This is a genomic window from Nocardia puris, assembly GCF_003315035.1.
Classification (GTDB): Bacteria; Actinomycetota; Actinomycetes; order Mycobacteriales; family Mycobacteriaceae; genus Nocardia; species Nocardia puris.
Genome location: NZ_QNRE01000015.1, coordinates 1 through 57,671 on the forward strand (window position 1 = coordinate 1; position 57,671 = coordinate 57,671).

General features: G+C 68.5%; 55 protein-coding genes and 3 pseudogenes (1 of these 58 running past the window's edge). 30 read left to right on the top strand and 28 right to left on the bottom strand.

Annotated features, from left to right (window positions below; all coding sequences use genetic code 11):
- The first annotated feature begins 720 nt into the window (after positions 1-720).
- The 8 genes from DFR74_RS28230 to mobF all read left to right on the top strand — a co-directional run bounded on the left by DFR74_RS28230 (position 721) and on the right by mobF (position 13,801).
- The gene (locus DFR74_RS28230) at positions 721-1,722 is read left to right on the top strand and encodes an NADAR family protein (protein WP_084537661.1); all 1,002 of its coding nucleotides are present in this window, start codon (positions 721-723) and stop codon (positions 1,720-1,722) included.
- A 743-nt stretch (positions 1,723-2,465) separates the two neighbouring features.
- A complete protein-coding gene (locus DFR74_RS28235; RefSeq protein ID WP_147265955.1) occupies positions 2,466-3,269 on the top strand; it encodes an LOG family protein in 804 nt (267 codons plus the stop codon).
- Between the two features lie 194 nt (positions 3,270-3,463).
- A complete protein-coding gene (locus tag DFR74_RS28240) occupies positions 3,464-4,195 on the top strand; it encodes a hypothetical protein (RefSeq protein WP_067509371.1) in 732 nt (243 codons plus the stop codon).
- 189 nt (positions 4,196-4,384) lie between these two features.
- The gene (locus tag DFR74_RS28245; protein ID WP_067509370.1) at positions 4,385-4,882 is read left to right on the top strand and encodes a single-stranded DNA-binding protein; all 498 of its coding nucleotides are present in this window, start codon (positions 4,385-4,387) and stop codon (positions 4,880-4,882) included.
- Between the two features lie 328 nt (positions 4,883-5,210).
- Positions 5,211-6,419 carry a hypothetical protein gene (locus DFR74_RS28250; RefSeq protein ID WP_067509366.1) on the top strand — a complete coding sequence of 403 codons (1,209 nt, stop codon included), beginning with the start codon at positions 5,211-5,213 and terminating at the stop codon, positions 6,417-6,419.
- Positions 6,420-6,454: 35 nt separating this feature from the next.
- Positions 6,455-6,769, top strand: a complete 315-nt coding sequence (locus DFR74_RS35610) for a hypothetical protein (RefSeq protein WP_147265956.1) — start codon at positions 6,455-6,457, stop codon at positions 6,767-6,769.
- A 160-nt stretch (positions 6,770-6,929) separates the two neighbouring features.
- Positions 6,930-7,436, top strand: a complete 507-nt coding sequence (locus DFR74_RS28255) for a hypothetical protein (protein WP_147265957.1) — start codon at positions 6,930-6,932, stop codon at positions 7,434-7,436.
- Positions 7,437-7,972: 536 nt separating this feature from the next.
- Positions 7,973-13,801, top strand: a complete 5,829-nt coding sequence (gene mobF / locus DFR74_RS36280) for a MobF family relaxase (RefSeq protein ID WP_157115837.1) — start codon at positions 7,973-7,975, stop codon at positions 13,799-13,801.
- Between the two features lie 308 nt (positions 13,802-14,109).
- Here the strand turns inward: mobF and DFR74_RS28265 are convergent, their stop codons facing one another.
- From DFR74_RS28265 to DFR74_RS28275, 3 genes are all read right to left on the bottom strand, one after another.
- The gene (locus DFR74_RS28265) at positions 14,110-14,496 is read right to left on the bottom strand and encodes a hypothetical protein (protein ID WP_067509362.1); all 387 of its coding nucleotides are present in this window, start codon (positions 14,494-14,496) and stop codon (positions 14,110-14,112) included.
- A gap of 91 nt (positions 14,497-14,587) precedes the next feature.
- A complete protein-coding gene (locus DFR74_RS28270) occupies positions 14,588-15,280 on the bottom strand; it encodes a GIY-YIG nuclease family protein (RefSeq protein WP_113975328.1) in 693 nt (230 codons plus the stop codon).
- Positions 15,281-15,404: 124 nt separating this feature from the next.
- A complete protein-coding gene (locus DFR74_RS28275; protein WP_147265958.1) occupies positions 15,405-15,761 on the bottom strand; it encodes a hypothetical protein in 357 nt (118 codons plus the stop codon).
- 80 nt (positions 15,762-15,841) lie between these two features.
- On the opposite strand from DFR74_RS28275, the gene DFR74_RS28280 reads away from it, so the two are divergent.
- Complete coding sequence (locus DFR74_RS28280) at positions 15,842-16,342, top strand: hypothetical protein (RefSeq protein WP_067509354.1); 501 nt, start codon at positions 15,842-15,844, stop codon at positions 16,340-16,342.
- Here DFR74_RS28280 and DFR74_RS28285 read toward each other — a convergent pair.
- The 9 genes from DFR74_RS28285 to DFR74_RS28325 all read right to left on the bottom strand — a co-directional run bounded on the left by DFR74_RS28285 (position 16,317) and on the right by DFR74_RS28325 (position 22,293).
- Positions 16,317-16,514: a hypothetical protein gene (locus tag DFR74_RS28285; RefSeq protein WP_147265959.1), complete on the bottom strand. Its 198-nt coding sequence runs from the start codon at positions 16,512-16,514 to the stop codon at positions 16,317-16,319. The genes DFR74_RS28280 and DFR74_RS28285 overlap by 26 nt on opposite strands.
- 43 nt (positions 16,515-16,557) lie before the next feature.
- A complete protein-coding gene (locus tag DFR74_RS28290; protein ID WP_324195204.1) occupies positions 16,558-16,974 on the bottom strand; it encodes an NUDIX hydrolase in 417 nt (138 codons plus the stop codon).
- A 455-nt stretch (positions 16,975-17,429) separates the two neighbouring features.
- A complete protein-coding gene (gene hemC, locus DFR74_RS28295; protein WP_067509396.1) occupies positions 17,430-18,359 on the bottom strand; it encodes a hydroxymethylbilane synthase in 930 nt (309 codons plus the stop codon).
- Between the two features lie 10 nt (positions 18,360-18,369).
- Entirely contained in the window at positions 18,370-18,957 is a 588-nt protein-coding gene (locus DFR74_RS28300) for an O-methyltransferase (RefSeq protein WP_067509349.1), read from the bottom strand.
- Positions 18,957-19,934, bottom strand: a complete 978-nt coding sequence (locus tag DFR74_RS28305) for a hypothetical protein (protein ID WP_170160808.1) — start codon at positions 19,932-19,934, stop codon at positions 18,957-18,959. Before DFR74_RS28305 ends, DFR74_RS28300 begins: the two co-directional genes overlap by 1 nt.
- Positions 19,935-20,163: 229 nt before the next feature.
- Positions 20,164-20,505: a hypothetical protein gene (locus DFR74_RS28310; RefSeq protein ID WP_067509345.1), complete on the bottom strand. Its 342-nt coding sequence runs from the start codon at positions 20,503-20,505 to the stop codon at positions 20,164-20,166.
- On the bottom strand, positions 20,502-20,990 hold the full coding sequence (locus DFR74_RS28315; protein WP_147265960.1) for a DNA-directed RNA polymerase subunit beta: 489 nt from the start codon (positions 20,988-20,990) through the stop codon (positions 20,502-20,504). The genes DFR74_RS28310 and DFR74_RS28315 overlap by 4 nt, the downstream gene beginning before the upstream one ends.
- An 11-nt stretch (positions 20,991-21,001) precedes the next feature.
- On the bottom strand, positions 21,002-21,424 hold the full coding sequence (locus DFR74_RS28320; protein WP_067509343.1) for a hypothetical protein: 423 nt from the start codon (positions 21,422-21,424) through the stop codon (positions 21,002-21,004).
- Positions 21,425-21,552: 128 nt separating this feature from the next.
- A complete protein-coding gene (locus DFR74_RS28325; protein ID WP_067509342.1) occupies positions 21,553-22,293 on the bottom strand; it encodes a GntR family transcriptional regulator in 741 nt (246 codons plus the stop codon).
- Between the two features lie 97 nt (positions 22,294-22,390).
- On the opposite strand from DFR74_RS28325, the gene DFR74_RS28330 reads away from it, so the two are divergent.
- Positions 22,391-23,500, top strand: coding sequence for a DUF1152 domain-containing protein (locus tag DFR74_RS28330; RefSeq protein WP_067509341.1), 1,110 nt, complete (start codon positions 22,391-22,393; stop codon positions 23,498-23,500).
- 272 nt (positions 23,501-23,772) lie between these two features.
- Positions 23,773-24,537, top strand: a complete 765-nt coding sequence (locus tag DFR74_RS28335) for a hypothetical protein (protein ID WP_113975330.1) — start codon at positions 23,773-23,775, stop codon at positions 24,535-24,537.
- Positions 24,538-24,806: 269 nt separating this feature from the next.
- Here the strand turns inward: DFR74_RS28335 and DFR74_RS28340 are convergent, their stop codons facing one another.
- Complete coding sequence (locus tag DFR74_RS28340; protein ID WP_228801752.1) at positions 24,807-25,286, bottom strand: hypothetical protein; 480 nt, start codon at positions 25,284-25,286, stop codon at positions 24,807-24,809.
- Positions 25,287-25,381: 95 nt separating this feature from the next.
- Here DFR74_RS28340 and DFR74_RS28345 point away from each other — a divergent pair, with 95 nt between their 5' ends.
- Positions 25,382-26,137: an ATP-dependent DNA ligase gene (locus DFR74_RS28345; RefSeq protein ID WP_267470213.1), complete on the top strand. Its 756-nt coding sequence runs from the start codon at positions 25,382-25,384 to the stop codon at positions 26,135-26,137.
- Between the two features lie 325 nt (positions 26,138-26,462).
- Here DFR74_RS28345 and DFR74_RS28355 read toward each other — a convergent pair whose 3' ends face one another.
- The gene (locus DFR74_RS28355; RefSeq protein ID WP_067509333.1) at positions 26,463-27,053 is read right to left on the bottom strand and encodes a TetR/AcrR family transcriptional regulator; all 591 of its coding nucleotides are present in this window, start codon (positions 27,051-27,053) and stop codon (positions 26,463-26,465) included.
- A gap of 123 nt (positions 27,054-27,176) precedes the next feature.
- Between DFR74_RS28355 and DFR74_RS28360 the strand changes: the two genes are divergently transcribed.
- Positions 27,177-27,920, top strand: coding sequence for a 3-oxoacyl-ACP reductase family protein (locus DFR74_RS28360; protein ID WP_067509392.1), 744 nt, complete (start codon positions 27,177-27,179; stop codon positions 27,918-27,920).
- Between the two features lie 70 nt (positions 27,921-27,990).
- Here the strand turns inward: DFR74_RS28360 and DFR74_RS28365 are convergent, their stop codons facing one another.
- The 4 genes and pseudogenes from DFR74_RS28365 to DFR74_RS28380 form a co-directional block, all read right to left on the bottom strand.
- Positions 27,991-28,797 (bottom strand): alpha/beta fold hydrolase, encoded by an 807-nt coding sequence (locus DFR74_RS28365; protein WP_067509331.1) that lies wholly within the window; start codon positions 28,795-28,797, stop codon positions 27,991-27,993.
- A 33-nt stretch (positions 28,798-28,830) separates the two neighbouring features.
- A pseudogene (locus DFR74_RS28370) lies at positions 28,831-29,665 on the bottom strand (alpha/beta fold hydrolase).
- 28 nt (positions 29,666-29,693) lie between these two features.
- Positions 29,694-30,290 carry an NADPH-dependent F420 reductase gene (locus DFR74_RS28375; RefSeq protein ID WP_067509329.1) on the bottom strand — a complete coding sequence of 199 codons (597 nt, stop codon included), beginning with the start codon at positions 30,288-30,290 and terminating at the stop codon, positions 29,694-29,696.
- Entirely contained in the window at positions 30,287-31,084 is a 798-nt protein-coding gene (locus tag DFR74_RS28380) for an alpha/beta hydrolase (protein ID WP_067509327.1), read from the bottom strand. The genes DFR74_RS28375 and DFR74_RS28380 overlap by 4 nt, the downstream gene beginning before the upstream one ends.
- Before the next feature lie 191 nt (positions 31,085-31,275).
- On the opposite strand from DFR74_RS28380, the gene DFR74_RS28385 reads away from it, so the two are divergent.
- Both DFR74_RS28385 and DFR74_RS28390 read left to right on the top strand, forming a co-directional pair.
- A complete protein-coding gene (locus DFR74_RS28385; RefSeq protein WP_067509325.1) occupies positions 31,276-32,193 on the top strand; it encodes a helix-turn-helix domain-containing protein in 918 nt (305 codons plus the stop codon).
- A complete protein-coding gene (locus DFR74_RS28390) occupies positions 32,190-33,164 on the top strand; it encodes an alpha/beta hydrolase (protein ID WP_067509323.1) in 975 nt (324 codons plus the stop codon). The genes DFR74_RS28385 and DFR74_RS28390 overlap by 4 nt, the downstream gene beginning before the upstream one ends.
- On the opposite strand, the gene DFR74_RS28395 is transcribed toward DFR74_RS28390, so the two are convergent.
- Positions 33,139-34,407 carry a hypothetical protein gene (locus DFR74_RS28395; RefSeq protein ID WP_067509321.1) on the bottom strand — a complete coding sequence of 423 codons (1,269 nt, stop codon included), beginning with the start codon at positions 34,405-34,407 and terminating at the stop codon, positions 33,139-33,141. The genes DFR74_RS28390 and DFR74_RS28395 overlap by 26 nt on opposite strands.
- Positions 34,408-34,799: 392 nt before the next feature.
- Between DFR74_RS28395 and DFR74_RS28400 the strand changes: the two genes are divergently transcribed.
- Positions 34,800-35,105 (top strand): transposase, encoded by a 306-nt coding sequence (locus tag DFR74_RS28400; protein WP_039818378.1) that lies wholly within the window; start codon positions 34,800-34,802, stop codon positions 35,103-35,105.
- Positions 35,051-35,995, top strand: a complete 945-nt coding sequence (locus DFR74_RS28405; RefSeq protein WP_113975332.1) for an IS3 family transposase — start codon at positions 35,051-35,053, stop codon at positions 35,993-35,995. The genes DFR74_RS28400 and DFR74_RS28405 overlap by 55 nt, the downstream gene beginning before the upstream one ends.
- A 27-nt stretch (positions 35,996-36,022) precedes the next feature.
- Here DFR74_RS28405 and DFR74_RS28410 read toward each other — a convergent pair whose 3' ends face one another.
- The 3 genes from DFR74_RS28410 to DFR74_RS28420 all read right to left on the bottom strand — a co-directional run bounded on the left by DFR74_RS28410 (position 36,023) and on the right by DFR74_RS28420 (position 37,424).
- A complete protein-coding gene (locus DFR74_RS28410; protein ID WP_067509319.1) occupies positions 36,023-36,361 on the bottom strand; it encodes a condensation domain-containing protein in 339 nt (112 codons plus the stop codon).
- Positions 36,362-36,385: 24 nt separating this feature from the next.
- Positions 36,386-36,883: a hypothetical protein gene (locus DFR74_RS28415; protein WP_067509317.1), complete on the bottom strand. Its 498-nt coding sequence runs from the start codon at positions 36,881-36,883 to the stop codon at positions 36,386-36,388.
- 154 nt (positions 36,884-37,037) lie between these two features.
- Complete coding sequence (locus DFR74_RS28420) at positions 37,038-37,424, bottom strand: hypothetical protein (protein WP_147265961.1); 387 nt, start codon at positions 37,422-37,424, stop codon at positions 37,038-37,040.
- Positions 37,425-37,787: 363 nt separating this feature from the next.
- Here DFR74_RS28420 and DFR74_RS28425 point away from each other — a divergent pair, with 363 nt between their 5' ends.
- Genes DFR74_RS28425 through DFR74_RS28440 form a run of 4 tightly spaced genes read left to right on the top strand, consistent with a single transcriptional unit; the run spans position 37,788 to position 42,440 of the window.
- The gene (locus DFR74_RS28425) at positions 37,788-39,308 is read left to right on the top strand and encodes a Mu transposase C-terminal domain-containing protein (RefSeq protein ID WP_407675005.1); all 1,521 of its coding nucleotides are present in this window, start codon (positions 37,788-37,790) and stop codon (positions 39,306-39,308) included.
- Positions 39,305-40,084 carry an AAA family ATPase gene (locus DFR74_RS28430; protein WP_007626260.1) on the top strand — a complete coding sequence of 260 codons (780 nt, stop codon included), beginning with the start codon at positions 39,305-39,307 and terminating at the stop codon, positions 40,082-40,084. Before DFR74_RS28425 ends, DFR74_RS28430 begins: the two co-directional genes overlap by 4 nt.
- A complete protein-coding gene (locus DFR74_RS28435; protein WP_113975333.1) occupies positions 40,081-41,631 on the top strand; it encodes a hypothetical protein in 1,551 nt (516 codons plus the stop codon). Before DFR74_RS28430 ends, DFR74_RS28435 begins: the two co-directional genes overlap by 4 nt.
- Positions 41,628-42,440 (top strand): hypothetical protein, encoded by an 813-nt coding sequence (locus tag DFR74_RS28440; RefSeq protein ID WP_067509311.1) that lies wholly within the window; start codon positions 41,628-41,630, stop codon positions 42,438-42,440. Before DFR74_RS28435 ends, DFR74_RS28440 begins: the two co-directional genes overlap by 4 nt.
- Before the next feature lie 95 nt (positions 42,441-42,535).
- Here DFR74_RS28440 and DFR74_RS28445 read toward each other — a convergent pair whose 3' ends face one another.
- Positions 42,536-43,204: a hypothetical protein gene (locus DFR74_RS28445; RefSeq protein ID WP_147265962.1), complete on the bottom strand. Its 669-nt coding sequence runs from the start codon at positions 43,202-43,204 to the stop codon at positions 42,536-42,538.
- A 299-nt stretch (positions 43,205-43,503) separates the two neighbouring features.
- Positions 43,504-43,809, bottom strand: a complete 306-nt coding sequence (locus DFR74_RS28450) for a hypothetical protein (protein ID WP_007633986.1) — start codon at positions 43,807-43,809, stop codon at positions 43,504-43,506.
- Between the two features lie 330 nt (positions 43,810-44,139).
- Here DFR74_RS28450 and DFR74_RS38085 point away from each other — a divergent pair.
- The 3 genes and pseudogenes from DFR74_RS38085 to DFR74_RS28460 form a co-directional block, all read left to right on the top strand.
- Positions 44,140-44,574: pseudogene (locus DFR74_RS38085) on the top strand (zinc finger domain-containing protein); the annotation flags it as partial.
- 29 nt (positions 44,575-44,603) lie between these two features.
- Complete coding sequence (locus DFR74_RS38090) at positions 44,604-45,482, top strand: recombinase family protein (RefSeq protein WP_369123294.1); 879 nt, start codon at positions 44,604-44,606, stop codon at positions 45,480-45,482.
- A 423-nt stretch (positions 45,483-45,905) separates the two neighbouring features.
- Positions 45,906-46,160, top strand: coding sequence for a hypothetical protein (locus DFR74_RS28460; protein WP_007633984.1), 255 nt, complete (start codon positions 45,906-45,908; stop codon positions 46,158-46,160).
- 695 nt (positions 46,161-46,855) lie between these two features.
- Here DFR74_RS28460 and DFR74_RS28465 read toward each other — a convergent pair.
- Genes DFR74_RS28465 through DFR74_RS28475 form a run of 3 tightly spaced genes read right to left on the bottom strand, consistent with a single transcriptional unit; the run spans position 46,856 to position 51,329 of the window.
- The gene (locus tag DFR74_RS28465) at positions 46,856-47,179 is read right to left on the bottom strand and encodes a P-II family nitrogen regulator (protein ID WP_007633983.1); all 324 of its coding nucleotides are present in this window, start codon (positions 47,177-47,179) and stop codon (positions 46,856-46,858) included.
- Positions 47,176-49,746 (bottom strand): DUF2309 domain-containing protein, encoded by a 2,571-nt coding sequence (locus DFR74_RS28470; RefSeq protein WP_007633982.1) that lies wholly within the window; start codon positions 49,744-49,746, stop codon positions 47,176-47,178. Before DFR74_RS28470 ends, DFR74_RS28465 begins: the two co-directional genes overlap by 4 nt.
- Positions 49,743-51,329: a proton-conducting transporter transmembrane domain-containing protein gene (locus DFR74_RS28475; RefSeq protein ID WP_007633981.1), complete on the bottom strand. Its 1,587-nt coding sequence runs from the start codon at positions 51,327-51,329 to the stop codon at positions 49,743-49,745. Before DFR74_RS28475 ends, DFR74_RS28470 begins: the two co-directional genes overlap by 4 nt.
- 228 nt (positions 51,330-51,557) lie before the next feature.
- Here DFR74_RS28475 and DFR74_RS28480 point away from each other — a divergent pair, with 228 nt between their 5' ends.
- The 6 genes and pseudogenes from DFR74_RS28480 (at position 51,558) to DFR74_RS28505 (ending at position 56,954) form a co-directional block, all read left to right on the top strand.
- The gene (locus DFR74_RS28480) at positions 51,558-52,466 is read left to right on the top strand and encodes a helix-turn-helix transcriptional regulator (RefSeq protein ID WP_007633974.1); all 909 of its coding nucleotides are present in this window, start codon (positions 51,558-51,560) and stop codon (positions 52,464-52,466) included.
- On the top strand, positions 52,463-53,608 hold the full coding sequence (locus tag DFR74_RS28485; protein ID WP_081470614.1) for an L-threonylcarbamoyladenylate synthase: 1,146 nt from the start codon (positions 52,463-52,465) through the stop codon (positions 53,606-53,608). Before DFR74_RS28480 ends, DFR74_RS28485 begins: the two co-directional genes overlap by 4 nt.
- A gap of 34 nt (positions 53,609-53,642) precedes the next feature.
- Complete coding sequence (locus tag DFR74_RS28490) at positions 53,643-53,954, top strand: helix-turn-helix transcriptional regulator (protein ID WP_084537645.1); 312 nt, start codon at positions 53,643-53,645, stop codon at positions 53,952-53,954.
- Positions 53,951-54,808, top strand: a complete 858-nt coding sequence (locus tag DFR74_RS28495; RefSeq protein WP_067509309.1) for a DUF6671 family protein — start codon at positions 53,951-53,953, stop codon at positions 54,806-54,808. The genes DFR74_RS28490 and DFR74_RS28495 overlap by 4 nt, the downstream gene beginning before the upstream one ends.
- Positions 54,809-54,887: 79 nt before the next feature.
- Complete coding sequence (locus DFR74_RS28500; RefSeq protein ID WP_067509308.1) at positions 54,888-55,868, top strand: TerC family protein; 981 nt, start codon at positions 54,888-54,890, stop codon at positions 55,866-55,868.
- A gap of 9 nt (positions 55,869-55,877) precedes the next feature.
- Positions 55,878-56,954 (top strand): annotated as a pseudogene (locus DFR74_RS28505) (Tn3 family transposase).
- A 184-nt stretch (positions 56,955-57,138) separates the two neighbouring features.
- Here the strand turns inward: DFR74_RS28505 and DFR74_RS28510 are convergent.
- On the bottom strand, positions 57,139-57,671 hold the 3' end of the coding sequence (locus DFR74_RS28510; protein WP_067509306.1) for an acyl-CoA dehydrogenase family protein. 712 nt of this gene lie beyond the right edge of the window; only the last 533 of its 1,245 coding nucleotides appear in the window; its start codon lies beyond the right edge, outside the window — the gene reads right to left on this strand; it ends in the stop codon at positions 57,139-57,141.

Consider the following 57,671-nt stretch of genomic DNA (forward strand, 5'->3'; position numbering starts at 1 on the left):
AACAGGAGGACACCACCCCCGCAGAACTCACCGCCTGACCGAACAACCGATCACGCGGTGACCAACTCCGTTACACCACACCCCAGGACTTGACCTAGTCCCGTCTCGGGCCGTATGCCGTATGGTCGGCTTGTTGAGGTCGTAGGAGAGTTTCGAGGGCCTCGGTGATGGCGGGTGCGGCCGACGGCGGCGCCACCCCGCACCAGCGGCGCCCGTCACCGCTGGGTCATTCGGCGGCGGGTGATGTTGGGCGCCATCTGGGGTCAAGAGCGATGCCACCCAACCCGCGTTGGTGTGCTGCAACAGCACATCCACACCGATGGTGAGTTCGAGGCCGTCTGCGGCATCACGTTCGGCACGTGTAAGGCCCATGATCAGGTCAGGGGTTGTATCGCTCACGCTGCCGATCCTGCCCGATCGGCAGCGTGATCGGGGCTCATCGTTCAATCTCGGCCGCCACCCCGTGGCCAGGCAAGCGGCAAGGAGCACGAGGCCGCCGCGCCGCGGGCGAAGTGGGGCAAGCCGGCGGCGTGGAGTTCAGCCACCACGGTCGCCGCCGTTCCGTGTTCACCTGATCGGCTACGAGATCGGGCACGACTCGCGGCGTCGCTGGAACAGTTGGTAGCCGACGCTTCGACCGTCATCTGCTGACGCGAATGGCCTCAAGGATGTTCCGTCATTCTGCCCGTATCTGCTGGCGAGGTTACCGAAAGGTGATTCATGGCTTCATATTCGCACTCTTCGGTGGTCGAGGAATTCCGTGGGTCGTATTTCTTCCTGTCCAATTTCAGCAGGCATCCTGTGCGCTGGGAGGGCCGGCGGTTTCCTACTGCCGAGCATGCGTTCGCAGCTGCCAAGACCACCGATCCCGGTTGGGTCGAGCGCATCCAGGCTGCCCCTGATCCGCGGTCCGCCAAGGCATTGGGCCGTGAGTGTCCGTTGCGGCCCGGCTGGGACGACGATCGCAGGCGTGTGATGGCCGAGATCGTCGCATCGAAGTTCAATCACGACGGCGCGTTGATCGAACAGTTGCTCGGTACCGGAACACGGTTGCTGATCGAGGGCAACAGTTGGGGGGATCACTTCTGGGGGCGCAGTGTCCAGCGCGGAGCGCGCGTCCCGGTTGGTGCCAACCACCTCGGACGCATCCTCATGCAGGTACGGCGCGGCCTGTCCGGCCGCCCGGATTCCGCCTGGACGCGGGTAGCGCTCACCGGGCATCGCGAACACCTCATCGAGCCGCAGGATCGTGCATGGGTCCGCGGCGAACTGCGCCGGCTCGCGGTCAAGCTCCGCGACCAGCACCACACCGAGGTCGCCGCGTCCGGGTTGGCTACCGGCAGCGACCAGTGGTGGGCCGCGGCTGCCATCGACGCCGGGCTCGACGTGTGGGGTTACCAGCCCTTCCCCGGCCAGGCCGCCAACTGGAGTCCCGATCAGCAGGTCGACCACACCAACATAGTTGCGGCAGCCGCACGACTGGTCCTGGTCAGCGAGCAGTACGACACCTGCGCCTTTCAGCTGCGCAACCAGCTCCTGCTCGGTGACGCCGACGCGATCATCGCTGTCCACGACCGTCGAATCACGCAGGGAGGCACCGTCTCTGCCCTGCGCTCCTACGCGCAGGGCATGCCGGTCATCACCGTCGACCCTGCCACGCGCACGACCACCCTCCGCACGGTTTACCGCACCACCGATTCCGCCGTGCCGCCAACCCTTTGATTCTCTGCGCACCGCCCGTATCGGGGCGTGAGTCCCCAATCCACGACATCGAGGAGGTCGCCTGTGCGCGCACCGATCCCACCACGCCCGGACCCTGCCGCCGGTCGGCACGTGACGCGCGGATGGTGGAAGATTTCCCGGCCCTGCTACGACAAGTGGTGGCGGTGTCCCGGCTGGAACGGCGGCGGCCCGCATTTCGCTCGCCGCGTTCTGTGCACTGAGAAGGGGACCGGGTTCATCACCTTCGGGATGGACAAGGCCACGTACCACGCGCTGCCTGTGGGCACTCGCTATCCGCCTCTGTTCGCGCTCGGACGCTGTGATGGATGCGATGTCATCGTCCTCCCGCGTTGGGTCCGGCGGTTGTCGGTGCCGCAGTGGTGGAACCAGCTGCGCTCCTGGTGGCAGTACCGAGGCGAACCCAGGGTGTGGGTGGAAATCTATCGGCGGCGTATTCGCCGCTGTCTCAGCCATTTCCGGCCCACAGGCAGCGATCGGGATTGACGGGTGGACAGACCGGCAGGGTCGCGCTGGCGGCGGTCGCATTGGGGCTGCACCAGTGAACGCGGCGGAGGACGCCATCGCTCTCGAAGACCGCTGGTCCTGACCGACCAAGCCCGCGCGGTCACCGCGCTCCTGGGTCGCGGCCGCAGCCGATTCCCACCACCTCCCGCGCCGTGCGTCCCCTGCGCCGTGCGTCGCTCGTCCTGCGTCGCATCCGACCCGTAGCGAAGGAGCACCTGTTGATTTCTCGAACCCCCATGACCCCGCTCGGGTGGGCGGTGCTGGCGCGGGCCGGGCACATCAACCGCAGCGCAACGCATCGGTTGATCGATCGCTACGGTCTGCCAGCGGCCGCGGCCCGGCTGGCGCGCGGTCACGACGGATTCCCGGCCGGCCTTGCCGAGTGCGCCCGGTGCGATCTCGACCGCGCCGCCGCGGCGGGTGCGGTCCTGCTGACCCCCGCCGACTCGCGCTGGCCTCGCGCGCGGATGAACCGGCTCCGCGCGCACCGGCCGCTGGCGTTGTGGGTGTCCGGGCCTCTCGGGGCGTTGTCGCGGCCGAGCCGAGTGGCACTCCTCGGTGAAACCCCCGTGGCTGAACTCGCTGGCGAATTCGTCACGCGCGGTGTCGATGTGGCCCTCAGCGGCGACGCGGCCAGCGTGCCGAGCACGCCGGAGGCCGTCGGTGCCGGTGTTCTCGCTGTGTGTGGAGGTGGCCTGACGGCGGCCGATACAGGTTCACGGTCGGTCGAGGTGTATGCGAGTCGCCGCGCGGTGCTGGTCAGTGAAGCGCCGCCGGGCACGCTGGCGGATTCTGCGTCGCAACTCAGCGGGCATCGACTGCTCCTCGCGCTGTCCGACGCGGTCGTGATCAGCTCCGCGGGCCGGGGCATCGTCGCGAATGTCCGGGACTGGGCGGCGTTCCTGAACCAGCCGGTCCTGACCATGCCCTCGGCCACCGTGGCGGGCGCCGCTCCGGTCGGTCCCGGTCTGGTGGAACGCGCGATCACCGCGGCGACCCAGCACCTGGCGTCCGCGTCCTGACCCAGCCCGAAATCCCGGCCCGCGACGGACCCGCCGTACCGCGACCCGCTCGCCGACGCGGCCATCCTCGTCCGTGCCCCAGCCCACGTGCACCCAGTCAACGGCCGTGTTGCCCGCGGCGCCGCCTCATCGACCTCCAGGACTTCGTGATGAACCGATCTGATACACGACCACACCGACGCAGAACCATCGATGTGACAGGCCAACCGGATTCGGTCGAGAGCCCGTACTCGGTGGTGCAGTGGCACTGGCAGACCTACACCCTCCAGCGTCAGCCCTACACCGTCGTCGCGCTCGCGTCCGGTGTCCGCGCGGAACCCTCGGCGCGGATCATCGCCCGCGCCGCGGTCGACGTAGTGGTCGACGTCGGCGGGGCCGTGGATTTCCTGCGGTCACCGGATCGCCTCGTCGAGATCGCTCGCGTCGTGGTCGGAATGTTCGGCGCGTACGCCAGCGACAGCACCCCTTTCTGGGACTTCATCATCCAGCGTGACCCGACCCGCGCACCCGACATCGAGCTGCTGGTCGTCACCGCCACCATCGACGGCACCGTCTGTCTCGCGTGGGCCGGTCGCTGGCGCGCGGTCGTGCTCACCCGCTCCGACCATGTGCACGAGCTCGATCTCACCGCGCGCCCACCCCACGCGTACGCTGCGACACTGTCGCAGGTGGAGGATGCCGACAGCGGTCTGATCCACCGTGATCCCGCCCGCGAGGGCGACCAGCCTGCGCTGCTGGCGGTACTCAACGCCGTGGCCGCCGAGGTCCTGCCGACCGCCGCGATCGGATACGCCCTGCGTTGGGCACCCGACACCGACACCGCCGCCGCCTGGCTTCGACGGTGGGCGCGCCGACTCACCCCCACCACGAGCCCGCCCGCGACGCACGCAATCGACGCCATGGCCGTCGTTCTGAGCTTTCCGTGATCGGCGACCACCGCGCACCGGCCGCCGCGCGCGATACGCCCGCACGCCAGGTCAGTTTGTTGCCGCGTTCGGCGCGCTGATCGTCGAGCCGGGCCATGACGGCCCGGCTGTACCGCTCGCGCGTTCCGTCGCGCGCCGTTCGTGTCATCCGACGTTCGTATTCCCATTCCGTATTCGAAGGAGAGCCTTGTGGCTGGAGATACCACCCTCACTGTGATCGGAAACTTGACCGCCGATCCTGATCTGCGAGTGACCCCGGGAGGCGTCGCGGTAGCGAGCTTCACCGTCGCCTCGACCCCGCGGTTTTTCGATCGAATGTCTGGCGAGTGGAAGGACGGCGAGGTCTTGTTCCTGCGCTGCAACATCTGGCGCGAGGCCGCGGACAATGCCGTGGCCAGCCTGGTGCGGGGTTCGCGGGTGATCGTACAGGGGCGGCTCAAGCAGCGCTCCTTCGACACCCGCGAGGGCGAGAAGCGCACGGTGGTCGAGCTCGAGGTCGACGAGATCGGTCCCTCGCTGCGATTCGCCACCGCGAAAGTGTCCAAGACCAGCAGCGGTTCCTCGACCCGCGTGAGTCCCGCAGCGGACCTCGTCGGCGCCCGCGCCGGTGGCGGGGACGATCCGTGGGCCTCATCGGCATTCGGGGCCGGGGTGTCCGGAGACGGGCTCGATCAGCCCCCGTTCTGATCGTCGAGCCCGGGTTCGGGTGGTGGTGGGGCTGTCCGTCTGGTCGAGCGCCCCGCCTTCCTGAAGGGCTACCAGGTCGGCGCTCGCCGCGGCTGCGGGCCCGCGCCGGTCGGCAACCAATTCCGCGGGCGCGACGTTCGCTGCACCGCCGCCCGTGCGGTGCTCTGCGCACGGAATTGGTTCCCGCCCCCCTGGCGCGTTCCCTTCGCCGCGTCGCTCACCGGCCTGGTCCACGCCCTCCAGGCGGGTCGCTCGACCAGCCGCCCATCCCTCGTGCTGATGCTGCGCGTGGCTGGGTCACCGAAACCTCCGACGAGAGGACATTCCCATGTCTGAGCTCGCTACCGCCTTCACCACGGTGTCGGATCTGCTCGACGCCGGACGTCACGACGAAGCCCGGCGCGTGTTCGCCGACGCTGTCGCCGAGCACGCCACCGAAGCCGATCTCACCCGCTGGGGCCAGCTGCTGAAGGTGTTCACCTCGATGCCGTACCCGGTTGCCAGGGCCTACCTGCGTGGGGTGTGGCGCAGCGCCGACCCGGAGGTGCGGGCCTGGCTCGACCGCAACGTCTCCCGGACCGATCCGTGCCTGCACCGGCCCGCGGAGCCCGACACGTGGCGGCCCTGGCTGTACACCGTGCCGCTGGTCGCGGCCAGCTACCCCGTCCGGCGCATGATCGCCACCGACGACACCCCCCGCACGTACGGGGTCACGCCCTCGATCCCGACCGAGATCGCGGCACGGCGCGCCCGCCGCAAGCCAGAGCACATCGACGCGATCCGGTCCAAGCGCCGCCCCGTCCGCGAGCCCTACGTCGTGCGCGACTACATCTGGAATCAGTTCCTCGTCGACGCCGCGCCCGCGTTCGAAGCGAGCCCGTGGGATCGCGTCTACGTCGAGCAGGTCGCCGACCAGATCCGGCTCGAGCGTGACCGCCGTGGCCAGCGCACCCGCGAGGACTTCGACGCCGTCGCCGTGGCCAACCGGCGCACCGGTCTGCGGGTCCGCACCGACGACCGACCCCAGATCCTCTACGGCGGCAACGACATCGACTACGACACCTTCGCCATCAGTACCTCCCCGGTGTGGGTGTGCGTGTACTGCTTCGCCGAGCGCGCGTGTGCCGACCATTTCCAGACCGGGCCCGACGGCGCCCGGCTCAGCGACGACGGGCTGTGCGCGCAATGCCGTGACACCGACCGACCGGGGATCGCGCCGCTGGCGCCCGGATTCACCCTGGCCGATGAGGTCGGTGCGTACTGCCGGTTCCTCGCCCAGCACTACCCCGCCGCGGCGCGCGGGGTGCTCAACTCGCTACGCCTGCGCAGCAGCAGCCTGCGCGTGCGGGGGCTGCTCACCGCGTTCCTTGACCAGTTCGACGAATCCTCGACCGAGATCGCACAGGTGATCCCGCTTCAACCGGTGGCCCTGCGGAACGGGCGCTGCTTGGCCTGCCACATGCCCGACGAGATCATCGATGAGGACGATCTGTGCGACGAATGCCGCACCAAGTACGCGGCTGCGGTCCCGGCCTGACTCGGACCGGTCCCACAGTTCTCCGGTCCGCCGCGGTGTCATCGCCCCGCGGCGGACCGGATCGCCACCGGCGCACGCCCGATCCACCCCTGCGACAGTCCGCCACCGACACGTGCTGCACGCTGCGTGTCTGCCCCCGGCTGCGCCGCCATCCGATCCTCCGCGGCCGAGCACTTCTCGAAGCCGTGTTCGCCGCGTGCAATCTCGAGCACACCGGCCGCAGCGACGACGTACTCGGCCTGGACGTCAGCCGCCTCACCCGCTCACTGTCGGTCGGAGATGTCGCCGCCATCGACGACCGCTACTACGCCTGTAGTCCATGGGACTGGTACCGCATCGACACCCCCTGACCACCGGGCCTGCACCCCGTCCACGCGCCGTCCCGGGGTGCGCGGCACCAGGCCTCGCCCTTGAGCATCCGCTCACTCGAGTCCACCGCAAGCAAGGAGCGGTCCAATGGGATAGGACGGCGTCCGTATCGATCCACGCGCCGCATTGCCGCAGATCGCCTTGACCGAGTTCAGCCACGTCGTCGGCGGCCGGATCGTCGCCTACAACCACTCCAGGACGGCAACCAACGATCGCGTCATCTACGCCGCGGTCGCCGACCCCGACCGCCACACCGTCGACGCCTTCGTCATGCTCTACTACCGCGACCGTGACCACGAGGGCGCGGCCATCATGGTGTACAAGCCACTGCACGAGAACGCAGGCCCCTGCGCCACCCACGGTGTCTCGGCCCGTGTCCTGGACGCACTGACACCGACCACCAATCCCGACGCCCGTCGATGGCGCGCCGACGCCATCGCCGACCGGAAATGGGTCGCCGAATTCCATCGCGCACACCGCGAGGATGCCGCCGACCTCGCCGGTGCGGTGGTCGAGTTCGCCGAGCCCGTCGCCTATCCAGGGACCGGACTTGTCGACTGTGCTCGTCTCGTCTCCCCACCCGCGTCCTGCCGATCACCTTCCGCGACGCCGCTGGCAACCCCTGCGTCGTCGAGCATCCCACCGTGAGCGCACCCAAGAAACTGGTACCTCCACCGCTACGTCGTCCTCGGCTAAGGTCGTTGACGGAACGGCAGACTTCGCTTCGGCACCTCGCACCGACCGACCCGCATTCCCGTGCTCGGCTGAACTAGTTCGCCCGAGCGCCGACTGGCCGCACTCCTGCCGCCGTCTGCCGCGACCCTCCGTTCACCCGGCTCGAACGCGCTGCGCGGTGTCATCGCGCCGCGTCGCCGCGGACCGACCCGCCACCAGCGGCCAGCGCGCCTTCGCGCTGCCCCCGGTCCACCTCCATCCCCCGAGCGCACCCTCTCGCCGCCTACTCATCACCCTCATCCGATCACCCCGCGCCTCCGTTCCCACCCACCGTCCCGATCCAACCCCTCACCCCGACCTCCTCACCCCTCCGCCACCTCTACTTTTCTCCACATACCTCTTGCATCCAGGGTAACAATCCGATAACGGCCTGGTGATTTTACTTTTTTGGTGTTTTCAGCGTCATTCCGAGTCCTTTCTTTTTTCTAGTTTCGGGGGTGAATAGGGGGGTGACTGCGACGATTCACAAGATCGTGGCGGGGACTGGTTATCTGTATTACCTGCGGAGGGTCGCTGCCCACGATGATCCCGGCCGGGGGCGTTCTGCGTTGGCGGACTACTACTCGGCGCGGGGGGAGTCGCCGGGACGCTGGCTCGGGTCGGGATTGGCCGCGCTGGGGATCGCGGTGGGCGAGGAGGTCACCGAGGCCCAGATGCGGAATTTGCTCGGAATCGGTGTGCATCCCAACGCCGAACGGGTGGAAGAGGATCACTTCGACGCGCAGATCGGCGCGGGCGCGAAGCCGAAGGACGCGCGCCGGGACGCGCAACGCGCCGCCGAGTTGGGGAGTCGTTTCCGGGTCTATCCCGACGTCACCGACTACCGGAAACGCTGCGGGCAGGCGTTCGCCGCGCACAATATCGCGCACGGCGCGGCCGCCGACACCGACATTTCCGACGATACTGCGGCGCGTATTCGGACCGAAGTCGCACAACAAATGTTCACCGAACAGTATCGGCGTGGCCCGTTGGATGAGCGGGAATTGTCGGCGTGGGTGGCGTACGCGGTGCGGCCCACCGCGGTCGCGGTGGCCGGATTCGACGTCTGTTTCTCGCCGACGAAATCCTTTTCGGTGCTGTGGGCGGTCGCCCCGAAAGCGGTCGCCGACAAACTCGAGCTCGCCCACCGGCGCGCGGTGGGCGACGCGCTCGAGTGGCTCGAGACCCGCGGAATCTATACGCGCCTGGGTCGCAACGGTGTCCGCCAGGTCGACGTCGAGGGTGTCGTGGCAATGGCGTTCGAGCATCGCGCGAGTCGCGCGGGGGACCCCGACCTGCACACTCACGTGCCGATAGCCAACCGTGTCCGGGTGCGGGACGGTCCCTCGGCGGGGGCATGGCGCACTCTCGACGGGGCAGCTCTCTACCAGGTCGTGGTCGCGGTCAGCGAGATCTACAACACCCGCCTCGAGCACCACAGCGAAGACTTAGTCGGTGTCGAATTCGCCGATCGGCCCGGCACCGATCCACCGATACGCGACATCGTCGGGGTTGCGCCGGCACTGATGCGGCGCTGGTCGAGCCGTGACGCCGCGATCACCGCGCACCTCGACGCGGCCGCCGCTGCGTTTCAGCAGGCCATGGGGCGTGAACCGACCGCGGGCGAGGTCTACGAGCTGACCCAGCGCGCGATCCTGGCGACCCGGCCGGCCAAGCCCCCGCAACGCACCCGCGCCGAGGAACGCCAGCGGTGGCGCGCCGAGGCGATCGAGGAACTGGGCAGCCGAGCGGCGGTGGCCGGCATGGTCGCCGAGATGCTCGACCCGGTCCGCCCGGCCCGGCCGGCGCCCAGCGCGAACTGGATCGCCGCCACCGCCGCCCGGGTGGTGGCCGCGGTGTCGGCCAAACGAGCGATCTGGCGGCCCCACCACATCACCGCCGAAACCCAACGCCAGCTACGCGGCGCGATCGCCCCCCGCGACTGGCCCCGGCTCTCGCGCGCGGTCGAGGACGCCGCACTGCGCGCCGACGATGTGATCGCACTCGGTGATCCGGACGCGGCAGTCGAGCCCGGGCTGCGGGCCACGCCGGCCATGTTCCGCCGCCGCGACCACACGCTTCTGCACACTCGCGCCGGCACCCAGATCTACACCAGCACAACAGTGCTCGGCATCGAAGCTCGCCTGGTGGCGTTGGCGACGCGGCGCGGCGGGCGCACCTTGGCCCCCGGCACCGTCGCCGCGGCGATCGACCGCTACACCCGCGCACACCCGGACCGGCCGCTGCTGGCCGGGCAGATCGCGCTCATCGAAGCGTTCGCGACCTCCGAGCTGCGGATCCGCACCGCCGACGCACCCGCCGGATCGGGCAAAACCACAGCGATGCGGGTGCTCACCGACGCCTGGCACGACAGCGGCGGCAGCGTGCTCGGGCTCGCGCCCACCGCGACCGCCGCCGCGATCCTGGGCGAGTCGATCGGTGCGCGCGCCGAAACCGTTGATCGGCTGCTGCACGTCCTGAGCCAGCACGTAGCACGGCCGGACAACCCCGCACAGTTCACCGAACACCCGCCGCCGCTACCGGATTGGGTCCACCGCATCGGCACCGGCACGCTCGTGATCGTCGACGAGCACGTCCTGCTGCCCGACCGCAAACGTCTGCGTCTGCTGCAGTTCCTGGATCGCGTCGGCGCGACCGTGCGCTGTGTCGGGGACACCGCGCAGCTACCCGCCATCGACGCCGGCGGCGCCTACGCCGACATGGCCGCCGCCTCACCGGAGCCGCCGCTGACCCTCACCCACGTCGTCCGTTTCGCCGACCCTCGCGAAGCCACGGCCAGTCTGAGCATCCGCGCCGGTGATCCCCTCGCGCTGGGCTGGTATCTCGACGAGCAGCGTGTGCACGGCGGGCACCGCGGCTCGAGCCTCGATGACGCCTACACCGCCTGGCGCGCCGACATCGACGCCGGGCGCGACGCGGTCATGCTCGCGGCCACCCACCGCGACGTCACCGAGCTGAACCGGCGCGCCCGCGACGACCGGCGCGCCCGCGACGGCACCGAACCCGGACCCGAATGCGTACTCGCCGACGAACTGCGCGCCTCGATCGGGGACGTGATCAGGACCCGCGAGAACGCCCCCCGGCTGCGGTTCGGGCTCGACGACTGGGTCCGCAACGGCTACCTGTGGACCGTCAACGCCGTCGGTGAGGACGGCAGTATCACCGCCACGCACCGCCGCGACGGCCGCGACACCGGCCATCAGGTCGTGCTTCCCGCCGACTATGTCGCCGCGCATGTGCACCTCGGCTACGCGACCACCATCGACTCCGCCCAGGGCATCACCACCGACACCGCGCACGTCGCCCTCACCGGAGCCGAGTCCCGCCAGCAGCTCTACGTCGCGCTGACCCGGGGCCGCTACGCCAACCACCTCTACCTCGCCACCGCGCTCGCTGGCGCTGAAGGCGACGAATACGGTCTCGGCGCGGCGTGGCCGCGCACCGCCGTGGAGGTGCTGACCGGCATCCTCGACCGCGATCGGCACGCGAAATCAGCCCACACCACCCTGCGTGAGGCACTCGAACCACGCGCCCGACTCGGCCACGCACTCGACATCTACCTCGACACCGTCGCCATCTATGCGGAGAACACCGTCCCCGCCCAGACGCTGGCCGCGATCGACTCCGCCGCCGAAGCCGTGCGCGCCGGTCTGTCCCGCGCGCCCGCCTGGCCGGTCCTGCGCGCGCACCTGGCGCTGCTCTCACTCACCGGAACCGACCCCGTCATCGCCCTGCACGAGGCCGCCGCCGAGCGCGAACTCGACACCGCCGATGACCCCGCCGCGGTGCTGGACTGGCGTCTGGACCACTCCGGCGAGCACTCCGGAACGCTCGGACCGCTGCCCTTCGCGCGCGTCTGGCCCCACGGAATCGACCTCACCACCAGCCCCGACCTCGCCCACATCGCCGCCCGCAGCGCCGTCGTCACCGCACTCGCCGACGAGATCACCGCCACCGCACACACCTGGACGGGCACGACCGCACCCGCCTGGGCGCGCCCGTTCCTCGACACCGACCGCGCCCTGCTCGCCGACCTCGCCGTGTGGCGGGCCGCGCTGCATGTGCCCGACACCGACCTCACTCCCACCGGACCGCGCCGCTACCCGGTCCGTGAACGCCGCCACCAATCCCATCTCGATACCCGCGTGCACGCCGCGATCGGCGACCCGAACCGGCCCGCCCACCGCTGGCAGCCCTGCGCCGACACCATCGACACCCGTCTCACCGACGATCCATCCTGGCCGGTGATCGCCGACCGCATCGACACCGCGGCCCGCTCCGGCCTGCCGATCACGACCATGCTCACCACCGCCGCGGGCACCCGGCCGCTGCCCGACGAACTACCCGCCGCCGCGCTGTGGGCGCGGCTGGACCTCGAACCCGCCGGACTCGACGCCGCCAGCGGCCCGCTACGCCCCGCCTGGACCACCCAACTCGCCACCATCCTCGGCGCCGACACCGCCGCCCACGTCCTCGCCGACACCGCCTGGCCTCGCCTGGTCGCCGCCGTCGACACCGGAATCCGGCACGGCTGGACACCCACCGACCTACTCACCACCGCCCACGAACTCATCCTCACCGCCACCACCGACGACACCCCGCCCCTGCGACCCCACCAACTCGCCACCGCCCTCACCTGGCGCATCGACGCCCTGCTCCACGCCGACACCACACCCGAGGAAACCCCCATGCCCGAACCCGAACCCACCCCCGAACCCGGCCCGACACGCAGCCCGCACGAACACACCCTCGCCGAGATCGCCGCCCTGCTCCACGCCGGACACCTACGACAAGCCCGCACCCACTTCACCGCCGCCACCGCCCGCCTCAGCGACGAGCAACGCGACATCCTGCACCGCATCACCGAAACGCTCTACCGCTACCCCTACACGACCGCCGTCGCGCGCCTCCGCCACGCCGCCGCCCATCTCCACCCCGACCACGCCGACCTCATCACCGCCTGCATCCCCGACACCGACCCCCACACCTACCAGCCCCCACCCGCACAACCCGCGCAACCCGTCCAACCCCACACCCGCCGCACCGCCCCCGACCGCCGCCGCGCACCACGCGACCCCGCCCACACCCGCGCCGAGCAAGACACCCAGCAATACTTCGATCGCCGCGCCGACATCGACGACCGGCCCGGCCACTATCCGATACCCGACACCTGGCACGAGGAGCGCTACTACCGCGCACCCCAACGCACAACCGGCGTCATACAAAGTGACCAGCAGCGCTACCCGGACACCGACGCCGGCCCCGACACCGACCGCACCGCCACCGCCCCCGCACGCCACCTGCCGTGCGTGGACTGCGGCCTCGACCGCCCCCGCATCGACTCCCACCCCCAGCCGCCTCGGCGCAGCGACGACGGACTGTGCGGCGAGTGCCGCGACCTCGACCGGCCCGCCATCCCCGACCACGACCCGAAACACCACATCGCCGCCCGCTGCACCCACCTAGCCTCCCTGCACCCACCCGAACAACTCATCGGCCTACTGCACCGCGACTGGCGTATCGCCGCCCCCGACCAGCGCGCCGCGATCACCACCTGGATCGACACCCACCCCCGATATCACCCGCTGCGCCGGCTCACCGACCACGAACTCCACCAGCGCATCACCGAACTCGAACAACACCTCGCCCTCGCCGGCACCGACGACTACCTGTACTCACCCGCCAACCCACCCACACCCACCACCGACGACGACCGCGCCCGCCAAGCAATCCGCGCCGCCCGCACCGCCGAACACCGACGCGACCTCGCCGAGCAACGCGTCCTCGACGCCGCCGCCGAAATCGCCCACCACCAACGCGCCCTCGACACCACCCTCGAACACCCCCGCACGCACGGGAACCCGAACCAAGACCCATTCCCCGATCGCCACCGCACCGACCGCGAACTCCTGCAACGCGCCCTCGACGACGCCACACGACGCCACCAGCAACGCCTCCAGACCCGCACCGCGGCCCGCCGCCACGCCCACCGCACCCACCAGCAAGCCACCCTGCTCGCCGGCGCACCCGACACCTGGGACGACACCCTCACCCGCACCACACCCACCGCTCGCCCCACCCACACCGACGACAACCTCGACGACATCCGCGACCGACTCGACACCCTCCACCGCGAACGCCGCCGCCGCGACAACCCCACCAGCCCGAACCCCCAGAGCGAGGACCCCGCGCAACTTCAAGCATCGCCCGAGTACCCCGACCCCGAACCGAATACGACCGCACCGCACAACGACCACGGCCTGGCCCCCGAACCCTGACATCCGCACCAGCGAACCGCGCAGAACGGATCGAGCGCGGTTCGCTCCACGACCGGGCCGCTGCGTCAGCGCGCTCCGGACCTTACGGCTCAGTGATGATCGGGATCCACCGGCCAGGAATCAGCAGGCGTGGGCGAGGTTGGCCGAGGAGCAGATCCGCACACAGCTGCATCAACTCGAGCACGGGGAAGGACGAGTTCGACCCCAAGATGTTGCGTGCCAAACGCCCTGCCTACCAGCCAGGCTGGACCATTACCGGCGACAGCTGAGCCCGCCGCGGCATCGACAGCCACGCGGCAGGCCGCCGACTATCGCGCGATCCCGCGATCGGGTCCTCGACCGCGGGTGAGACGGGCGCGCAGCGGCTGCGAGGTCAGGTAGTTCGTCGTCGAACGGGGCGCGGTCACCGCGGCTTCGGGAGGGTGGGCAAACCCGGCCCTCACCGCTTCCATCTGCGCGACCCGGTCGGCGGCTTTCGCCCGGCGGGTGGCCTTGTGCAACGCGATCCACGCGCGTTCACGCACCTCGAGCATCGCCTCGAAGTAGCGGTCGCTCCACTCACCGCTCTCCAACTCGCGGTCGAGCCGGGTGAGGTGCTTGTTGAGCTGATCGGCCCGCCACGTCGACGGCGTCGGCACCCGGCGTAGCTCCTCGATCACCTCAAGGTACTGATTCTCCAATGTGGTGTCGTCCATGGCGTTCTCCCCGCAGCAGCCGATGTTGCGATCAGATTAGGCAACCCGTCGCCGCCGCGCGGACACGATGCGGCGACGGGCCGTCACCGGGTCAGGACCCGAGGTCCTCGTTCAGGACGAAGGTGCGCTTCTTCGGTGGCTCCATGAACGAATCAGCCAGGTCGGCGTACTTCTTCTTGAACGCGGCATTGTCGTAGGTCGTCTTCTGGAACGGCTCCCACAGCTCCGGGTGTTCGGCTTGGGCGCGGGCGGCGTTGAACCAGCGCACCGAGTCGGCCTTGTCGAAGGTCGCGATCCCGGCGATTCCACGGTTCTTGCCGATCGCGAGCATGATCGCCCGGCGCAACGGTTCGGCTTCGGCGTTGAGCCGGCGCAGGTCGGCTTCGATCGCGACCAGGCGGCGATGCGCGGCCACGACGTCTTCGGACGCCTCGATCACGGTGTCGTCGTTATCGACGGTTTCCAGCTCGGCCAGCTCGGCTTGCTGGGCCAGCTCGGCCGGCAAGACCTCGTCGAGGTAGCGGCGCAGCTCGTCCATTCCGGCGCGGACCTCGTCCTCGGTCAGCCGGTAGACCTCCTTGCGGTGCTGGCGCAGCCGCGCGACCCACAGGCGTTTGAGGAACCGTTCGCCCTCGAGCGGGTGGTCTGTCTCGACGTAGTCGAACAGCTCGAGCTTGCCCGAGGATCCGGTGCGCAGCGAGCTCTGCCGCTGCGACAGAGTCGTCGCCTTGCCGATCTTGAACAGCGAGCCGGTGTCGTACTGCGAAACATAGGTGTAGCCCATCAACGTCCCCTGCCACGTGAAATGTGCTCTCGCCCAACCGAGAACACGACCAGATCCACATGGTCGCACCAGCCACCGACAACTTTCGCCGGAACCAGATCGCCGGGTTGGGTTGCCGCAGTGGCTATTCCGGTTGCTTGCCGATCACCTGTGCCAACAGGGTGCGGGCGCGGACCTCGGCGTCGGCGCGGTCACCGGCGCCCTGTTCGTCTCCGTGGCCACCACGATCTCGCCAGATCTGCTCGGCGAGGAATCGGGCGTACTGTTCGGCTTCGACCTCGAGCAGCTCACGGGTGTGCTGGGCGCGCGCGGCCGCCGCCTCGACCGGGTGCTCGCGCTCCCATTCGGCGACCGCGCGGCACTGCTCGCTCAGCAGCCGCGAGCGGCACGCTCTCGCGATCCACCCGGACAGGTCACCGTCGGCCGCGGCCTCGACTTGCGCCATCAGGACATCATCGAGACATATCAACGTGGTCGCCATCGGCCAACGATAGGCCGCCACCGTGAACGAGTCGGGTCGATCGGGGCCCCGAATCCGCAGGGCTGGGCGAAGATTGGCCGATGGGCTCACCCCAGCGATTCACACTCACCGACCAGGGCCTTCTTCCCACCGGAACCGATGTCGCGGCCGTGCTCGCCGAGGGCGACGAACGGGCACTTCACGCGGTATGGAACACCTACCACCATCGACGCACTGCGCGCGATGTCCTCGACGCCATCGATGAGGGCGATTTCTCCAGCGGGTGCACCTTTCCCGACGATGCCCACGCCGCCGACGCGGCCCTGCGCGAACATCCGGTCGTCACCCCGGCTCAGGCGTTGGAGGCCAATAGGCGCCTGGTCGCCGCGCTCACCGGCAACCGGTGGCAGGTGATCAGCGACGCCCGCGCGGGCGGGGACAGCTGGTCGGCGATCGGATCGGCCCTGGACCTGCCCAACACCGACGAGCAGCAATGGTTCACCCGCAAGACCCGCGAACACGCCGAACACAGCCACAACCGGCGCGAGGTCGACCGCGCCGAGATCGCCGTGCACTTCAGCGATGACCGTCGGGACCGCTAGGTTCGGGCGCGGCCGCCCCGGAGGTGGGGCGCCGCCGTGCCGGTCGCGCGGTCAGGCCGAGCGCGGCGGTGATCGGCATCCCGGTCATCCCCGGCCCCGCCGCGCGGCGCAGGTGGCCGGGCAGCTGAATCAGCAGACCGTGCAGCAGCGCCCCGGCCTGGGCCCTACGCAACAAGGTGATGGTGTGGTAGGTGTAAACGCTGACCCGTCATGGCCTACCAGGTTGGCTTGCCATCGTGAAGGTATGCGACGTGGTTGGTTTCGCGTGCGTGGAGTGCTGCTGTGACGCGTGAGTACACGTAGGGTCGCAGGCGCTGTTCAGCGTGTTCGGTGGTGACGAATTCGAATGCGTCGAGTTCGTCGTCGTTGAGGTGTAGTTGCTGGATTTGTTCGATGGAGGGTTGGCCGATGTCGAAAACAAACATCAGTGAGTCGTCCCAGACGTTGTGTGGCGAGACCCAGTCGATGCAGAGCAAGGACAGGTGGGTGTCCAGGTGGAGTCCGAGTTCTTCGCGCAGTTCGCGGCGTAGGGCGTGGTCGGGGGGTTCGTTGGCTTCTGCCATGCCGCCGGGTAGGTCCCAGTCTGCGTCAGCCCCCAGGCGATTTGCTGCCGACTGGGGTGCTCGTCGGATGTCCCCCTGTTCTCAGGCGGGGGGACATCTTCAATTTCGGAGTGATTCCGAATCTCCTTGCACTGCGTGCGATCTGCCGCGCTCATGGATTTGAGCGAAGCGCGAAATTGGCTTCCGGCTGGACTGGGGCGGTGCAGGCGGGCTTCTGCCGAGCGGAACGGACGAATTCATGCCGGACTCTCCCTCGCTAGTTCTATAGGTTCCCATGTATCTAAATGATCCACCTGCGGCAATCGGTCGGCTATCGCACACAACTAGTGGCCATGGACGAGCCGCTGATACGTCCCGGGGGAAGGGATGTATCAGCGGCTCGATGTGGCGTAGGCCTGGCGCGGTGCGCCATCTACGCGTCGGGCCGATAGGGGGAATCGGCCCTCGGCACCCACATTACGCTTCGATCAGCAAATGTGAAGCATTCTCATCTGGAAATTCTTGTCACAACGACACGGCGGGTATCAGTGCGGGATCGCGTCGATCAGTCGACGAGCACCCTGGCGCAGCAGATTCGAGCCGATGAAGAATCCCAACGCATCGGGGTCTTCGGCGACCCCCCAATCCTGAGCATCGAGCCACTGAGAGCCGTCAGCGGAGAACACGGTCCCGCGCAATTGGATCCGTCCGCCTGGCGCATCGGTGGCCAATCCCGCGATCGGGGAATTGCAGTGTCCTTGCAGGGCGTGGAGCATCGCCCGCTCGGCGGCAGCGTGACGGCGGGTGCGGCCGTCGTCGAGCTGGGCGGCCAGCGTCAGCAGCTCGGCGTCATCGGCGCGGCACTGCAACGCGATGATGCCCGCTCCGATGGGCGGGCACATCTCCTCCACGGTGAGGGTTTCGGTGATGCGGTGCTGCTGACCGACGCGGTGAAGACCCGATACCGCGGCGATGAGAGCGTCGAAGTGCCCTTCGTCGAGGCGAGCCAGCCGCGAATTGACGTTGCCGCGCAACGGCTGGATATCCAGGTGTGGATGCCGCAGCTGCAATTGCGCCCTTCGACGGACCGAACTGGTGCCGACGACAGCACCGGCTGGCAGGTCGGCCAGCGCCAACCCGGATCGACTGATCACCGCGTCGTGGACGTCCTCACGGGGCAGGTACGCGGCGAAGGCCAGTCCCTGCGGAATGGGGATGTCGCCTGGGATGTCCTTGAGGCAGTGCACCGCCAGGTCGGCGTCACCGCTGAGCAGCGCGGCGTCGATCTCCTTCACGAACGCGCCCTTTCCCCCCAGGGCGGCGAGGTCGCCCATCCACCGGTCACCGGCAGTGGTGAGCTTGACGAGTTCGGTGTCGGCGCCGAGCGCGGCCAGGCCGGCGGCGACTTGCTCGGCCTGGTGTACCGCCATCGGGCTCGACCGGGTGGATATCCGAATGGTGCGTGACCGCGACATGGCGGGCACTCTACTCGGCCCGCTTCGTGCCGACGATCAGACCGCTGTCCCAGTCCAAGACCGAGAGCAGAAGCGTTGTCTCATCGCCGATTTCGCGCATCAGCTGGTCGACGCGCGCCTGATGATCGGCTGGCCAGGTGTGCTGGGGCAGCAGGTCGTCGACGACCCAGATACCGCCCGGCGTGAGCCGAGACAGCAGCTGATCCCGGTCGTGGAACTTCCCCGGTCGGCAGTCGACGAACGCGAGGTCGAACATGCCGTGGTCGCTGGCAAGGAACTCACTGGCGTCGCCGATATGTGTGGTGACTCGGTGGTCGCTGCCCACCACGTCGCGGGCGATCTCAGCGACCGGCGGGTCGGCGTCGACGGTGACCAGCCGGGCGGTGGAGTCCATGCCGTCTAGCAGCCAGGCCGCGCCGACTCCCACCCCGGTGCCGAGCTCGAGGATGCGGCCGCCGGGCTTCGTCGCGGCGAGCGTGCGCAGCAGCGCGCCGGTTCGGTCCGTACACGACATCTGGAATCCCGCGGACAGTGCGCGTCGCTGGGCGTGGATGACCAGCGGCGGCACGGTGATCGGTGGTGCGGTGAGAGTGGGCATCACTTCTCCTCGGTGAGCAGGCGGGCGGCGCGGGTCGCGTCGTAGGTCATGATCAGGTCGGCGCCTGCTCGCTTGAGCGAGCGCAGGTATTCGAGCAGGACCGCATCCGAGGCGGTCGCGAACATCTGGGACTCCCCCAGTGGTGAGAACGCGGTCAGCGGAACGTGGGTGCTCGCTCGCAGTTTGGTCAGCACGTCGATCGAGGTCATGGCAGGCTGGACCAGTGCGGAGTCCGCGCCCTCTCTGATCCAGCGCTCGGCCTGCAATAGCGCGAGTCCGGCGCGGTCGGGATCGATCTGGAAACCTCGTCGGTTGCCGCGGCCGGGTTCGGTGTTCATCGCGGATTTGTAGGCGGTGAACAGGGCGCTGTCGAAGATGACGCTGGGGGTGATCGCGACGTCGCCGAATCCTCGCTCGTCGAGGACGCGTCGGATCTCCATCACCGAGCCGTCGAGTACCGCTGCCGGGCCGATGATGTCCGCGCCGGCCTGGGCATGCAGCGTGGCCATCGACGACATCAGGGTGTAGGTCGCGGCCAGATCGGTCCGGCCATGGTCGTCGAGCACGACGCATTCGCCGGTGTCGGTCCACGCGCAGCCACATACCTCGGTGGAGATCACCATTCCCGGAACCGCCGCACGAACGGTCTGGATCGACTGGACCATCAGGTTGTCCGGGGCGATGGCGGCGGTGCCCGCAGGGGTCTTGTTCTCGACGAAGGCGAACAGCTTGATCGCATGAACGCCCAACGCCCACAGTTCGTCGGCGAAGGCGGGTAGACCACTCAGCCGTACCGCCGTCGGGATGTGACGATAGGTCTCGGGGCTTCGGTGGTCCGGCTGCACCAGCACCGGAGCGATCAGGTCTGCGGGCGTGAGCAGTTCACGGTGCAGCAGCGCCCTGACTCGGCCGCGGGCACGAGTAGGGGTGACGCCAGTTACCTCGCGGCGGGCACGGACGGGAATCGTAGTGGTCATCGGCGGTGTCTCCTTGTCGGATGATGGTCGAAACGTGTTCGGCATGAGTGGATTCAGGACTCAGTAGCTGCGAGTCGGCAGTGGCGGCGATTGCGGTGTGCCGTGCTAGTAGGTCCCGGTCGGCGTCGAGGATCTGAGGATGGCGCTGCGGCAACGCGGGGCCTTTGCCAGCGAGCAGTTGAACAAGCGTTGATCGGCTGGGCCGACAGAAGCAGGACGTCGGGGGCATTCACTGCAGGCTCCCCCGCGGGCGGTCGATCGGTTCCTCGTCACCGAAGCGGTTGAACAGCAGCTCGTGGAGGGCGTTTGTCGGCGTCATTCGGCCTGCGCGGATTTGTGCCCGCAGCGCGGCGCGTTTGCAGGCACAGTCCTCGGCAGAGCACGACTTGTGCTTCTGGGTGAGTTCGTGGGCGCGATCGGCGGACAACGGCCGCGCGGGTGCGCGGTGTGCGAGATCCGCGTGTATATCCGATACCGAGATTCCGTGCGCGTCTCGCGACCACCACATGTTCATCGCGACGAGGACGGCGATCCCGACTGTCAGGACGGCCCCGACGACGAGTGCGGTCATTGCTGTCTCGCCGGCGCGACGCAATCCAGAATTGCTTGGGCAACTACCGCTCCGGACGGCAGTGGCGCGGTCGGCGGTTCGACCCAGTACCGCAGGTTCTCGTGCCACTCGGTGGGCGCAGGCAGCGCGATCTGTGTTCCGGAGCGGGCCAGTGCTACCTGGTGCCGGAAAAGCCGGGCGCAGGTGACTTGGTCGTTGGGTGCGTTGCCGGTCACCAGTAGCGTCCAGCGCTTGGAGCGGGGGTGCGAGATCACCGGGCCGAGGTCGATCTGCCTGGCACGCAAGTGATTACGGACTTTGGTCGCCAGTTCGGCGGGCATGGTCAGCCCCGCCAGGCGGCTGTTGGCGACGACGATGAGCCGCCCTAGGTCCACCTGGACACGCGCGTCGATCCCGTGCGCGCGGTAGAACTCGCAGTGCGTGTGCAGGGCCGACGGCCCTGCTGCCGACGAGGGGTGCTGTGCTTCCGCAGCTACAGACGTCATGGCTGCCCCCCTCAACTGCCCAGAGCGACAGGCGAACCAGCGGTGCGCGACCAGCCACTGGCCACGGCCAGTGCCCGACCCAACAACCACGACCGGGACACCGATACCGGATATGGCTCCGGCTCGGCGGCGGTCCGGATCGGAATCCGTGACATCTCGGCGACGTCGCACAACTCCAGCATTCGAGCCGTCTCATTGAGTGTGAGGCCGATGGGCCGCACCATCGCTTCGAGTTCACGCCACCGTGGGTCGGCTGGGGGGAGCGGCAGAACCTCGCTGATCGTGTCGGCCAGGACGATCAGTGCCAGCGCCTGATCGGCGGTGAAGGTTCGGCCCCGCATCGGCGGACAGATCCACCGCCCCGCCCCGACCGCCACCGCGCACACCGCCGACCTGTCGGTGCGAATCCCCTTGCAGTCCATCTCGACGGTCATCTCGGCCCGTCCCTCCGCGATGTGGCTTGGTGAGGCGCGCGTCCGGCGCCACTATTGGACTATGCCACTTTAGAGGCCAGTGGCATAGGCCACTTGGTCGATGACCGAAAAATTTTCGGAGAGCGAGATCAGAGGGTGATCGGATATTCCTGACGGAACGTCCACGTCGACGGAGGGTAGACAGCCTCGTCGACTTGCAGCGGAGTCTCACCGGGACCGTAGGCGACCAGCCAGTAGACCAGCACAGCCGATCCGTGGTCGAGCCGGAGATAGTCCGCCTCGGCCTCCGTCGCGACGCGGGCGCTGACCTGATCGCGAGCGAATGACGCACGCAGTCCCAGCGTTTCAGCCAGATACCGCAGTGTCCCTCCCCGAATGCGCTCCGGGGTCAGCAAGGCCGGGGCAGTCTCCGCGAGCTCGGCCGGGAACCAGCTGGTAGAGAACTCGATCGGACGGTCGTTGGTGATGAGTCGGCACCGCCGAATGACCTGGGAGTCCGGGTCGATTCCGAGCGAGCGCGCGACATCGGCTGGCGCGTCGACGATTCCGACACTCGGAAAGCTGACGCTCTCCGCGTCGCTGTACATCGTGCCCAACGCGGCCGCACGCTCATACCGCTCGCGAGCACGTGGCGCCGCCGCGACGTCACGCACGATCGTGCCCGACCCCACGCGTGACTCGACCAGGCCCTGCGAACGAAGGACCGCCACCGCACTGGATGCGGTCGGCCGTGAGACGCCCCAGCGTTTGGCCAGTTCCCGTTCCGAGGGCAGCTTGTCGCCGGGCCGCAGGTCGCCGCGAACGATCTCGTCACGCAGCGCGCTGGCGATTTGCTTGTACGGCGCTGCGACCTGCTCGATGTTCGGCACAGCAACTTCCTCTCGTGGGCGACCTAGTACCCTAGGCCACTAGCCACATTAGCCACTTTTTCGCTCGACGACAGTAGGCAGACTCATGAGGAATGCAGTGGCCTTCGCCGCAGGTGGTGGCGGGGATGCCATCTCCGCCGCCGTGCTCGGACATGCGCTCGCCGATCAGATTGCAGTCTCGGCCATCATGAGCTGGTCGTGGGACCGGCTGCTCATGGACCCCTTGCCCGGTCCACGCAGTGCAGCCGACTTCGACGGTCTGATCGACCATGGATCCGGCCTTTACGAGGTCGGACCGAATGCCAGCCTGAACACCGGGGGGCTGTCGACACTCCCCCGCCTCGCCAACCATACGAACGTGCCGATGCTGTTGGCTGATCCGGAACACGGCGCCGTGGGACTGAGCCGTCAACTGAGGCGGGCGGCGAAGGTTTTCAACGCAGACCTGCTACTGGTGGTCGATGTCGGAGGCGACATCCTGGCAGCCGGACACGAACCCGGCCTGCGCAGCCCACTCGCCGACTCGCTCGCCCTGGCCGCGGCCGTCGGGACCGGATTGCCGACGGACGTTCTTGTCACGGGACTGGGCCTCGACGGCGAGCTCGCCCTCGACGAACTCGAGCATCGGCTTGCTCGACTTGAGGCCGCTCGGCTGATCGATCTGCAGCCGCAGGACGCCGCCGAGCTGGACGGCGTGTGGCAATGGCACCCATCTGAGGCGAATGCACTGCTTGCCGTCGCCGCGGCAGGCTGGCGTGGACGCGTCGAGTCTCAACGCGACACCACGATCGTCGTTGACGGCCGCTGCACCACGGTCTTCCGCGTCGAGGCGGGCCGACTCGCCAACGACTCGATCGCTGCCGACCTGGCCTCAGTCGGCACCCTCGACCACGCCGAACAGCTAGTCCGTGCCCGACGGGGCATCAGCGACATCGACATCGAGCGAAAACGGCTCGTCGTGCGGCGCCAGCCACGCACTTCGGGCCTTGACGCGCTCGACTTCCTCGACCGATACGTTCAGGATGCCGCGAATCGCGGGACCGACGCCCTGACCATCCGGCGTGTTCTCGAACTCACTGACGCGACAAGCCCCACTGCTGCCACGACCATCCGCGAACACCTTCGCCGGCGCCGACCGGAAAACTTCCTGCCACCCCTATATCTCACCTCGCCCTGCCCAGGGCCGGCGACTGTCGAAGGCCAGTAACGCACTGGCCTGGGGTCACTTCGGGGACGGAGGCCCATTCGGTCCAGCTCGGCGCCATCCGAAGGAGTCCGTCGGTGACCACCGTCCGTGTCGAGATCACCGGCGGCCTGGCGGTCGTCGAACCGGCTGCGGCACTGTCGTTTCCGCTGCGGTGGCTAGCGCCAGACGCTACGACGCAGGCCGCTCACCTGGGAATATGCGCGGGTCACCGTCGCCAACGGGGTGTCGCATGCCGTATCGTTCGAACGTATGTGCGATGCGATCGGCGGCGGATGAGTGCCCCGGCGCGCCGGTCCGGTGCGCTGGATCCGGCGCTGGCGGGTCGGTCGCGCGACGAGCAGCTGGCGGAGCTGCGGGGCCGCATCGCTCGGGTCGACGGCCGGATCGGCGCGGGCGCGCGGGCCCGGGTACGCGCGGCCGACGTGCTCGAGGTGCCCGGCGCCCTCGGCGACGTGCTGCCCGACGGCGGGCTCGCGCGCGGAACGACAGTGCGGTGCGGGCGGGGCAGCGTGCTGACCGGCCTGCTCGCCGCGGTCACCGGCGGCGGCCGCTCGGCCGCGGTCGTCGGTGGTACCTCCCTGGGCCTGCTGGCAGCCCACGAGATGGGCGCGCAGCTCGATCGACTGGCCCTTGTTGACCCGACGCGCGGCGACCCGGGTGAGGTGGCGTCCGTGCTGCTGGACGGCCTGGACCTCGTTGTGCTCGACGTCGACGACATCGTGGTGCCGCCCTCACGCTGGAAAGTCATCACCGCGCGGGCCCGCGCGAGCGGGTCGGTGCTGATCGTGTCCGGACGGCACGTACGCACACCGGGCACGAACCTGGATCTGTCGGCGCATCCGATCGGCTACACCGGCCTGGGGCGGGGCCACGGCCGCGTCCGCGCGGTGCACCTGGAGGTGACCGTCACCGACCGCGCCGGACAACCGCGTCGTTCCCATCTGACGCTCGCCGCGGCCGGTGACGGTAGCGTCCGGTGGGAGCCTTACGCGGCACCCGCCCAGGCCGTGCATCCGCGATTTTCGCGTACCGGGTGAGCTGGCGAGGACTCGAGAGCGATCGATCCGCCGCTCCACGAGGTCGCTCATACTTTCCCCTGAGGCGTCGGTGCAGTCTTGGGCTGCGATCAGAGGGTTCGCCTTGGAGACAGTGTCTGCATGGCGATGCGGCCAGGCTTGGCCCATCCGCGTGCCAGTCATACTGTCCCGATGATCTTTTTCGCCTGTGCCGCGTGCGAGCAACCGCTCACCGGTGACCTCCGAGAGTCGCAGATGTTCCCGGCCAGGCACGGCCGGCGCGCGACAGCCTAAGGCGTGGGGCGGCGGCCGCGGCGGGGCGAGGCCGCGGCCCGGCGGGGTCGCAGCGCGTAGGCCGGGACGAGTTGATCGGCCAGGACCAGCGGATCGCGGCGGCCGTCGGCGTAGGCGATCGAGTAGGTGACGCGACCCATCCACCAGCCGTCGACGCTGGGCACCCAGTGGCTCAGCCACCCCGGGCGCTCGCCGCGCATGTCCAACCCGGCCCCGTTGACATGGCAAGGTGCGCCCGGATCCCGGATCAGCACCGCGTCCAGCCGTACCCATACCGGCCTTGGAGCCTGCACCACGGTGCGAGCGAAATGCCCTGTGGCGTCCGGATACAGCAGTTCCGGCTCGGTGCCCTCGGTCCTGGGCGCACTGGGATCGACCCGCGGGGTCGGCACGTCGGCGGACGGCGACATTTCGGCGCCATCGGGTGTCGACGTTGGTCCGCCCATCGGATCGCCACCCTCCGATCTCGAACGCATGTTCGATAGAATACCGTACGGTTCGCTCGTCGCGCCGAGTCCTTCGCAGCGTTTGCCGTACGTATGCTCGGATGATGGTTCGTGTACCTGCGCCGATGCTGGCATCGCCGGGAACTCTGCCTTCTGCATCTCCTATCTGGGCATTCGAGATGAAATGGGACGGGCAGCGGGCGATTGCGCGTTGCGACGAGACCGGTTGCCGGTTGTGGAGCCGGAATCTACGTGAGGCCACCGGCTCCTACCCCGATCTAGCTGCGGCTCTGGCTGAGACCACGGCGGACCTCGGTGACGGGCTGTTGCTCGACGGCGAGATCGTCGCCCCCGATCCCGATACCGGGGCGCCCTCGTTCGCACGTCTGCAGCGCCGCATGCACACGCGCCCCACACGGGCGCTGCTCGACGAGATCCGCGTCGAGTTCGTCGTTTTCGACCTTCTCGCTGTGGACGGGGTCTCCACGATGGATCAGCCCTACCTGGCGCGCCGGGCGCTCCTCGACCGGCTCGCCGTCGAGCGCGGCCGGGTCCGGGTGCCGCCGTTCTGGACCGATTTCGATCCTTCCCATCTGCTGGACGCCGCCGAGCAGGCCGGTCTCGAAGGGGTCGTCGCCAAGCGCACCGATTCGGTATACCGGCCGGGTACGCGCACCCGGGCATGGATCAAGTCGCCGATTCGTCGTAGCGCGGAGGGGATCGTTGCCGCCTGGATCGAGGGCACTGGCGCGCACTCCGGCACCGTCGGATCGCTGGTGCTCGCCGCATACGATGTTGGTAGTGAGGGATATCAGAACGTGCGGAATGGGCTGGTGTTCATCCGGTTTGGCCGCTTGCCCGGAACTTTGGCCGGGCGGTGAGGGGAGGGCATCGATTTGAATCAGGACTGAGAGCAGGTCGGTGAAGCCCCGGTCATCGGTGAGTTGTGTGTTGCGGACGCGGAAGACGCCAATGGGTTCGAAGCGCCCGGGTCGCCGGTCGGTGTGATGCTGGGGGATTCGCCGTTGTGGGTGCCGTAGCACGTCGTGTGGGTGGTGGTGACCCGGTTGTCGTCGTCGGCGGACTGCCAGTAGATGTCGCCACTCAGGTCGAGGAACGCGGTACGAAGGCTGTTGTAGAGCTGTTGTGCACCCGCCACTTCGGGCTCTTACAGGCGATCGAATCGGATGCTCACGGAGGTGCGGGTCAGTCGCTGGGCCAGTTGCGCAGTGCCTGGTCGGCGACGATGTTCAGGTCGGCGCGCGTGGCGCCGCTGGCAGCCTGCACCGAGATACCTTGCGCGATCGCGGTGAGGTAGCGCGCCAGCGCATCGGGGTCGGCATCGGGGCGAAGGTCGCCGTCGTCGCGGGCGCGTGCCAATCGTGCGCGCAGTGCGGCGATTCCGGTGTTGCGTCGGTCGGTGAGCTCATCGCGCACCGATTCGTCGGCCGGGCCGCATGCCAGCGCGGATTGCACGAGCAGGCATCCGTGCGGGGAATCGGGTTCGGTGTATTTCTCGGCAGCGCCGTACAACAGGGCTTCGGCGACGCCGCGGGCGGTGGGCGCGTCGAGCGCGCGGGCGGTGAAGGCGCCCGGTCCTGTGAGGTAGCGGTCGACCGCGCGTCGGAACAGGTCTTCCTTGTTGCCGAACGCGGCGTACAGGCTGCGTCGGTTGATGTTCATCGCTTCGGTCAGCTCGGCTAGTGAGGTTCCTTCGTAGCCGTGGCGCCAGAATAGGCGCATCGCGACTTCGAGTGCGTCGTCGACGCCGAACGAGCGTGGTCTGCCGGGTGCCACATCGCCCTCCCCACATGGTTTTGGAATATCTCCGGCCGAGCGTTGGTTGTCCCGTCCACAACCAATAGTAACCGATCGGTTCGTATTTATGGGCCGGTGAAGGAGCGGATAGTGGGCGTGCAGATGGCTTTCCCGTTGGTGGGTAGGACGGCGCTGGTGACGGGCGGATCGCGTGGTATCGGCGCGGCGATCGTGGACCGGTTGGCCCGGGATGGGGCAAAAGTGGCGTTCACCTATTCCGCGTCCAAAGACGATGCGGCCGCGTTGGCCGAGCGGATTGTGGCTCGCGGTGGCTCGGCGCTGGCGATCCGCGCAGACAGCGGCGACGCCGTAGCTGTGCAGGAGGCGGTGGCGGCCACCGTCGCCGAGTGGGGTGGACTCGACATCCTGGTGAACAACGCCGGCGTTGCCCATGTGGCGCCGCTCGAGGAGTTCCCGCTCGAGGAGTTCGACCGGATGTTGGCGGTGAATGTTCGGGGCGTGTTCACCGCGATCAAAGCCGCAGCGCCACATCTGGGGTCGGGTGGTCGGATCATCACGATCGGCAGCATCAACGCCGACCGCGTACCGGTGCCCGGGATCGGGGTGTACTCGTTGACCAAGGCCGCCGTCGCGGGCCTCACACGGGGATTGGCGCGCGAGCTCGGGCCGCGCGGGATCACCGTGAACACGGTCCAGCCGGGCCCGACCGCCACCGACATGAACCCGGCGACAGGCGATTTCGCCGACGCGATGAAGTCGATGATGGCTCTCGGGCACTACGCCCAGCCCGCCGACATCGCCAGTGCGGTCGCCTACCTCGCGCGGCCGGAGGCACGGTTCGTCACCGGCATCAGCTGGGATGTCGATGGCGGATTCGCCGTCTGAGATGGCGCGCAACCACGGTCTCGGGTGCCGCGAAGGAGGCGCCCGAAACCGTGGCTGCTGTCAGGGTGTTTCAGCGAGATGCGGCCTGTTCGATGACGGAGACGACCGCGTCGGGACGTGACACCAGCGAGGCGTGGGAGGCGGGAACCTCACTCACGTGCGCGCCGATGCGCTGGGCCATGTGCCGCTGTGAGGCAGGCGGGATGACACGGTCGTGGCCGGACACCAGATACCAGCTCGGCACCGTCGACCAGGATGTCGGTCCGGACGGTTCCAGGTTCGCCGACAACGCGAGCGAGCGTTGGTGGGCGTTCATCGTGGCCGCGGTCGCGGCATCGACATCCTGGGCGAAGACCTCGTGGAAGGAACCGGGGTCGACGTAGCCGTCGAGGTTCTTGCCGGCGATCCCATCTGGGTCGTCGACCGGCGCGACCATCAGCACCGGCGGAAGCAGGCGGCTGCCGGGGAACCGGATCGGATCCAGTGCCAGCTGGGCCGGTTCGCCCTGGGCCGGGGCGAACGCCGCGACGTAGACCAGCGCGGTCACGTCGGGGTCGGCGACGTTGGTGATGACGGCACCGCCGTAGGAGTGGCCGACGAGCACGATCGGACCGTCGATCGTTGCCAGGGTCTGCTCGATCGCGGCGGCGTCGTTGCCGGGTCCGCGCAGCGGATTGTCGGGCACCACGACCCGGTGGCCGTCGGCGCGCAATGCGGCGGCGACGCGGTCCCAGCTGGTGGTGTCGGCGAATGCGCCGTGCACCAGCACGATCGTGGGGTCGGGTTCGGCGGCCGCGGTGGTGGCCGGAGCCAGGACCGCAGCCGCGGTCAGGACGATCGCGACGGCGCCCGCCCGAGGTATATGAGTCTTCCTCATCAGGATTCTCCTGTGGTTGTTCGAGCGGGGCGGTCAGGCGAGGAAGGCCAGCAGAGGCTTGTTGACTTCCTCGGCGTGGGTCCACAGCAACCCGTGTGGGGCGCCGTCGATTTCGACGTACTCGGCGGTGGGCAGGGCGGCGTGGAAGGCTCGTCCGGTCGCGTCGATCGGCAAGATGTTGTCGGCGGTGCCGTGGATGATGAGTGTGGGGACATCGATGTTGGGGATGTCGTGGCGGAAGTTGGTCGGCCAGGTCAGTGGCGCGGCTGCCGAGGCGTAGGCGCCGGAGCGGGCGGCGGTGTTCCAGGAGTTGCGTACCGCTTCCTCGGAGATACGGGTTCCGAGGTTGGTGTCGAGGTTGTAGAAGGTGGCGAAGAACTCGGTGAAGTAGGCGTAGCGGTCGCGCTTGACCTTCTCGGAGATCTCGGCGAAGAACTCATACGGCGCCACGCCGGTGGGGTTGTCTTCGCTGGCGATCAGCCAGGGTTCCAGAGAGGCGATGAACGCGACCTTGCGCAGGCGCCCGCTGCCGTAGCGGCTGATGTAGCGGGCGATCTCGCCGGTGCCCCATCGAGAACCCGACCAGGCTCACATTCTCGAGGTGGAGGGTGTCGATGATCGTGGCGAGGTCATCGGCGAAAACGTCGTAGTCGTAGCCGGTGGTGGGCTGGCTGGACTCTCCGAACCCGCGGCGGTCGTAGGTGATGACCCGGTGACCTGCTTCGAGCAGGGCGGTCTGCTGCTTTTCCCACGAGCGGCCGTCGAGGGGGAAGCCGTGGATGAGCACGACCGGGTCGCCGTCGCCGTGGTCTTCGTAGTAGAGGTCGATGTTGGTGGTGTTCTCGGTGCCGACCGTGATGAATGACATGCGGAGTCCTCGTGAAAGGAGTGTGGGTTCAGTCGATTTCGATGAAGTTGCGCGACGGCAGCGGCCCGCCGGGGAATTCGTGCAGCGCGCCACCGGTGGTCAGCGCGCCCAGGTCGACCCCCACGAACCCGATCAAGTCGATCAGTGCGAGGACCTTCTTCTTTGCGTCGTCGTGATCGCCGGAGACGAACAGCACCCGGCGGCCGCCGTCCAGTGGCGGCCCGGCCGCATACGTTGGTGGGGCGAGGTGGTTGAACGCTTTGACCAGCTGCGCACCGGGCGCGAGGTCGGCGACGACTTCGCTCGAGGTGCGCCCGCCGAGGTCGGCTTTGACGAATCGAGGTGCCTCGATCGGGTTGGTGCAGTCGACGAGCGTGCGTCCCGACCAATCCGGCACCGCACCGAGTGCGGCGGGGACCCGGCTCCACGGGACCGCGCAGAACACGACGTCTTGTTCGGCGGCCTGCTCCGGCGTGCCGGCGCGCATCCCGTAGCCGAGCCCGGACAGGCTGTCGGGACCGCGACTGTTGCTGATGACGATGTCGCAGACACCGGTCGCGGCGAAGACTTGGGCGACCGAGTGCCCGATAGCGCCGGCGCCGATGAATCCCAGTGCCGCCTTCACCGGGGACCGAATCCCTTGGCGTCGAGCCACTTCAACGCCAGGTCAGCAACATCGGTCCACCCGGAGTCGATGGTCAGCGAATGGCCACGGCCGTCGAACTGGTAGAACTCGGTGTCGGCACCGGAGTGCTCATACAGCTTGAACGTCGCCCGCGTGGACACGTCGGGCACGGTGTGGTCGGCGGTGCCGGACACGATCAGCAGCGGACCGCGCTCAGCGTTGTCGGTGTCGACCTTGGCTGGCGAATGCGGGGCGAAGTTGGCGAAACCTGCCTCGAACAGGGGCTTGCCCGGTGAAGGGATGCTCCATCGTTCCCACAACGCGTCGGATTCCTCCGGTGTGAGCGCGTTGCCGAAGCCGTAGCGGAACTGTTTCGCGGTAAGGGCCTTGGCCTTGTTCTTGTTCGCGGGGTTGCCCAGGACCGGAAACGCCGACTTCAGCTGAGCGAACGGCAGTGGTTTGACACCCTTGATCGGCGCGGGGTCGATTGCGATCGCACCGGCGATGCAATCACGGCCGAGAAGTTTCTCGGCCAGCAAGCCTCCGAAGGAATGCCCGATGACCACCGGCGGGCTGTCGTAGCCGCGCAGCAGTTCGGTGAAGTGCTCGGTCAGCTCGTCGATCCCGAAGCCGGCCTGGGCCTCGGGGTTGGCGCGGGTGGCTTCGATGGTGTCGGCTTCTCCGGGCCAGGCTGGTGCGCTGGCTCGGTAGCCGCGGTCGGCGAAGTAGGAGATCCACGGACCCCAAGCGAGCTTGGATATCCACAGACCATGCAGGAAGACGATGTCGGTCATGATTCCTCGAATCAGCGCAGGCGAAAGGCGACGAGGGCAACGGTAGAGCCGCACAAAGGCCAGAACTTGACCGAGAGCGAACCCGCCGCAACAAACTTGACCGAGAGCGCACGGGCTGGTTCCGCGACCACTGCGTGCGTGGTGGAGCGGGCATACAGTCGAGATGTCTCCGCAGGCGGAAGGAACTTGTCATGGACATCGCCGATCCGTTCGGCACCGAGCTGGTCGACTGCCTGCTGCGCCTGACCACCGACGCACCCCGAACCACCCAACCCCGCTACGACAAGTTCGACGACTTGTTCATGGCCGTGGACTCCTTAGGGGTGCCGTTCGAGGTCGACCGAACCTGGCGACACATCGCCGAGGATACGAAGGAGTCATTGATCTTCGGGTTTCTCGACCTCGGTCAGCAGCGGATCATGCAGAACGGGCGCGAGGTGTTTCTCACCGCCGGCGACTTCGCGTTGCTGGACACCACTCGGCCCTACAGCATCGAAACACCCATGCACTTCGCGACCCGCACCTTTCAGATCCCGAAACAGGCACTGGGCTTGGACGGGGTAGATATTTCGCATCTGACCGGCACCGCGATGCGGCAAAGTCACGCGTTGAGTGCGTTCCTGATCCCGTACCTGAACCGTCTCGCCGATGACACCCAGCCGCTGCATCACAAGACCCGCCTCAAGCTCGCCCACAACGTCACCGACATCCTCGCGACTCTCATCGGGGAAACCCTCCATGAAATGCCGCTCGAGGACGCAGCCCGGCGCACTTTGGTGTTACGGGTCAAGACCTTCATCAACGCCCACCTCGACGACGCGACCCTGTCACCGGTGACGATCGCCGCCGCACATCGGATCTCGGTGCGCTACCTGCACAAGATCTTCGCCGCAGAAGACACCACCGTCTCACGCTGGATCCTGCATGCCCGCCTCGAACGGTGCCGCGCGGTGCTCGCCGCCCACGACCGGCGCGAGGTCACCATCACCGACCTGTGCTACACGTGGGGCTTCGCCAGTCCCGCCCACTTCAGCCGCGCATTCCACAATGCGTACGGCATGCCACCGCGGGAGTGGCAACAACTGGCCCGAGCACGAAGGCGGCGATGAACACCGGAGCGAACCCCCACGGACTGGCGCTCGAACCCGAGGCGCAGGCATTCACCGAGGCCAGCGAGGTGATCCCATACCTCTACACGGTGCCACCCGAGGCCAAACGCAAAATGCTCGACGAACTCCAGGCCCGTCCTACCCCACGCCCGGACGCCGACGACCAGTGGTACCTCGTCGACGACCGTCCCGACGCGCATCCGGCCGTGCCGGTACGGATCGTGCGGCCCCGCAACATCACCGGGACACTGCCGGTCCTGCTGTTCATCCATGGCGCGGGCTGGGTCATGGGCAACGCCGCCACCCATGACCGCCTCGTGCGCGAACTCGCCCACGGCGCCCGCGTCGCTGTCGCCTTCCCCGAATACACCCTCTCCCCGGAAGCCCGATACCCCACAGCCCTGGAACAGTGCTGGACGGTGGCAACCTGGCTGACAAAGGAGGGCCCCGGCCTCGACCTCGACCCGACCCGGATGGGTGTGGCCGGTGATCAGATGGGCGGCACGATCGCAGCCGCGCTCACCCTGCTCGCCAGCCGCCGCGGCGGCGTGGAATTCCTGCACCAAACGTTGCTGTACCCGGCGACCGCCGCCGGGTTCGACACCGAGAGCTACCAGGTCTTCGCTACCGGCTACGCTCTGCGAGCCGAGGGCTACCGCGACTTCTGGAATCAGTACTGCCCGGACGAGGCCGCGCGCCTGGAACCCACCGCGGCGCCACTGCAGGCCGGCCTGGATGAACTCGCCGCTCTCCCGCCAGCACTGGTGATCACCGCCGAAGCCGACTGCCTGCGCGACGAAGGCGAGGCCTACGCCAGCGCACTGCGCCGGGCTGGCGTACCAGCATTGGCGACCCGCTACTCCGGTGTCACGAACGCCTTCATGATGCTCGACGTCATGCGTGGCACGCTCGCTGCGGACGCGGCCATCACGCAGGCAGCACACGCTATCGGTGCGAACCTTCACTCGTGAACGGCGTCGTTGTCGGATGATTCGTGGTGCGTTGAGCCAGGGCAGCCGCGTACGAACGCCGTTGACCGACTTCTGCTATCCAGCCCTGGGCGGTTACGACATCGAGGCCCAGGAGTGCAGATAGCACTGCGGCAGGCAAGTGACTCGCGAGGTCCATCAGCGCCGTATTTCGGGCGGTTTGGGCGGAGATTCCCAGGCGTTTGAGGCGGCCGTTCAGGTGGTGGCTGCTCATTGGTGTGCCCGCGCGCAGACCGGGGAACAACCAGTCGTGATCAGTGACGCGGGCCAGTGCGGCCCTGCCGCGGTAGCGGTTGACGACCAGGTCCAAGGCCAATTCGTCCAGTGGTGGTGGCAGCTCGATCGGTTCGCTACCCAGAGCCAGGCATACGTGGCGGCCATCGATGCGCTGGCTGATGGCATCGGTGCGCAGCCTGACCACGCGCCCGGCGGGCTGGGCGAACAGCAGCAAGAGGAGTCCGGCGAATCGGTCGCATCGATCGATGGTGGTGTCGTGCAGCAACGATCGCACCAGATGCCACCGGTGATCGTCGGAGATTCCGCTCGGGGGCTGGGGTCGCGGATGGGCCGCTACGACAAGACCGCGGCGGCAGTGGTGTCGTTCGGTCGCCCAGGACACGAAGTCGCGGGCGAGGTTGGCCGACCGATCGCGTGCTTGCCATTCGTCGATGTCGTGCTGGGTGAGGTCTTCGAGTCGACCACCGAGTTGGTGAGCGACTTCGAGCAGCCCTATTGCGCGGTTGAGCTTGCTGCGTGCGTAGACCGCTTGCGCCTGCGTCAGTGGACGAGTGCCCGATTGTGCGCGGAGTCTGCGCAGCAGGCGCCAGTTGGTGTAGCTCCGTAGGAGGCGTTGCTCGTCGGAGTCAGCGATCGTGGCGAGGGTTTCATCGAGCTTCTCGGTGAGGGCACACAGGATTTCGTCGCGCGGTTCGAGCAAGCCTGCGCACACCAGCGCATCACGCAGTGGCCGTAACGCTCGCTGAGCGCGGAACTCGTCGAGGAGTTCGTGGGTTATCGGGCGGCCGTCTTCGCGTAGCTGTTTGAGGAGCTGGTAGCCGCCCCGATACTCCAGATAGTTCAGAGTGCTGTCGGCATCGGACCGGACCAGCGCGGTGAACACCGGTTCGAGCCGATCGATGATTCCGCTGTCGTCGCCGAGCAAAGTGTGTAAGTGCGCGATACAGACGCAGCGTTGACAGTTGCCGAAGCGGTACAGACGCTCCACGTGGCCACATCCCTGGCAAGCTTTGAACGATTCGGGATGTTTGCGGTAGCAGACCGCGCAGCGTGGGCCATCGGACAGCGTTACGCACACGCGCAGCATTCGGTGACAACCGCTGACGGGACCCCGGTAGTCGGTCCACCGCGTGTGAGAGCCGGTTATCGGTGGATGCAGGTTGTGACGGGACCCCGGTAGTCGGTCCACCGCGTGTGAGAGCCGGTTATCGGTGGATGCAGGTTGCAGCGTATCCGGCTGGGGTGTTGTAGCCCAGGGCGTGAGGTTCCCCCGCTTTCTCGGAGGGCTCTGACTAGGCCCGGTCGTGGAGTCCGGGCGGCGGTGCCGGACGGGCTTCGAGACCTGGCCTGTGGTCCGATAGGGGCCGGAAGGAGTCATTCGTGGCAGCACCGAAGAAGTACCCCGATGAGTTGAAGGCGCGGGCGGTTCGCCTGTATCGGGAGTCGGACCCGAAGCCGACGATCCGCAAGCTCGCCGAGCAACTCGGGGTGCATCACGAGGCGTTGCGGAACTGGATCCGCCAAGCCGAGGCCGACGCCGGCGAACGTGAGGATCGGCCGACGACCGACATGCTCGCCGAGAACCGCGCGTTGAAGAAACGGGTCGCCGAGTTGGAGCGGGTCAACGAGATATTGCGTTCTGCGAGTGCGTATTTCGCCTCGGAGCTCGGCCCGACCCGGCGGTGATCATGCGGTTCATCGAACAGAACAGCCAACACCCGGTCGAGCTCCTACTACGGGTCCTGGGCATCGCGTCCTCGACCTACTACGAGTGGCGCAAACGCGCCGCGCAGCCCTCGGATCGCCATGTCGAGGACGAGAAGCTGCTGGCCGAGATCGTCGACATTCACACCAGCTCCGGCGGCACGTACGGATCACCGAGAGTGCATGCGATGTTGCGGCGCAGAGGAATTCGCGTCGGCCGCAAACGGGTGGAACGGCTGATGCGGGCCTCGCGGTTGCAGGGCGCGTTCTTGCGCAAGAAATGGCGACTCAGCTCGACCCGGCAGGATCCGCGAGCCAGACCTGCGCCGGATCTGGTCGAACGCGACTTCACCGCCGACGCACCGAACCGGTTGTGGGTCGCCGATGCCACCCGCATCCCGTGCGGTCAGGGCGCGTTCTGGCTGGCGGCGGTGCGGGACGCGTTCTCCAACCGGATCGTCGGATGGAAAACCTCCGATCGCTGCGATACCGAGCTGGTGCTCGGTGCGATGGAATACGCGGTCTGGAGCCGGGAGATCCGCGACGGACAGCTGATACATCACAGCGACCGCGGCTCGACCTACACAGCCATCCGATTCGCAAACAGGCTGGCGGACAACGGGATAGCGCAGTCGATGGGGTCGGTCGGTGACAGCTATGACAACGCGTTGATGGAGAACTTCTTCTCCACTCTCAAGACCGAGCTGGTCTATCGGCGGAGCTGGCGTACCCGAGATGAGGCCGAGAACGCCTTGTTTGCCTACATCGACGGCTGGTACAACTCCCAGCGCATCCAGAAGAGGCTCGGCTGGCGATCACCGGATGAGTTCGAAGCCGGTTACGATTCACAGGTTCCAGCCGGAACCAGATAATCCGCTCTCCGGATTAGCGGGGGAACCTCAAGTCCACCAATCCAGCTGCTGCTGGTAGACCTGCGGTGGTGTCAACTGCCGTTGCCAGCGGGTGTAGTCGCCGGGGCTCGGCGGGGGTGGCCCGATCTCGTCGGGGGCGCGGTAGGCCAGGGCCAGCTCACGCAGCAGCGCGCGCCACGAGCGGGTGTCGCACACCAGCTCGTCGGCGACCAGGACCAGCAACAGGACCGGGCCGGCGCCGACCAGTGTCCACTGAGCCAGCGGCGCACCGCCGGTGTGGTCGAAGCGCGAACCCGCGAGCGCGTCGAGCGCGCGGCGGCGGGCGTCACCGGGCCCGGTCACCGGGGTCGGGTCGACATCGAGCACGGGCCGGGGGTGGATCAGTTGCTGCTAGCCCGCCGGGGTGTGCCGGATTCCGGTGCGCAGCGCGGGATGTCGCTGCCCGATGAGCGCCAACGCGGTCAGCAGCCGGGCGGGGTCGGCGCCGGTGAGCACCACCGCGTGGGCGTGGCGGCGGTGCGTCGCCGGGCCGGTGCGCGCCGCCAGTTCCAGGCGGGCTCGCTGCTGGAACGACACCGGATGTGCCCCCGGTGCGCGGGTAGCGGGGTCGGCGCTGACCGTCGGGACCGGCTGGGCAGCCAAGACGGCCGCCGCATCCCCGATCCGGGGATGGGTCACCAGCAGATCCGGCGGTGCCCCGTACGCGCGCAGGACCGCGAGCACCGCGGCCGAATCGGTGCCGGTCCCACCGAGGCGCACGAAATCGGTCCCGCCACCGATCCCCGAGGCCGCGACACCCACCACCTCGGCCACCGCACGACACAACGCCGGCACCACCATCCCGGCCCGCGCTTCGCGCGCGCGGGCATGCCGGGTGAGGGTGCGCACGCTCGACCGCGCACTGGATCCCCGAAGACCTTGCCCGCGTGCGCCTTCCGACGACCCGATCGTGGCGCTGCCGGCTGTCGCCGGGTCGGTGGTGGTGCGTCCTGTCGTGCGGCCTCGGGCCATAGGTGAAGTGGGTGTCGTGTCCTGCATTCGCTCAGCCCTCCTTGAGGTAGTTCTCTTTGAAGATGTCCGCACCGGGCAGGGGCTTGACAGCGAAGGCGGCGACCAGGGTGGGCAGGTGTTCGGCGAGCACTTCGCGGTGGGCGTGGCGCTGGTCCTGGAAAGCGTCGAGCTCGGCGAGGGTCAGGTCCCTGTTGCGCTGGTACCACGTGCCGTGCTTGTCGATCGCGGCGCAGGTGTGTTCGCCGAGCAGCGCGGTGAGCAGTTCGCGCCCGCGGGGATCGAGGGTCAGGCTGCGATCGGCGGCCAGGCAGGCGGCCGCGATCCGTGTCGCCGCCGCCTCGGAGCGTGCGATGGCGGCGCCGTCGAATCCCTTGACATCGAGCCGTTTCCAGTCCGACTGGGCGATCGCGTCGCTCACGCCGCGTTCCCGGACTGCCAGCGCGACGCTGCCCGGCCAGGCTCCCGCGGTTCCGGGCAGCCACACCTGTGCTGTGTCGTGGCGCCCCGCCGCGAACTGGAGCAGATCGTTGGCGCCTTCGGCGGTCCGGATGGCGCGCGCGGCGCCGACCCAGTCCGGGATCCGTGAGACTCGTCATCAGGATGTCAGTAGCAATTCGTCATGGCAATGTCAGTGATTCCGGGTTTCTTACCTGCGGGTACGTGGTCGAATGCTGGGCAGTGTTCTGACGGTGGTGCCTGACCGGGTTGTGGTGCGGGCCAAGGTTTCCGGAGGGCCGTTCAGGTGGTCGACGCGGCGGGTCGTGCTCTGCGGCGGGCAGCGGTGGATCGGTTGGCGGTGCTGGATCAGTATGGGGATCTGACCAGCGAGCATGTGCGGTTGACGGCGCAGACGCTGGGTGTGGCGGAGCGGACGGTGTGGCGGTGGGTGGCCGCGCGCCGGGCGGCGACGCCGATGGTGCACGAGCGGGAGCGTTTCCGGCTCGATCAGCAGTTGCGGATCCGGTTGGCGTATTGGCGCGGTAACGCCTCGGCGCTGCATCGGGAGCTGAGGGAGCAGGAGCGTAACGGTGGCCCGCCGGCCCCGAGTTTGTCGACGTTGCATCGCGCGATCCGCCTGGATGTGTCCCCTGGTGATCGGGCGGGGTTGCGGGCCGGGGAGCGGGAGCGTCGGCGCTTCGATGTGTTCTTGAAGCGGCCGTCGACCTACCGCAATGCCGAGTGGGAGGCCGATCATGTCGAGGCCGCAGTGGAGGTCGATGTGGGTGATCGTCTGGTCAAGCCGTGGGTGACGTGGTTCGTGGACCGGCAGCATTGCGTGATCATGGGGGCGGCGGTGACGCCGAGGTATCCGAATCGGGAGGCGATTCTGGCGGCGTTGCGGGCTTCGATTCTGCGCACGCCGCCGTACGGCCCGGCGGGTGGGTTGCCGACGCTGGTCCGTATCGACCAGGGCAAGGATTTTCTGTCAGGCACCGTGCAGGAGGCGTTGGGTGCGTTCGCGGTGCGGGTGGTGGATCTGCCGGGCTACACCCCGCATTTGAAGGGGGCGGTGGAGACGATCAACGGCGCGGTCGAGGACATGCTGGTGTCGGGAATGCCCCGCTATACCCATGCTCAGACCGGTATCAGCGGCGCGGTGATCGATCCCGACGCCCCTGCGTTGCCGTTCGAGGTGTTCGTCGCCGACCTGCTGGGGTGGATCGATGAGTGGAACACCAGCACCGATCATGACGTCGACCGTTTGGACGGGTTGTCGCCGCTTCAGTCGTGGCTGGCGGATCCGACTCCGCTGCACGAGGTGGAGCCGCAGATGCTGTGGATGTTCACTCTCGCCGACGACCGCGCCCACCGCAAGATCACCACGAAGGGCATAGCCCGTGGCCGTGGCCGCCACTATGTGGCCGAGTGGATGGTGGGCATGGTCGGCACCACGGTGCGGGTGCGGTACATGCCCAATCACGACCAGGAGATCGAGGTGTTCGACGCCAAATCCGGTGTGCATCTGGGGACGGCCGTGCTGTCGGATCAGGCGTCGCCGGAGATGATCGGTCGGGTGCGCCGGGCCCGTGACCGCAAGGCGCGGCGTTTGCGGTCGGATCTGGCGGCGGCGGAGAAGGCGCGGCGTGCCCGCTATGCGGCGGTGACCTCTCCGGAGCCGGCCACACGGTTGGAGGCGATGACGGTCGCCGAGGCCGAACACGAGATCGGTGAGTATTTCGAGGCCGAGTTGGCGCAGATGTCGCGGCCGTTTCTGGTGCCGTTGTCGGCGCCGCCGCCGGATTGGGTGTCCCCGGTCGATCTGGACGCACCCGATGCGACGCGGAAGACGTCGAAGCCATGACGCCGGAATGGGTTCCGGATCCGGTGGACGCGCGGGCCGATCACTATCTGGGGTTGGTGGGGGCGCGGGTGGTCGCGACGGATGCGTTGATGATGGTGCACGACAATCTCGCCGATGTGATGGCGGCGAAGGCGATGATGTGCGTGCACGGTGACGCCGGTCTGGGCAAGACGCTGTCGGTGAACACGTCGCTGCGCCGGCTGGCGCCGGGGTTGGTGTGCCGGGTGCAGTTCCGGGCGCGCCCGACTCCGCGCGATATCCGGTACACGCTGTTCGAGGCGCTGGGGGTCGGCGGGACACCGCCGAAGAAGCCGATCGAGTTCGATTCGGTGCTCAAAGATGTTCTGGCCGAACGGTTCCGGATTCTGGTCTGTGATGAGGCGCAGTGGCTTTCGCGGGAGTGTTTCGAGTATTGGCGGCATCTGTGGGATGACCGGCGCACCGATATCGCGATCGTGTTCGTCGGCGGCGGGGACTGCTATGAGGTGCTGCGCCGCGAACCGATGCTGAGTTCGAGAGTGTATGTGTGGCAGGAGTTCCGGCGCATGCCCGTCGAGCAGGTCTTGCGGGTCATTCCCGCCTACCATCCGATCTGGGAGCACGCGGATCCGGAGGTGATCGCGTTCGCCGATTCCCATGCCGGACACGGCAATTTCCGGTCCTGGGCCAAGATCACCGCGCACGCGGCGGCCACTCTGTCCAAGACCGGCCGCGAGGTGGTCGACCGTGACGTGCTCGGGTACGTGTTCTCCAAGATCAGCGGACGGTCGCGGTGACCGGCCCCGGCGAGTGGGGCGATGACGGCCTCGCCGAGGGCGTGGACCGGCCGGTGCCGCCGGTGACGCTGTTGTTCGACGCCGCCGACGATGCGGCGGTGACGCGGGCGTTGCTCGATGCCGGTGACCCGGCGACGGGTGCGATCACCGTCCATCCGACCCCGGGTGCTGCGGGCAGTGACGGGGTGGCGCACGCGGTGCTGGTGGCGTTGGGATGTTCGCCGCGGCGGTTGTCCGAGCAGCGGGTGTCCGGTGCCGAAACAGCCTGGCAGGCGGCGACGGCGTGGGTGGTGGCGCTCGAGATCGAGCAGGTGATCGTGCTGCGCGCGCATCGGCTGGCCGCCTCAGCGATCGAACGGCTGCTGGTTTTGCGCCGCTACACCGGGGTGCGGCTGGTGTTGGTCTGCCACGGTTGTGCTCCCACCGTGGTGGGCGAGATCCTGCCGCCGCAGGTGGCACATCGGGTCATCACCGACGTCGGCGATGCGCTGAGCGGTGTGGCGGTGCGCGCGGAGAGCGCGCCGATCGCGTTCGAGGCGGTGTTGCCGCCGGTGCCCGATGCGGATGTGACGTCGTTTCGCGCCGACTGCTTCCGGAGTCTGTCGGCGGCCGATTTTGCGCGCGTGGATGCGGTCTACCGGCGTGGGATGGCCGCGGCGTGCCGGTGGATGGCGACGGTGCCGATCGGCGAGACGCCGACCGGGTTGGAGTTGCCGCAGCATCTGCGGTCGCTGTTCCCGGTCGGGCTGAGCCCGAGGGAGATGGCCGACGGTGCGGCGCTGCTGGCCAGCCGCTACACCCCGCACGAGCTGCGGACTCTGGCGGCCGGGCTGCTGTGCGTGGCCGCGCCGCGCGTGGACGTGCGGCTTCCCGCGCGGTTCGGCGACCACGCTGTGGTGCAGCGGTTTCTGGCGGAGTTGGTGATCGAGAGCCCCAGCCGTCGGCACACGCTCACCCTGGTGCGCGGCGCGCAGGCCGGATGCCTGTTGCACGGGCTGCTGCTCGAGACCCCGCCGTCGTTGTTCATCGGCACCGGCCCGGGGTTGAGCACCGTCGCGGTCACCGGGGAGGTGGTGGCGGCGATCCTCGCCGGGACGGCCAGCCCGGTCCATGCCGCGGCCGTGGCGACCGCCTTGTTCACCGCGTTCCCCTCCCCGACGCTGAACGTGATCCCGATCAGCGCCTTGTCCGCCGATGCGGCGGTGCTCACCGTGCCCGCCGGCGGTTCCCGGCCGCCCTCGCGGGACCGGCTGCCGCGCCGGACCTGCGTCGTGGCGGTGCCCGCGCCGGCGCGGCCGCTGTTGCACGCGGCCCGGGTGTTCGCCCGGCTGCGCGGCACGCCCACCGATCGGGCGTTGCTCGGCGGTGGCGTCGGGTTGTTGTCGCGGCATCTGCACCCGGTCGCCGAGGCCTGCGGCATCTCGCTGCCGGTGACCTCGTCCGCCGATTCGTCCTGGCACACCCAGGTGGTGGCGTGGTGGGTCGGGGCCAACCTGCACCACCGCGGCGACTGGACCGTCCGCGACCCCACCCAGGGGTCGCGATGAACAATCCTGGTCGCGAACCCACGCGAACCCCGGACCGGCGCGGGATTCCGGTGGAGCCGGCCCGCCTGAATTTCGACGCGATCCGCGCCCAGGCCGCACGGCTGGGTTTGTCGGAGGACGCGCTACGCGGCGCCAGCGGCGTCTGGCTGCGGGGACTGGAAAGCGACCGCGACCAGCGCACGGTGACATTGACCGTGCTGGCGCGGCTCTCGCGGGTGCTCGATCTGAGCCTGGACGAACTGGTCGACCTCGACTCGCGCGGACCCGAACCGCCAGCACCGGCCACCGCGAGCGGGGCCCAGGATGCGCACGTGGTGCTGGCTCTGCTCGCGTTGCAGGGCGGGGTGCGGATCGCCGACGTGCTCGACCGGCTGGGCTGGGATCTGCCTCGCCTGGACTCCGCGCTGGCGGTGATCGCCGATCAGCTGTCCCCGACCGCGTTACGGGTGGCGGTGACCGACGACCGGCTCACCCTGCTGATCCGCACCGAAGCGCTGCCCGAGGACGTGCGCCGCCCATTCGACGAGCTGCGCGCCGCCCACCGCCCGCTGAGCGCGCACGCGGCGGTGATGCTGCTGCGGCTGGTGTATGAGAAGGTCCTGGCCGGGTTTCCCGAGGGCGACCTGCATGCCGTGCTCACCGGCAACCAGGCCTCCCATGGCGAGGCCATCGATCTGATCGCGCGCCGCGTCGCGCTCGCCCTCACCCCGCTCGATCAGCTCGGCTCGATCACCCTCACCGCGCACCCGGACGCGCTGTTCGCCCTCGGCCTCGCCGACGAACCCGCCGCCGACGAGCGCCGTCCATAGGCACTCGGTGGGACTGGTCGGCCCTACCTCTGCCGGGGCGAATCCTGGTGTAGCACGGGCGAAATCGAGGCCACCCCGGGTGGTTCGAGGCGATCTCAGTCGATGAGGTTCTTGGCTCGCAGCGCGGCGACCAGTGGTGGATAGGTCGCGCTCTGGAGATGTTCGCGGTCGGTGGTGGACCGTAGGCACTGTTCGGCGTGGCGTGTGAAGTCGTCGATGATTGCCGGTGTCTTGTGCGCGTGTTCGGGCCTGCGGGCACGGGAGAGCACTGGCGCGCAGTCGAAGTCCCGGACGAGGTCGTAGTGCACCAGCGCACCGTCTTTGCCGATGGTGACGGCGGTGTGGTCGAAGGTGGCCAGCCCGTCGGGGAGCGTGATCATCAGGCCGCGGGTGATCGTGGTGGGCGCGTCGGGCCGGTTGGCCTGGTACACGGTGGGATCGGCCAGGCGACCCAGCGCGGGTATCCACAGCACCATGTGACCGGTCCAGCACCCGTTGGCAGCCCAATCCGGTTCGGGCCGACCGAGATTCGCCCGAACCCCGTTGGGCCAGGTGACGCTGCCGTGGACGGCGAGAGGTTCGGCGTCGATGCCGAACTCGCGCAGCGCGGGGATGAGGCAACTGACCGCCGCCAGGCAGGTTCCGGCCCATTCGCCGGCCGTGTAGGCCTGCCATGCGCGGCCGTGCCGTTCGATCACCGTAGCTTCCGGCGGCGGGTCGAAACTGAAGTTGGTGCGGCGCAGTCCCACTGCCGAAGGTGTCACCGGCGCACCGGGTATCGGTGCCTGCACCGAGTCTCCGGACCGCGCACGGCGGCCTGCGGCGGAGTTCTTCTTCTTCCGCTTCTTGCTGATGGGCGACACAGCGGCCCCTCTTTCGTCGTCGAGAACATGCCCGGACGCGCCCTGGACCGGCGCACCGGCCACCCCAGCATGCCCGGCCCCACCGACATCGATGGACGGAGATCTCTTGTTCCGAGCCCCGTCCGAGGGTCCTGTCGCTGCGCGACCGAAGACTCAGAACCCATTGCGGCACTGTGTAATACAGCCGTCCGGCAGGCTGTTCAGTCGCTGGGCGGATGACTGTAGAAGTCTGCTGCCTCGTTGACGATCTGCCGGATTCTGGTCTCGGACAGCCCTTCCGAGACCGCGAGCTGCCACGGCGTCCGGTAGTGCGATTGCCGCCAGATCCGTTCGTTACGGCCGCGGTGCCGCGACAGCCCCCAGGGGCTCGGTGGTGGGCACCATGCTCGGATGACCTCATCCGGCGCCCACACGTGCTCGTCGGTGCCCTCGATCCGAATCCAGTGCATGTCAGCCCCGTCCCGATAGCGGCGACCCATCACGCGGACGAACACGAGATCGATCATCGTCTTCCGCCGTCGTGAACAACGGTAGCGATCGACGCGACGCTGTCGGTGTGGGTTGGGATGATCGGGGCGAGGCCGCGGTCCCGTACCCCTTCGGGGCAGCGGTCGAGGGCGGCCCCGGTCAGTGGTTCCGGGGCCGTCCGTTCAGCCGGTGGGCATGTACGGCGGTTCGCGCGGGTGGGTGTGTTTCATAGGCGATCGCCTGTGAAACGCGCTCCGGTCCGGCCTCGGTCCAGGGCTTTCACTGTTTCATAGGGTGTTTCATGCGGCTGGACGTGTGAAACGGACTAATGAAACAATTCCGGGGTGAGCGATGGCGACTTCCTCCTCGTGGAGGCCCACGACTGCCCGATGTCGAGCTGCGCCGCCCCTGCTGGATCACCGTGCCGGACCGGCAAGGGCAAGGTCGCCGTCCAGTACCACACCGCCCGGTTCCGTCTGGTGCCCTCGCTCGCCAAAGCGCTCACCGTCGCGACTCCGGCGCTGCGCAAGCCCGCAGCGGTGTGGATCGAACTGCCGCGCCCGGCTGCGGCCGGAGCGGAGCAGACCGGGCATGTGTGGATCGGTTACGCCCGCGCGTCTACTGTCCGTCAGTCTCTCGATACCCAGCTCGACTCCCTGCGGGCGGCCGGTGTGGGCCGGGTGTTCGCGGAGAAGGCCTCCACCCGTGCGGTCACTCGCCCGGAACTGGACCGCGCCGTTGCGCTGGCCCGGGGGCTGCGCGCCTCCGGTGTCGCGGTCACCCTGGTCGTGCACGAGCACAAGCGCCTGGGCCGGGTATCGAGCTCGCGGCGCTGGCCGAGCAGCTCAAGGCCGCCGGTATCGGCCTGGAATTCCTCACCGGCGAGTGCAGGGCTCCCACGACCCGTCCGGGGTGGTTCACCGTGCTGGCCGCGCTGTCGGGCATGGAACGCGAATACATTCGCGACCGCACTCTCGAGGGCCACGAGTCCGCCCGCGCCCGCGGCAAAGCCATCGGCGGCGCCGCCGTCGCCGACGAGGCCATGGTGTCCATGGCGCTGCACCTGCGCCAGCAGGATCACAGCGTTCGTGACATCGCCGCCCGCCTGGTCATCACCACCGGCAAGAAGAAGGGGCAGCACCCGTCCCCGGCCACCGTCTGGCGGCTGCTGCGCGACCACGACCAGGCAGCCCCGTACGACGGCGCGGGCCGGGCCGGCACCGACACGGTGGTCGTGCCCGGTGTGCGTACCCCGCTGCCGGTCGATCAGCGCGACCCGGTGCCCGATCTGGCGCGCTACGACCAGCTGCTCACCCGTACCCCGTCCGCAGCACCGGCCGAGCCCGAACACGCTAGCGCACAACCCGATCCACCTGCCGCACCAGTCGGGCGTCCCCGCCGCGGCGAGCCGGAATCGACGCGCGCGTGGGCGGCGCGGGTGGAGCGCTGGCAGACCGCACCCGGCCCGGTCGATGAGCTGGTCGTTCTCACCCGCGATCCCGACAGCGGTGATTGGCGGGTCGCCGACCACGACGGCACCGCGCTGGGCACCCTGTCGCGGGAGGTCCGCCTCGGCGGTGGCCGGGGCCGATGGATAGCACACGAACGCCACGGCACCCGCCTCACCGGCCGCGGCCCGTGGAAGACCCGCCAGGACGCGCTGGTCGGTCTGCTCGGCTACTACATCGACCGGCGGCCGACCGCAAGATAGGACACCTCGCGGCGGCGGACACGCGAACCGCGCCTACGGACAGCATGTCTGCGCAGGTGGGAGGCTGTTGGCTATGACCGTTGTCGAGGTGACGACTTTCGAATGCCTGGTCGATATCGAGCGGCCGCGCCGGGCCGGAACCTGGTGGCGCGAGACGTACACCGGGAGCAGCGAGGAGATCGCGGCGGCGCTCGAGGGGCTGGCCACACGGATGCTCGCCGACCCGAGGGTTCAGGCCGCTGATCCTGACGACATGTGCCGATTCGAGGGCGAGTCCTATTTCCCCGACGGCCACCCACTGCATTTCTTCGGTGGCGTGCAGCTGGTGCGGCGGCTGCCGTGGGATTTGAAGGCCCACGCGGCCGCGATCCGACAGACCGCCGTCACCGGCCCCGACCCGGCGGGCTGGACCCGGCACCGGCCGTGCCAGCACCCGACGACGAACTCCGCCGGCTCGCCGGGGACCGGTTGCGCGCGTTGCTGCCCGCTCTCGAGCAGGTCCAGGACTCGCTGTCGGTGCCGGGCCAAAGCGAGGACCAGATCCGTGAGCACGGGTACGCGAGCATCGCCGCGGCCGCCGACTACATCCGCGACCAGATCGAACCCGCAGCGGCCGGTAGCCGGTCGGTCCAGGCACATGGGGGGTTGAACGGAAACTGGCGCTGTGGTGCTTCATGACGTTGGTGTCGCGAACCGGTGACCACTGGTTGCCACTTCTGTCGGATCGGCGTCCGCAGCGATGGCCAGTGAGGTCCACGCGGCCGGATCCGGTTCGCGCGGGTTGGCAACAAGCGTGTCACCTACGTCATGGGTGCTGGCGTACCAGCCGAATCCATCGACCCAGGCGAATCACCGAATCGGCGTTTCGACATCACGCATGTCGAAGACCAGGGAATGTTCCTTGGGCGCGGTGTCGCAGTACGCGAAACCTTGTGCGGGAATCGGTGGGGGCCGGGGTCTGGGTGGTGCAGGGCAGCCACACGCGCGGCAGTACCGACGCGACGTCGGCGAAGGCGCGGATGTCGTCCTCGAAACCACATAATTGGGGGCAGCTCGGAGACCACGACGATCGCGGCGTTCGCGCGTGCCACCCACACCAGAACTCGCTGCACCAGCGCGGGTTCGTCCGGGGCCAGCAGCAGCAGGTCGCCCGCAACCGGTGTCGGCGACGCGGGGCGCGGGTTGGCTCGGGCAGGTGTGGCTCACGGTGGCTGTCCGGCATGGTCTTCGTCCTACCCGTTGCTGTTCGCTTCAGCGGAGGTGGTTGGTCGTCCGGCCGGCTCGGGAAGCGAGCCGGCCGGACGCGGCATGCGCCGGTGTGGTGGTCGGAGAGCTCGTCCCGCGCGCGTGGGGCCGGACGGGTGGCGGGTGGGTCAGGTGAAGTAGTCGGGTCGGCTGACGTAGGTGTCGGTGACGAACATGACTCCGGAGGTGTTTTCGAGCAGGGGCCGGAGGCCGGCGATGAGGGCGTCGGCGCGATGATCGGGGATGACGGTGATGAGCAGTGCGAGGGTGTCTTGTTCGTTGAACAGCAGTCCTCCTTGGTGGTAGCCGTTGTGGCCCAGGCCGGAGACGCCGGAGATGGTGGTGTATCCGGTGGCGCCGGAGTGCTCGATGAGGCGGCGAACGTCGGGGGCGTCGGTTCCCGAGACGATGACTTCGATTCTGGTCATCTTCGTGAGGTCGGCGCGGGTCATCGTTGTGCTCCGTTCGTGGGGTACGGGCTCCATCCGCTGCGGGTGCGGTGGTGCCAGGGCGAGGACCGGTCGGTGCGGGCGAGGAGGGTGATCCAGTGGTTGTCGACGAGATCGCGCACCTTGGGGTTGCGAGCCACGATGGTGTCGATGCGTTCGCGTGGCGCGTAGGCGAGGACGAGCAGCCGCATCGGTTCGTGCACGAGGCGGTTCCCGACTGCCACCGATTGCCAGGGCAGGCCTGTTCGCAGGTCGCCGGCTGGGCCGGTGAGAACGCCGATGCCGCCGACGACGTTGTGGGTTGTTTTGGTGCCGGCGCCGAAGGTGTCGGGGGCGACGGTGGAGAAATAGTATTGGCAGTTGATCCATTGCGCGACGATGACCGGTGCGGTGAGGATCGTTTCCAGCGCGGTCGCGGTCGGGTCGTCGTCGGGATTGTAGGAGTGCAGGAAGCAGCGGCGGCGCAGGTCGATGCCCGCCGTCACGGCGCGTGGTCCGATGATGAACGCGGCGTTGCCGGCCAGGCCCCATTCGGGGTACACCTGCGCCCAGTCCGCGCTACGGGTTCGGGCGTGGCGGGCCGCCGCGTGCGGGCCCGGTCGGTCGGGTGCGCCGGGCAGCAGGGAGGTTCGTTCGGCGGCGAGGCGGCGTCCGGCTTCGGCCAGGTCGGTGGTGAGCCGATCGAGATCGTTGCGGTGGGTATCGGGCACCCGGTGGCGATCGAGGATGGTGACGCGGTCGCCGGTGGTGTCGTGCTCGGCGGCGACGAACCAGGTGTCGTCGGGAATGTCGATGCCGCGGCTGAGGAGCTTGCCGCGGACCTCGGTGTCGTTGAGGATGTCCACGGCGGCGCGAGCGTTCGGTCCGCCGGGGTTGCCACCGCAGGCGCCGCAGGCCAACGCCGAGTGGAAGGGGTTGTTCTCGGTATTGGCGCCGTGTCCGCAGAACACCACCAGCCGAGCGAAACCCGTGGTGAGTCCCATGACGGTGAGGGCGGTTTCGGCGATCTGCACACGCTGGTCGAGACCGAGCCCGCCGGCGGTGTCGATCACGGTGCGGGCAGGGGGCGCGATCCGGGACCGGGTGCGGGTGCGCCATCGCCGGTAGCGGCGGGGTGCGATGGTTTTCGCGGCGGCCACGGGTCCGCTCGCCCAGCCGAGGATCTCGGCGAGGGCGAACGGTGCCGCCAGGTCGGCTTTGGCGGTGTGGACCGCGTCGGTGGTGGCTGCGAGGGTGTGCAGTCCGGCGATGTGGCGCTGCGATTCGGTCAGCGCTGTCGGATCGGGTTGTTCATACAGGTCGATGTGGGGTGTCACCAGAGCCGGCGCCGCGATCGCGGGGACGCCGTTGGCGAGGGCGTGGATACGGCTGGCCACCGCGAAGAACCCCGCGAATCCGAATGTGTCGTAGTTGCCCAGCGCCTCGAGATGCCGGCGCAGTCCTTCGGAGCGGGGATCGATGCACAGCACCAATTGCGCGTCGGCGCGGGTGAGGTTCGGGGCGGGGACCGGTTGGTCCAGTTCCTCGAGCAGACCGCGGCGATAGTGCGTCTCATAGGCGTCCAGCCACACCAGCGGCCGCGAATCGACGGGCAGACGGTCGAGAATCCGGACGATCGACGCCTCGGCGTCGGGATCGAGACCGGTCGTGCCCAATGCCTGTGCCGCGCGATGGGCACGGTCGGTGGCCGTGCCCGAGGGGCGATCGGGAACGGGGGGAGCCGTCCTCGTGGGTAGTTCGGTGGTGTCGAGCAGGTGCGCCTCGTAACTGACCCGGACGGCGAGATAGTCGACCAGGTCGATGGTGGAGCCGGGTGTGTTGCTGTGCCACAGGATGTGGCTGGCCCAGCCCGGCAGCCGCGTCAGGTGGGCGCGCAGGTAGGCGATGCGTTCACCACCGTGTCCGACACCGAGTCGTGCCAGTGCCTTCGAGAGGGCATCGGCGGGGTCGGAGGGCAGGTCGCGCAGCGCGCGGCGAGCGGCTGCGGGGAGCCGGGGATCGCGGGGCGCCAGATCGGCCCAGGCCGGGTAGAAGCCCCGGGCTCGGCCGGGCAGTGTCCAGCTGGCCTGACCGGGATCCAGATACGCCGAGCACCATTTGACGGTTTGAGCGTCGATCGCTGCCGCGGTGCGCGCGCACCGGCGTTCACTCAGCGTGAGCAGCCGGCGGGCGGGGGCTGGCGGGATCGATCCGTGAACAAGGTCGGCCAACAGGATCTCAACGGCGGTGTGGACGCGCCCGTCGACCTCGACCGGCGCCGCGGCGACGGCGTCGGGGAATCGGCGCTCGAGGGCCTCACTCAGATCGGCCTTGGTGATTCGGCCGGTGGCGTGAGCGGCGCGGAACTCGGTCTCGCCGAGGGTGCCGCAGGCACCGTAGAGGTCACCGGCGATGGCGAGGGCGTCGTCGAAGGGGCGATGTTCCAGCCCGCCGAGCGGGTTGACCGCGATGAAACTGCTCAACGGCCACACCGGGGTGAGGACGCGGGCGGCCACACTGATCTCGGCCCGCAGCTGTGCGCGCTCGACCGCTCGTTGATCGACGGGGACTGTATCGACGGTGACTGTCATGATTCTCCTACCACAGCGGGAACGAACGATCTAGCGGGCACGGCGCGGCGCGAGCCACCGGTGAACGCGGTCCTGCGAGCGCGCGGACCGAGATCGCCGAGACTCAGACACGCCACATACAGGGTCTTGTGCAGCGAGGCCAGCGCGGGGACGGTGGTGACCCGCACGAGGGTGAGCGCCGCGACCACCGCGAAGACCGGGATCAGCGTCCACGCGCTCATCACCGCCGGACCCGCGGCCCGCAACGCGGGTTCGGTGAAGGCGCTGAACACCGACAGCGCACCGAGGTAGGCGACCATCACCACGACGAGCACCGCGATGAACACACAGGCGGGACCGGGCCTGCTCACGCGCCGGGACCAACCCCACACCAGGTGTGTGCCCGTCACCCACGCGAACGCCAGCAGCAACACCGTCCCGGAATGGGCGAGCCCGAACACCGATCCCCACAGCCACACCGCACCGGCGAGCGCCCCCGCGGGCACCACGAGCGCGAGCGTTCCGAACGCGCGCCGCGCGCCCGCACTGCCCAGCGGTCGCGGTGGCGCGGTGCGTTCTGCGAGATGGTCGCCGACCGCGGACCCGGACCCCAGGAAGAGCGCGGCCTTGTACATGCCGTGTGCGATCAGGTGGAACAGCGCGGCGGAGTAGGCGCCGAGAGCACATGTCATCACCATGAATCCCATCTGGCCGACGGTGGAGTAGGCCAGTGCGGACTTCACGTCGGGCCGGGTCAGCATGAGCGCGGTGCCGTAGACGGCGGTGAGCGCGCCGGCGAGGAAGGCCAGGCCCATCGCCGTGGCGTAGGAGTCGATCATCGGGTGCAACCGCAGCATCAGCACTCCGCCCCCGTTGACGATGCCGGCGTGCAGCAGAGCCGACAGCGGTGTCGGCGCGGCGACGGTGGCCGGAAGCCACCCCGCCATCGGGATCAGCGCGGAGCGGGCCACCGCCGCGACCACGAGCGCTCCCGCGATGAGCGGCCCCGCCGCCGACGTCGTCGCCGGCAACTCGAGAGCGCGCAGGTCCACGTTCCCCCACTGCACGGTGGCCACGATCACCGCCGTCCACAGCGCGATATCGCCGACGAGCACCATGCGCGCGGTCCGCGCGACCGCCACTGGTACCCACGCATCAGCGCGGTACACCCGCAACAGCCACCACAACCCGAGGCCGATCACCGACCAGGCCACGGCCAGCCCGATCAGAGTGGCGGCGGTGACCATCGCCGCGGTCGCCGTGGTGAGCAGCCCGGTCAGCGCGAGGAAGCGGTCCGCCCGGGCGTCTCCGCGCAGATACCGCCTGGCGAAACCCTGCACCACGGCACTGACACCCAGCACCAGCAGCAGCAACAGCACCGACACCCGATCAGCGTAGAACCCGACCACCACCGGCCCATCCGGGCCGATGGTCACGACCGCGTCGACCGGGCCGCGCACCGCCACCGCCCACGCGACCACCACAGCCGACACCGCAGCGAACGCCGTCACCGCGACACCGCAGCGACCGGTACGCCATCGCCCGAGCAACAACAGGCCGGTCAGCGCCGGCAACAGCACCGATACCAGCAGCAGCACACTCACTGGCCTCTCCCTCCCAGCGGACGAGCCGCTGATCACTCACCACCGCGATCACCTGTTCCCGGTGACCACCCGAACACGGCCCCCGGTGGCCACCCCGATTGCCGCGAGCAACCTCCGGGAACTCGTCGCACGCCGTCGATCACGACATAACGCGATTCAAGATACACGAAATTCAAAACGCGTATTCAAAGGTGGTAAATCACTGTCGTATGTTGTAGCGTGCGATGCGTGACGGACTGGACGTTTCTCACCAACCACGCGCGGGTGCTGCTGTGCATCGCCCGTGACGATCAGATGCAGCTGCCGCAGATCGCCGACGAGGTCGGCATCACCGAGCGGGCGACCCGGCGCATAATCACCGAACTCGAACGCGCGGGGTACCTCGAGCGCAGCCGCGACGGTCTGACCGATCGCTATCGCCTCAACGGCAAGCTGCCGCTGCGACCCCGGACGGACCGGGACGTCGCCGTGGGCGAGGTCCTCGACCTGCTCGAACACCCCGCCCGAGACGGGGCATCCGTGGCCTCGGTCGCCCGATTGGAACCGCGGCTGGTCGGCACGACCTCGGCGTGGATGGTGCTGCTGGTGCGCAGCGTCGACGATGTGGACGCGGCCGTGTCCGCGGTGAACGACTACCTGAACCATCTGCGCGAGGGGCTCTCGCCGGCGAGTCGGCACGACAGCACGCTGCTGGGGATCTGGGTTCGCGGCGACCTCGAGGAGGGCTTGCCCGAATGGCTGCACTACGAGTCGGCCACCCCTGCCGCAGCCCAGGGAAAGACATCCCGGCCGACCATGGTCGAGGCCATGGTCGGGGTCCGCAGGTCGGTGTCGCTGTCGGGACTGTGGACGTTGTGCTGGATCGACGGCCCCCTGCTGCGGGCGACCGACACCACCGACCAAGCCCGTCGGCATGTCCTCGACGCGTTCGTCGCGGCCACCTCCGAGCCTGGAGGGGCGCGCTCGGGTGACATCTTCTACGCCAGCTTCGCCGCGAGCCGCCCCTCGGCATTCATGGCCGCCGATGTTGCCGATCTGCGCGCCCGTCATCCGCGGCTGGTAGCCGAGCGGTGGTTCGTCGTCGACGACGACCAGGGCATCCAGGGGCTGATCACCTACTCCGAGATCGACCGATGACGCACCCGGCCCGATCGACGGAATTCACCGACCCTGAGACGATCTCCTACACGCCTGCGCCCGTAGCGGCGACCCAGACTCGGAGCGTCGGCCACGCCGCGGAGATTCTGCGCCGAGGCGGTTTGGTCGCCTTCCCGACCGAGACCGTGTACGGGCTCGGTGCCGACGCCGAGAACGCCGAGGCGGTCCGCCAGGTCTTCGAGGTCAAGCAGCGGCCCGTGACGCACCCACTGATCGTGCATCTCGCCGATCCTGGCCAGCTCGGCGACTGGGTCACCGAGATACCGGGTCCCGCCCGGGTGCTCGCCGAGTGCTTCTGGCCGGGCCCGCTCACCCTGGTCCTGCCGCGCAGTCCCCGCATTCCGCCCGTTGTCACCGGCGGATGCGACACCGTCGCGGTGCGGGTCCCGCACCACCCCGTCGCACGGCAGCTGCTCACCGCATTCGGCGGGGCGATCGCGGCGCCCTCGGCCAACCGCTTCGGCGCCGTCAGCTGCACCAGCGCCGACCACGTCGCCGACGAACTCGGCCCCGCCGTGGACCTCATCCTCGACGGCCGCCCCTGCCCGGTCGGGATCGAATCTACGATCATCGACGTCACCGGCGACGAGCCGATCCTGCTCCGCCCGGGCGCGGTCGGGGTCGACGATCTCGCCCGGGCGCTGGGCCGACCGATCCACACGGCCACATCCTCGCCCGGGCGCCGGGCGCCCGGGCAGCATCCTTCTCATTACTCCCCCCGCGCACGCGTGATCCTGGTCGAGGAGAGCGAGGTCGTCGACGAGGCCCGTCGGCAGCAGTCACACGGCCGGCGCATCGGAGTCCTGCGACCCCCCGCGACTACGGCATCGACCATCACCGGCAACGCGCTGGTAATCGAGGTGCCGACCGCCCTCGGCGACTACGCTCGGGATCTGTATCGGCTCCTGCGCGAATTCGATCGCCACGACTGCGAGGTCGTCATCGCCTCACTCCCCACCCGCGCGGGTGTCGGCCTGGCCATCGCGGACCGCCTCACCCGCGCCTCCGCCCCTCGCCCCGCAGGAACCGCGTCGACCAGCATATGCGCCGAGAAGGAGAAGAACCGTGTCAGCGACGCGAACCGTTCACAACCAACTACATGCGCAACTCAATTCACGTAAGACAAAATGGCAAACAGGGATCGTAGATTGTAGGGTGATCACGGTGGCGGACTGGACGTTTCTCACCAACCACGCGCACGTGCTGCTGTGCATCGCGCAAGACCCCGGGATGCGGCTACGCGACGTCGCCGACGCGGTCGGCATCACCGAACGCGCGGCCCAGCGGATCGTGGCCGAACTGGAACAGGCGGGCTACCTCGACCGCGTCCGCGACGGGCGCCGCAACCGCTACCGATTGAACCAGGAACTGCCGCTGCGGCATCCCCTCGACCGCGACCACGCGGTCGGGGAAATTCTCAGCGTCCTGACCTCCGAGCCGACGAACGCCCCCGGCCGTAGCGCATGAGCGCACCGCACCCCTACCGCGACCGCGACGTCGCCCTGGCCACCAAACACGGCAAGGAGCGGGTGCTGGCCGCCGCCCTGGCCGAACGCCCCGGCCTGACGGTGCAGGTCGCCACCGGCGTCGACACCGACGAACTGGGCACCTTCACCGGGGAGATCGAACGCCCGGCTCCACCGCGCGAGACCGCGCTGAGGAAAGCCCGCCTCGCCATGCAGGCCCTGGGGTTGCCGCGTGGACTGGCCTCCGAAGGCGCCTTCGGCCCCCACCCCGGTATCTGGTTCGCCCCGGCCGGGCTGGAAATCCTCGCCTTCGTCGACGACGATCTCGGCCTCGAGCTCACCGTGCACCACCTGGACTGCGACACCAACTTCGACCACACCGTCGTCGACCACCTCGACGAACAAGCCGCACAATTCCTGCGCACCGCTCAGTTCGGCAGCCACGCGGTGATCGTGCGGCCCAACAGCGCCCCCCGGGGCGACGCCCCGCTCTACAAAGGCATCCGCACCAACACCGAACTCGCCGACGCCGTCGCACACTGCGCGACGGCGTCGTCGGACGGGCGCGCCCGCATCGAAACCGACATGCGTGCCCACCTCAACCCCACCCGCATGCGCAGCATCGCCCGACTGGCCACCGAACTGGCCGAACGCCTCGACCGGCTCTGCGCGCGCTGCGACGCCCCCGGGTTCGGCCACATCGCCACCGAGCCCGGACTCCCTTGCAAGTTCTGCTTCACCGCTACCCCGCAGCCGGCCGCCGACATCCACGGCTGCGCCCGCTGTGAACACCGCACCAGAATCGAGCGTCACGAACTCGCAGACCCGGCGGGCTGCCCCTCCTGCAACCCGTAACGCTCATCGAGCCCCGCACTCGCCGCCCCAAGGCGCAGTGCAACTCACGCACCATCGATACGAACCGAGGAAACAGATTATGGATGTCCCCACCTGGCTGTGGGCGGTGTTCGGCGCGATCTTGACCGCCAGCCTCGTCGTCGATCTCGTGCTGCATCGCGGCCCGCACGTGATCGGCTTCAGGGAAGCGCTCCGCTGGAGTGTGTTCTGGGTCGGCCTGTCGCTGCTCTTCGCAGTGCTCGTCGCGGTCGCGGTCGGCCCGACCGCCTCGGTGGAATTCACCACCGCCTGGCTGCTCGAGAAGAGCCTGTCGGTGGACAATCTCTTCGTCTTCGCCCTGATCTTCGGGTACTTCAACGTGCCCCGCGAATACCAACACCGGGTGCTGTTCCTCGGCGTGCTGGGCGCGCTGGTCTTCCGCGCGATATTCCTGCTCCTCGGCATCGCCGTGGTGCAGCGGTTCACCGTAGTCCTGTTCGCCTTCGCCGCGATCCTGCTCTACAGCGCCTACAAACTTCTCAAAGACGACGAGGAGACCTACGATCCCGGCAAGAGCACCGCGGTACGGCTGGTACGCAAGTTCATCCCGGTCCAGGAGGAATACTCCGGCACGCACTTCTTCGTCCGGTCGGCCGGCAAATGGGTCGCCACACCCCTGCTGATCGTCGTCGCCGCCATCGAGGCGGCCGATATCGTCTTCGCCGTCGACAGCGTGCCCGCGGTGCTGGCGGTGAGTAGCGAACCACTGATCGTGTACTCCAGCGTCGCTTTCGCCATTCTCGGATTGCGCGCCCTGTACTTCCTGCTGTCCGGGATGCTCGAGCGCTTCCACTACCTGTCGACCGGTCTGGCGATCATTCTCGCGTTCATCGGCGTGAAGCTCATGCTCCAGGCGTCCCACAAGACGATCAGTACGGCGGTGCCGGAGATCCCATCGCTGGTCAGCCTGGGAGTCATCGTGGTCGTGCTGACGGTTTCGGTGGTGCTGAGCATACGTCGGCCGCTGCCGGAGCAACCCGTACAGCGGGACTCCCTGGGTACCACCGATAAGCCGGACTGATCGAAGGCGGTGACGACGCCGGGAGCGGAGGCGTTGACGCGGGATCGGCTGCGCCACGTCGATCAGCACTACATCCGTTCCGACACCATGGCTGCGGCGAACACGGTTCTGGTCAACGCTCAAGCGGGCGTGGCGTTGGCGCAGCTGTGGGGCGGCGGCCTGGTCGCCAGCGTGGACGGGATGCGGTTCGTCGTCCCGGTCCGCACGATCCACGCCCGCGCGAACCGGAAGTATTTCGGGCCGAAGAAGGGCGCGACCTGGCCGGTAAACGACCAGGCCGCGGGGCTGAACGGGATGGTGGTGTCGGGTACTCCGCGTGATTCGCTCAACGCCCTCGATGTGGTGCTGTGCGGGAAGCACGGGCCCGAGGACATCATCACCGATTCCGGATCGTATTCCGACATCGTCTTCGGACTCCTTCATCTGTTGGACTACAAGTACCGGCCACAGTTGAAGAACCTGCCCGATCAGCGCTGTGGCGCATCGACCCGGCCGCCGACTACGGGCCCCTCGACAAGGCAGCGCGCGGCCGGATCGACCTGGACAAGATCGGTGAACATTGGGAGGACATGTGCCGGGTCGCGGTGTCGATGCACCGCGGTGAGGTGTCCGGGCACGAGACCACACGCATGATCTCCCGCGACGGCAACCGCACCAGCCTGGGGTTGGCGATCGCGCACTACGGGCGCATCTTCAAGACACATCTTGCGCCTGGCCGACGACGAACCCTACCGGCGGAGGCCAAGGCGCAGGCGAACCTCCAGGAGGGCCGTCACGACCTGGGCCGCACCATCTTCCACGGGAAGAAGGGCGAGATCACCCGCACCTACCTCGACGGCATGGAGGACCAGCTCTCCGCGCTGGGGCTGATCCTGAACTGTGTCGTGGAATTCGGTGTATCTGGACCGGGCGCTCGCCGAGTTGCGCGCCCAGGACTATCCGGTGCGCGACGCCGACACCGCCCGGCTCTCGGCGTTCGTCCGCAAACATCTTCGACTGGAGGGCCACTACAGTTTTCACCTGCCCGACCTCGGCGGCAGCCACCGCCCGCTGCGCGATCCCGACGCACCCGACGACGACAGCTGAGTAACCACACCGCCTGCCGGCGCGCGAATACGTTCTCGCGTCGCATGGACCGGCCGAGCCCGGCGTTGCGGGCTGATGGTGGTGTGGCGGGTCAGGGTTCGGTGAGGCCGGCTCGGCAGCACCGGGGAATCGCTGACATGCCGTGACGAGATCTACTGACATGAGTGACGAATCCACAGCTCGCTCAACTGACAGACCAGTGCCGAGTCTCAATCCGGTTGGCCCGCATGTGTCCCTGCGCACCGGCCAGGGTTTGGCACCGGTCCAGTACCTGCCATGCCAGATTCGAGGCCAGCGGCTTGGTGAGCATCGCCAGCCGCGCACGCGCGGCTGGGGCCAGCCCCTGGGCGCGCGCGGTACGCAGCCGACGGGCCATCGAGGTCGCGGCGTAGACGGCGGCGATATCGGTGACGAGTGTGTCGATCACGTGACCGCGCTCGATCAGCGCCGGACCGTTCGGGTCGGGACGACGCTGGAGCGCGTAGTTCACCACCCCGGCCAGCGCGGCGCGTGTCATCGCCAGCGCAGCGGTGGACAGGTCACTTCGGCCGGCGGTGAAATCGCCCGCGCCGACGCGGAACATCTCGGGTTTGCTGCCCCGCATCCGGATCACGCCATCGGCGATCTGGCAATGGCGTCCGCCGAGCAACGCATCCTCGGGAACGAATACGTCGTCGAAGGTCACACGCGCGTGCGGCATCGGCGTGTCGGTCTGCG

Bases quoted from the DNA above. Each gene is read 5' to 3' on its own strand.
- DFR74_RS28230 (WP_084537661.1), top strand. From the start codon at position 721: ATGGCTTCATATTCGCACTCTTCGGTGGTCGAGGAATTCCGTGGGTCG.
- DFR74_RS28250 (WP_067509366.1), top strand. From the start codon at position 5,211: ATGTCTGAGCTCGCTACCGCCTTCACCACGGTGTCGGATCTGCTCGAC.
- DFR74_RS28265 (WP_067509362.1), bottom strand. From the start codon at position 14,496: ATGGACGACACCACATTGGAGAATCAGTACCTTGAGGTGATCGAGGAG.
- DFR74_RS28270 (WP_113975328.1), bottom strand. From the start codon at position 15,280: ATGGGCTACACCTATGTTTCGCAGTACGACACCGGCTCGCTGTTCAAG.
- DFR74_RS28275 (WP_147265958.1), bottom strand. From the start codon at position 15,761: ATGGCGACCACGTTGATATGTCTCGATGATGTCCTGATGGCGCAAGTC.
- DFR74_RS28280 (WP_067509354.1), top strand. From the start codon at position 15,842: ATGGGCTCACCCCAGCGATTCACACTCACCGACCAGGGCCTTCTTCCC.
- hemC (WP_067509396.1), bottom strand. From the start codon at position 18,359: ATGTCGCGGTCACGCACCATTCGGATATCCACCCGGTCGAGCCCGATG.
- DFR74_RS28300 (WP_067509349.1), bottom strand. From the start codon at position 18,957: ATGCCCACTCTCACCGCACCACCGATCACCGTGCCGCCGCTGGTCATC.
- DFR74_RS28305 (WP_170160808.1), bottom strand. From the start codon at position 19,934: ATGACCACTACGATTCCCGTCCGTGCCCGCCGCGAGGTAACTGGCGTC.
- DFR74_RS28310 (WP_067509345.1), bottom strand. From the start codon at position 20,505: ATGACCGCACTCGTCGTCGGGGCCGTCCTGACAGTCGGGATCGCCGTC.
- DFR74_RS28315 (WP_147265960.1), bottom strand. From the start codon at position 20,990: ATGACGTCTGTAGCTGCGGAAGCACAGCACCCCTCGTCGGCAGCAGGG.
- DFR74_RS28320 (WP_067509343.1), bottom strand. From the start codon at position 21,424: ATGACCGTCGAGATGGACTGCAAGGGGATTCGCACCGACAGGTCGGCG.
- DFR74_RS28335 (WP_113975330.1), top strand. From the start codon at position 23,773: ATGAGTGCCCCGGCGCGCCGGTCCGGTGCGCTGGATCCGGCGCTGGCG.
- DFR74_RS28340 (WP_228801752.1), bottom strand. From the start codon at position 25,286: ATGCGTTCGAGATCGGAGGGTGGCGATCCGATGGGCGGACCAACGTCG.
- DFR74_RS28345 (WP_267470213.1), top strand. From the start codon at position 25,382: ATGCTGGCATCGCCGGGAACTCTGCCTTCTGCATCTCCTATCTGGGCA.
- DFR74_RS28360 (WP_067509392.1), top strand. From the start codon at position 27,177: ATGGCTTTCCCGTTGGTGGGTAGGACGGCGCTGGTGACGGGCGGATCG.
- DFR74_RS28365 (WP_067509331.1), bottom strand. From the start codon at position 28,797: ATGAGGAAGACTCATATACCTCGGGCGGGCGCCGTCGCGATCGTCCTG.
- DFR74_RS28380 (WP_067509327.1), bottom strand. From the start codon at position 31,084: ATGACCGACATCGTCTTCCTGCATGGTCTGTGGATATCCAAGCTCGCT.
- DFR74_RS28385 (WP_067509325.1), top strand. From the start codon at position 31,276: ATGGACATCGCCGATCCGTTCGGCACCGAGCTGGTCGACTGCCTGCTG.
- DFR74_RS28390 (WP_067509323.1), top strand. From the start codon at position 32,190: ATGAACACCGGAGCGAACCCCCACGGACTGGCGCTCGAACCCGAGGCG.
- DFR74_RS28430 (WP_007626260.1), top strand. From the start codon at position 39,305: ATGACGCCGGAATGGGTTCCGGATCCGGTGGACGCGCGGGCCGATCAC.
- DFR74_RS28440 (WP_067509311.1), top strand. From the start codon at position 41,628: ATGAACAATCCTGGTCGCGAACCCACGCGAACCCCGGACCGGCGCGGG.
- DFR74_RS28450 (WP_007633986.1), bottom strand. From the start codon at position 43,809: ATGATCGATCTCGTGTTCGTCCGCGTGATGGGTCGCCGCTATCGGGAC.
- DFR74_RS28465 (WP_007633983.1), bottom strand. From the start codon at position 47,179: ATGACCCGCGCCGACCTCACGAAGATGACCAGAATCGAAGTCATCGTC.
- DFR74_RS28470 (WP_007633982.1), bottom strand. From the start codon at position 49,746: ATGACAGTCACCGTCGATACAGTCCCCGTCGATCAACGAGCGGTCGAG.
- DFR74_RS28485 (WP_081470614.1), top strand. From the start codon at position 52,463: ATGACGCACCCGGCCCGATCGACGGAATTCACCGACCCTGAGACGATC.
- DFR74_RS28495 (WP_067509309.1), top strand. From the start codon at position 53,951: ATGAGCGCACCGCACCCCTACCGCGACCGCGACGTCGCCCTGGCCACC.
- DFR74_RS28500 (WP_067509308.1), top strand. From the start codon at position 54,888: ATGGATGTCCCCACCTGGCTGTGGGCGGTGTTCGGCGCGATCTTGACC.